A 46,982-nucleotide genomic window follows, 5' to 3' on the forward strand; every position below is an offset into this window, starting at 1 on the left:
GCTCGACCGTGGCGCGGACCGCGTCGAGCTGGCCTTGGGCGGTCATGAGCAGGGCCGGCGCCCGCACCGGCGCCGCCGCCGTGGTGTCGCGGACGTCCTGGTCGAGCGCCCGGTAGAGCTCGAAACCGCCTGAAAGGGCCGAGGGGCGGCCGTACGTGCGGGCGTATTCGTCGATCTCGGCGTCGGTGAACGGGGACCGCTCGGAGGTGCCGCCGAACGCCGTCCCGCCGTAGGCGACCTGCGGGTAGAACAGCGCCAGATACTCGCGTACGTCGTCGTCCACCACCGTCTCGGGCACCCGCCGCTGGGAGTGGAAGGCGATGTGCCAGCTCAGCGACCGGTACGTGGCCGCGTCGATGCCCGGCCCCGGCAGCGGCAGGTCCAGGTAGCCGAGGCGGGTGGTGTGCCCGGGGAACTGGGCGGCGTACTGGAAGGCCACCGCCGCTCCGAGGTCGTGGCCGACGACGGCGGCGTTCCTGATCTTCAGTCGTTCGGCGATCAGCGTGTGCACGTACCGGGCCAGCGTCGCCTTGTCGTACCCCTTCGGCGTGCCGGTGCTGTCACCCAGTCCCGGCAGGTCCACGGCGTAGACGGTGTGGTGCTCGGCGAGCGCCGGCATGATGGGCCACCAGCCGTACCAGGTCTGCGGCCAGCCGTGGAGCAGCACGACAGGTGAGCCGCTGCCGCCGGTCACGTAGTGCATCCGGACGCCGTCCACGTCGGCGAACGCGTGCCGGAAGGCGCTCGTGAACGCCGGATCATCGTGGGTGGCGGCGGCGTGCGGCGGGACGTCGCCGGCGGCCGGGGACGAGCACGCGGCGAGCAGGACGGTGAGCAGGACGGTGAGAACGAGGGCCATCGCCACCCGCGCCCGCCGGAGGAGGCGGCGCGGCGACGGCCGGGTCGTAGTGATCATGGCTTTCCTTTCGATCCTTACGCGTCGGATGCCCAGTCTCATGGGACATGTCAGGCATGGCACGAAAAGTTGCAGTTATGGCAAGATGGTCGGCATGGACCTGGAAACCGATGAGGTGATCGAAGGCGTCGGCCCGCGGCTGCGCGCGCTGCGCCGCCACCGCGGCATCACCCTCGCCGACCTCGCCACCACCACCGGCGTGTCCGAGAGCACGCTGTCCCGGCTGGAGAGCGGGCAGCGCCGGGCCACCCTGGAGCTGCTGCTGCCGCTCGCCCGCACCTACAACGTCCCGCTCGACGACCTGGTCGGCGCCCCGCGCACCGGCGACCCCCGCATCCACCTGACGCCGATCCACCGGTTCGGGATGACGTTCGTGCCGCTGTCCCGCCGTCCCGGCGGCGTCCAGGCGTTCAAGATGATCATCCCCGCGCCGCAGGAGCCGCTCGTCCCGTCCCTGAAGACGCACGACGGCTTCGAGTGGCTCTACGTCCTCACCGGCCGCCTGCGCCTCATCGTCGGGGAGCGCGACCTGACGCTGCCGCCCGGCGAGGCCGCCGAGTTCGACACCTCCTCGCCCCATTGGCTGGGCAGCGCCGACGGCACGGCGGTGGAACTGCTCATCCTGTTCGACCCGCAGGGCATGCGCACCCACATCCACGCCGACCCCCACCGCCCGGCCCGATGAGCACGTCACCCGTCCGGATCGGCGCGCTGGCCCCGCTGACCCCGCCCGGCTGGGCCGAGGCGGGCCGGCACCTGCTCGCCGGCCTCGAACTCGCCGCAGCCGAGGCCGACACCGCCGGACTGCCCCTCGAACTCCTCGTGCGGGACACCGCGGCCGACCCCGCCAGGGCCACGGCGGCCGTGGACGAGCTGGCCGGGCTCGGCGTGGCCGCACTGGCGGGGGAGTACCACAGCGTCGTCGCCCGCGCGGTCGCCACCAGGGCCGACGCCCTCGCGGTGCCGTACCTGTGCTCGTCCGCCGTGCTCGACGCGCTCACCGACGAGCCGACGCCCTGGGTGGCCCGCATCGCCCCGGCGCAGTCGCGCGGCTGGCGCCGCTACGCCGACCACCTCCTCGGCGCGGGACACCGCCGCGTCGCCGTGGCGGCCCAGCCCAGCGTCTACTGGGCGACAGGGACCCGCATCCTGCGCGACCACCTGACCCGGCACGGCGGCACCGTCATCGAGCTCGACCCGCTCCCGCCCGAGACGCTGTGCGACGCCCTCGTGCGGCACTCCGCGACCGCCCTGCTGCTCCTGACCGGCCACCCGGAGCCGGCGATGCCGATCGTCCGAGCGGTCCGCGACGATCCGCGCCTCACCGGGCTGACGCTCGGCGCCCCCGCCGGCCAGCCCGAGCTTCCCTCCTGGGCCACGCTCGGCGAACTCGGCGCCGCGATCCCGTTCCTGCGCTACCTCCCGGAACGTCTGAGCCCGATCGGCGTTCGAGTCGAGCACGCCCTGCGCGAACGGCTGGGCGAGACACCGTCCTTCGTCGCCTTCGAGGGCTACGACACCATCACGGTCCTCGCCGAAATCCTTCGGCACAGCACCGAACGCGAGCACATCGCCGCATCCTGGCCGCGCGTACGGGCCGAAGGCACCCGCGGCCTGATCCGGTTCTCCCGCGAGCCGGGCATCGGCATCTGGCAGTGGACCTGGCCCCCCATCCACATCGCCGACCGGGACCCGGCGAACCCCGGCGAGTTCCGCGTGCTGCCCATCGCGTGAAGCCGCTCCGGCAGGCCGGTCACCTGGTGGCCGGCCAGGGCGTCTGCCCCATCACAAAGGACCGCAGGAGGCGGTTGCGGCCGGGGTTCCGGTGCCAGGTGATGCCGCCCGTGAATCCCGATGACTCGAAGGCGGAGACGAGGACGGCCGGTTCGCCGTCCCCCGGCCCCTGCCGCAGCGACGCCGCCCCCGGCCGAGCGGACGCCCCGGCCGCCCCTCCCGGCCGGACAAGAGCAGAAACGCCCGCTCAGTGCGGGATCGCGTCGATGACCTCGCGGGCGCCCTGACGGAGCAGGGCGACGGCGACGGAGGTGCCGAGGGTGGCCGGGTCGAGCGGGCCGGCCCACTCGTGGGCGTCGAGGACCGTCTTGCCGTCGGGGGAGAACACCCGCGCCCGCAGCGACAGACGGCCGTCGCGCTCCGCGCGGGCGTACCCGGCGATGGGGCTGTTGCAGTGACCCTGCAGGACGTGCAGCAGCATGCGCTCGGCGGTGATCTCGCGCCAGGTGGGCTGATGATTGAGGCCGGCGACGGCGTCGATGGTCGCGGAGTCGTCCTCGCGGCACTGCAGCGCGAGCACGCCGGCGCCGATCGGCGGGCACATCGTCTCCAGCGACAGCGTCTCGCTGATGCGCTCGCTCAGGCCGATGCGCTCGAGACCGGACACCGCGAGCATGAGGGCGTCGGCCTCGCCCGCGTCGAGCTTGGCCAGGCGGCTGTTGGCGTTGCCGCGGATCGGCACGCAGCGCAGGCGCGGGTGGGAGGAGGCGAGCTGGGCGACGCGGCGTACCGACGAGGTGCCGATGCGGGTGCCGTCGGGCAGCTCGTCCAGGGTGAGGCCGCCCGGGTGGACGAGCGCGTCGCGCAGGTCGTCGCGCTTGAGGTGGGCGGCGAACACCGTGCCCGCCGGGAGCGGCCGGTCGGCCGGGATGTCCTTCATGCAGTGCACCGCCAGGTCCGCCCGGCCGGTCAGCAGCGCCTCGTCCACCTCCTTGGTGAACGCGCCCTTGCCGCCCAGCGCCGACAGCGCCCCCTGCCACCTGTCGCCGGACGTCGTCACCGGCACGACCTCCGTGCGGATGCCGGGGTGCAGCGCCGCGAGCTCGGCGCGGACGCGTTCGACCTGGGCCAGCGCCATGGGCGACGATCGGGTGGTGATGCGGATGAGCTCGGGTACGGCCATTCGCCGATCGTAGACCGTCACCCCTCGCACCGGACTCGGATTGCCGACGAAATGGATGACGCCGCCTCAGCGCAGGCGTTCCAGCTCGGCCGCGCGCCGCAGATCCTTGGGACGGCCCAGCGCGCGCCGCATCAGGATCAGGTCGTCGAGGCAGGCGTAATGCACCTGGAGACCGTCCCGGCCGGTGGCCGTGAGCGCGCGGTCGAGGAACCCGGGAACGTGCAGGTCGCCCCACGGCAGCGCAGGCGTGCAGCAGTCGCCGCCCGCTCCCCGCACGGTGAACGGCACCTTCGGCCGCAGGAACGATTCCGGCTCCGTGAGCGGCCCGCCGGCCGAGGCGAACGCCTTCGCCAAGGCCGGGGCGTTCGCGGGGTTGCCGTCCCAGAGCAGGTCGAGGTCGCCGGTCAGTTCCTCGGACCCGTGCATGATCCCCGCCACCTGCCCGATCACCACGGCCCTGACGCCGTGCCGGTGCAGGGCTTCGAGCAGCGGGAACGGGTCGAAGCCGATCGCGCCGTCGGTGCCGATCGTGCCGATGTCGTCGTCGGCGTCCTCATGGCCGAGCCCGGTGCTCGTGCGGTAGGTCTCCTGGGTACGGCGGACGGCGGCGCGCAGGCGCTCCAGCGGATCGTTGATCATCCGATGCATGAAACACCGCCGGAGCCCGCGCCGCACCCGAATTTCGCCGCCCGCGCCCGCGGCCGCCCCGGCGGTCTTCCTGTGCGCGACGGGGGCGTGAGGTCAGAGGACGAGCTGGTGGCGGGGACGGCGGGGCTTCCACTCCACGGTCATCACGGTCGCGTCGTCCTGCAGCCGCCCCCGCTGGTGGGCCAGGATCGCCTGGATGAGGCGCCGCAGCGTCTCCGGGATCGGGAGCCCGTCGGCCTCCCGCTTGGTGACGAACCCGATGAACCGCTCGAGCCCGAACCGCTCACCGTCCGGGCTCTGCGCCTCGATGACGCCGTCGGTGTAGAACAGCAGCCGGTCGCCGGGCTGCAGCTGGGAGTGCAGCTCCCCGGTCGAGACGCTCAGCCCGAACCCCATCGGCGGGTCGGGGACGCCCGACAGCGTCGCCACCAGCCGTCCGTCGCGCAGCACCAGCGGCGGGTGGTGTCCGCGGTTGACCCAGGCCAGCAGCCCGGTCCGCAGGTCGAGCGAGGCCAGCACCCCGGTGGCGAAGCGGCCCTCGAACTCGCTCATGATCGCCTCGTCCACCGCCTGCGCGGTCTCGGCCAAGCTCATGCCCTGCCTACGGTGGTTGCGGCTCGCCCCCACGGCGAGCGTGGCGGTCAGCCCGGCGGAGGTGTCGTGGCCCATCGCGTCGTAGATCGACAGGTGCAGGGTGTGGCCGTCGATCGCGTAGTCGTAGGTGTCGCCGCCCATCTCGTACGCGGGCTCCAGCGCCGCGCTGACCACCACGTCGTCCTTGGCGAACGTGCCGGGCGGCAGCAGGTTCCACAGCACCTCGGCCGACAGCGCCATGGGGCGGGCGCGTACCAGCCGGGCCCACGAGTCGCTGTGCGGGCGCTTGCTCAGCACCAGGAGCGCCACCAGCGACGCGAGCGTCTTGATCCGCCGCTCCACCACCTCGCCGCCGTGCGGCACCGTCACGCCGAGCAGGCCGATCCGCTCGGTGCCGTCGAGCAGCGGCGCCCACACCCGGTACGGCCCCTCCCCGCCCGCCGGGGACCGCACCAGCGACATCGACCGGAACGCCCGCCCAGCCAGCGTCCCGTCGATCCTGATCGTGGGCAGCGGGCCGCCCCCCGCGTCCCGCTGGTTCGGCAGCGGGACGAGGAGCAGCTGCTGCAGGTCGGTCACGTAGATCGAGACGTCGGAGAAACCCTCGAGCCGCGCGTGCTCGGAAACCAGTGCGGGCATCTCCTCCATGCCGGCCAGGTGCATGGCGTCCAGCAGGCCGTCGAGCGTCCGCTCGCCCTCGCTGGGCACGTCGTGCAGTGCCTGCTCACTCTCGCTCCGCAACGCCGTCCCCCCTCCGCGCGGTCCTTTCCTCCCGGCCCCTACCCGCGCGGGCCGCGCTCGATCAGGGGGCGGCGAAGCGGGACAGCAGCGTGTCCGCGGCGGCGAAGCCGGCGACCACGTCGGCGGCGCCGCGCTCCCGCGTCACCGTCCCCACGGCCTGGCCCGCGTAGACGTAGGCGGTGTCGAAGTCGAGGCCCCGCCGTGCCGCCTCCAGCCCGGCGCGTGCCTGCTCGTCGCGGGCCAGCTCGTCCTCGCGGCCCCGCCAGCGGTCGTAGAACGCGTTGCGCAGCGCCCGGCCGCCGTACTCGGGCGGCCACGGCAGCCCCTGGGCGACGTCGAAGACCCGCCCGTACGCGGTGCTCGTCTCCCCGGCGTCGAGCACCCGCCGCAGCCCCTCGGGCGGGAGCGTCGTCTCGGTGCAGCCGAGGAACGCGGTGCCGGCCCAGCCGCCCTCGGCTCCCGCGGCCAGCACGGCGGCCAGCCCGCGCGCGGTGGCGATGCCGCCGGCGGCCAGCACCGGGACGCGGACCGCGTCGAGCACGGTCTGCAGCAGCGGCAGCGTGGCCACGTCGTCGCGGCCGTGCCCGCCGCCCTCGCCGCCCCTGGCCACCACGACGTCCACGCCGGCCCGCTCGGCCTGCACGGCCTCCTCGGTGGTGCCCGCCTGGACGGCCACGGTGATGCCGGCCGCACGCAGCGGCTCGACGTACGGGACGTAGTCGCCGAAACTCACCGACACCAGGGCGGGCCGCACCCGCAGCACCGCCTTCAGGTGCTCGTCGGACAGTCCCCAGGCCAGCAGCCCGATGCCGTACGGCCGCCCGCTCGCGGCGGCGATCCCGGCCTGCTCCTCGATCCACGACACCGGCACCGACGGTGGCACCCCGAACATGCCGAGGGCCCCCGCCGCCGACACGGCCCCCGCGAGCCGCCCGTCGCTCACCCCCGCCATCGGCGCCCCCACCAGGGGCACCTGCAACTCGAACCGCTCGGTCAACCAGGTACGCGGCATGGCTCCTCCTCGCTCAGCCCATGGCGGCCTCAGCGTAACCCCGCCCCCGTTCGACCGCGTACGCGGACGGGGGTGCGGCGGTCCATGATGGGGGCCATGGCTTCTTGGCAGGATTTCCAGCGTCAGGCGCCCGAGCTGGCCGAGGCGGCTCAGCGGGTCATGGACGCGTACAAGCACAAGGTCCTCGCCACCCTGCGCAAGGACGGGTCGCCGCGGGTCAGCGGCACCGAGGTCGACCGCAAGGACGGCGAGCTGTGGCTGGGCTCGATGGGCGGCGCGGTCAAGGCGCACGACCTGCGGCGAGATCCGCGGATGGCGATTCACGTCACGTCCGCGTTCAACGACGATCCCGCCGCGTGGGAGGGCGATGTGAAGCTGGCCGGCCGGGCGGTGGAGATCACCGACCCGGACGAGCTCGCGGCCTGCGGGCAGACCGAGCCCGGCTCCCACCTGTTCCGCGTCGATGTGGGCGAGGTGGTGTGGACCCGGGTCGAGGGCGATGAGCTGATCATCCGGTCCTGGCGCGAAGGGGTGGGGGAACGGGAGTTCCGCCGCAAGTGATCTACTTTGTAAAGGCGGCCTGCTCGAGCACCCGGTGGATCTCCCGCAGGACGAGCGCGGGTTCGGCGAGGTGCACGTAGTGGTCCTGCGTGGCCGCGACGACGTGCCGGCCGCGCGTGGAGAGCCGCGCCGGCTGTTCGCGGGTGTCCTGGGCGCTGATGACGGTCAGGGGCAGGCCGCCCCATGACCCCGGCCCGCGGGGGAGGCTCCGGACGGCGCGGACGGTGGCGTCGTACGCGCGCATCTCGGCAGCGGCGGCGGCCCAGGTGGCCGGGCCGAAGACGACGGGGGCGTTGTCGCGGGTGAGGCGCGGTTCACGGGGATCCACCATCCAGGCTCCGGTACGCAGCAGTCCCGCGCCGGCCGCGAAGGACCACACGTGCGCCTGGATCGTGGCCGGAGCCGCCAGGCCGGTGTTCCGCTCGTCCGCGATGTCGAGCAGCACCAGCCCGGCGACCTGCCCGGGCCGCTGCGCGCGCAGCAGCCGCAGGACGTGCCCGCCCCAGGAGTGCCCGACGAACACGAACGGCCCCCGCTCGCCCGCGTTCGCCAGCAACGTCACGAGTTCAGCCGCCTCGGCCGAGGCGTCCCGCACGCCGGGGCCCGGCTCGCTCCAGGCGTGACCCGCCCGGTCATAGGCGCAGGACCGCCGCCCGGAAGCGGTCAGCTCCCGCTGCAGGCCGTCCCAGGTCGTGGACGAGTCACCCCATCCCGACTCGAACACGACCGCCGGGCTGCCGCTGCCCAGGCAGCGCAGGTGCAGTTGGTGCGTGCCGACGCTGACGAGGCGGCCGGGCGCGGGGAAGCGCCGCGCGTCCGTGCGAGCCATGGACTGCTCGACGGCCGTCCCGGCGAGCGCGGCCACGATGACCAGGCCGAGTGAGGCGGCGAGGATCCGCCGCAGGGGATGCGGCCGCCGCCGTGGGAGGCCGCCGAAGGCGGGGTCGCCTTCGGCGGCGCGCCGGATCGCGCGCGTCCCCACGAGGATGACGGGGAGCATGGTCAGCCAGCCGGGCCAGCCGCTGAGGCCGACGGTCCACGGGTTGCTCAGCGCCCGCTCGTCGTCGGCGCTGAACACGACGTTCACGAAGGCCGTGACCAGCGTGTTGTTGGCCGCGTGGGCGAGCACGCCGGGCCAGATCAGCCCGGACGCCAGCCGCAGCCACCCGAGCAGGACGCCGAAGAACACCGTGGTCACCAGGAAAGGGGCGAACCCCGGCGAAGCGCCCGCGCCGACGTATCCGGGCAGGTGCCACACCCCCCAGATCAGCCCGCTGGCCAGCAGCGCCGGCCACAGGCCGAGCTGCCGGAGCCGGGGGAGCAGGAAGCCCCGCCAGGCCCACTCCTCGCAGAGCGCCAGCGGCAGCACCACCACGAGCAGCCCGATGTTGACCGCCAGCGCGGACAGGATCAGCTGGAGGGGCTCGCCTGTCATGTCGTACGCGGCGCGCAGCCCGGAGAAGTTCTGCAGGTCGGTCGGATACTCCCCCGCCCACGCGCCGATCGCGACGGCGAGGAAGCCGAAGGCGAGCGTGGCTCCGAGCGCGATCGCGCAGAAGCGGACGAGCCGGCGAACCGGGCGGATCGGGACGAGCGCGGTGTCGCGCGCGACGGTGCCCGTCCGTCCGCCCAGGCGCAGGGCCGCGAACGTGGCCAGCCCGACCGCGATCATCCCGCCCGGCGCGACCACGTCGATGCCGGTACGCACCCGCAGCAGCCAGAGCAGCCACGGGATGCCGAAGCCGATGAGCACGAAGACGGTCAGCTCGCGCCGCCGGCCACCGACGGGGCCGCCGGGTGGGCTGGCGAGGCGGCGTTCAGCGGTCGATCGCATAGGGGGAGCCCTTTCTGGGTGAGCCGACGGACAGGTCGCCTGCCTGCGGGAACGCGGCGGACGGTTCGCTCGATGCGGTTCGCTGGATGGTCATGGAGGTCGTTCCTCTCGCTTGCAGGCGGGCCCGCTCGAGTGGCGCGCCTTTTCTATCTGTTATATTTCATCTATATCAGATAAACTGCGAGTGTGCTTCTGACGATCGACCTCGACAGCGAGGTGCCGATTTACCAGCAGATCCGTGACCGGGTGGTGGAGGCCATCGCCGACGGTGATCTGGTGGAGGGATCGGCGCTGCCATCCACCCGGCAGTTGGCCGCCGACCTGGCGATCAACTTCCACACCGTGAACAAGGCCTACGACCTGCTGCGCAGGCAGGGAGTCATCCGGATCAACCGCAAGAGCGGGGCGGTGGTGCGCCGCGACGCCGGCTCGGGGCCCGCGGAGGCGGGCTTCGCCGAGGAGTGGGAGACCCGGCTGCGGACGCTGCTCGCCGAGGCGGTGGTGCACGGCCTCGGCGAGCAGGAGGCGTTGCGGCGGTGCGGTGACGTGCTCGACGCGTTCGGAGCCAGGAAAGGGAGAACACCGGCATGATGATGATCGCCTTGACCTGTCTGTCCCTGGTCGCGCTGCTGACGGCGGTGGCGTGGGCGGTGCCGGTGCTGGGCCGCCCGACGCTGCCGTTCGGCGTGCGGGTGCCCGGCGCCCACGTGGCCGACCCGGCCGTCACCGCCCAGCGCCGCCGCTACACCCGTTCCGTCCTGCTCCTCGGCGGCGTCGCGGCGCTGCTCGCGCCGTCCTCGGCGGTCCTCCTCGGCACGCCGGGCGTGCTGCAGGCCGTCATCGTGGTCCTGGGCGCCGTCCAGATCGGCCTCTTCTACGCCGCTCACCGCGCGGTGGCGGCGGCCAAACGTCGCGGCAAGTGGTACGAGGGAGTGCGGCAGGCGATCGCCGCCGACACCACGCTGCGCACCGACCCGGAGCGCGTACCGTGGCGGCTGCTCATCCCGCCCGTCCTGCTGCTGCTGATCACCGCGGCCGTCGGGTCAACGCGCTACGCCGCCCTGCCGGACACGCTGGCCACGCTGCGCGGCTGGGGCGTCGACGCGGTGACCCGCGTGCCCACGACCCCCGCCACCGCCTTCGCCCCCGTCCTGTCGCAGCTCGCCCTCACCCTCCTCACCCCGCTCCTGGTCGCCGCCCTGCTGCGGGCCCGCCCCGACCTCGACGCGGCCCGCCCCCAAGGGTCGGCCCGCCGCTACCGCGTCTACCTGCGCGGCCTGTCCCGCCTCCTGCTGGCCGGCGTGGCCGGCGCGAACCTCACCCTGCTGCTCCTCGCCCTGCAGATGTGGCAGGTTCTGCCGTCCGGCACGCTCGTGACGGTGCTCACCTGGCTGCCGGTGGCCGCCGTGGCGCTCGCCGGCCTGACCTTCGCGGTACGCGTCGGCGAAGCCGGCCATCGCCTGCCCCCGCTGCCAGGGGAGGAGCAGGAGTCCGGCTACGTCCAGCGCGGCGACGACCGCCACTGGCACCTCGCCGGCATGCTGTACGCCAACCGCATGGACCCGGCGATCCTCGTCCACCAGCGCGTGGGCGGCCGCTGGACCCTCAACCTCGGTAACCCGATCGCCTGGGCGATCGTGGCCGTCATCGCCGTGGTGGCCGTGCTCTCCGTCCTCGGCGTCATCGACCTCCCCGAATCTACAATGTAAAGGCGCGATCCATGAACACCCCCGCTGCCGAGTTCGACATCGGCGAAACCCTCGTCGACCGCCTCGTCAGAACGCAGCACCCGGACCTGGCCGGCCCGCTCACCCTCGTCGCCAACGGCTGGGACAACGTCATCCACCGCCTCGGCCGGGACCTGTCCGTACGCCTGCCGCGCCGCCAGGTGGCCGTCGATCTCATCGTCAACGAGCAGCGCTGGTTGCCGGTCCTGTCCGCGTACGTCGAGGTCGCCCTGCCCGTGCCGGTCAGGGCCGGGGCGCCGGGTGAGGGGTATCCGTGGCCGTGGACGATCGTGCCCTGGTTCGAGGGCCGTACGGTCGCCACGGTGCCGCCGCCCGATCGCGCCGGGCTGGCCGTGCCGCTGGCCGGCTTCATGACGGGCCTGCACCGGCCGGCGCCCCCGGAGGCGCCCCGCAACCCCGTGCGCGGCGTGCCGCTGGCCGCCCGCGACGACGCCGTACGGCGGCGGCTGCCGTCCATCCCCCGCTCGGCCGAGCTGCTCGCACTGTGGGAGAAGCTGGTCGCGCTGCCGCACTGGCAGGGCCCCGCCCTGTGGCTGCACGGCGACCCGCACCCCGCGAACCTCCTCATCGACGAGGGCGGGCTGGCGGCCGTGCTGGACTTCGGCGACCTCACCAGCGGCGACCCCGCCACCGACCTGGCCGCGGCGTGGCTGGTGTTCGACGAGGACGCGCGCGAGGTGTTCCGGGCGCACGTGGACGCCGACGCGATGACGTGGGAACGCGCCCGAGGCTGGGCGCTGTGCATGGGCACCGCGCTGGCCGTGACTTCGGCCGACCACCCGGGCATGGCGGCCATCGGCGAGCACGTACTCGGGCAGGTGCTCCTCAGCTGAACGTGATAGCGTCGCCGGACACCACTGTGACCGGAGGAGGTGAGACCGATCAACGCTGAGACAGGTCGGGGCTCCCTCGTTCGCGTGGCTTGGGGAGCGCCCGCGTGAGGTCCTCCCGAAAGGCGTGGAACGCTGATGCGCTTCACCTCCCTGACGTCGTCCGACGGCGTCACCGAACAGTTCTTCACCCTCGATGACGTCCCCGGCGTCCTGTGGACGCCGCAGGCCGCCGGCCCGCGCCCGCTGATCCTGCTCGGCCACGGCGGCGGCCGGCACAAGACCGCCCCGGGCGTCGTCGCCCGCGCCCGCCGCTACGCCGCCGCGGGCTTCGCGGTGGTCGCGATCGACGCGCCGAACCACGGCGACCGGCCCAAGGACGAGGAGTTCGGCCGGATCGTGGCCGGGCTGCGCGGGGGCGGCGACCCGGGTGCGCTGGTCGCCGCCATGCACGCACACCTGGCCGGCCAGGCCGTCGCCGAGTGGCGCGCGGTGCTGACCGCCGTGCAGCGCCTCGACGAGGTCGGCGACGGCCTGGCCGGTTACTGCGGCCTGTCGATGGGGTGCGGCCTCGGCATCCCGCTCATCGCGGCGGAGCCCAGGATCGGCGCGGCGGTCCTGGGCCTGCTCGGCGCCGACGGCCTGACCGGGGAGGCCGCCCAGGTCAAGGTGCCGGTCCGGTTCCTGCTGCAGTGGGACGACCGGCTGGTGCCGCGCGAGCGGGGCCTGGCCCTGTTCGACGCCCTGGGCACGCCTGACAAGACGCTGCACGCCAACCCCGGCGGGCACGGCGACGTGCCGCCGTTCGAGGTGGACGAGGAGGTGCGCTTCTTCGCCCGCCACCTGGCTCAGTCGGGGCCGGACGGCTCCAGCACGAAGCCGTAGCGGACGCCGCCCTTGCCCAGCCGGGTCGGCCCCTTGCCGACCCGGCTGGAGGGCGGCACCTCGACGCCGCCGACCGGCCTCAAGCGTCCCGGTTCCGTTAGCGGGGCAGGAGACGTCCGGTCAGTGGACGGCGAAGCCGCCGTCCACGAAGAGCATCTGGCCGGTGACGAACGAGCACGCCTCGCTCGCGAGGAACACCGCGGCGCCGCCGAAGTCCTGCGGCAGCCCGTTGCGGCCCACCATGTGGCGGGCGGCGAGGGCTTCGACGCGGCCGGGGACGGCCTGGGCCTCGGCGGTGAGCGGGGTGAGGACGAAGCCGGGGATGATCGTGTTGACGCGCACCCCGTCGACCGACCACGCCTCGGCCTGGGAGCGGGTGAGCCCGGCGAGCGCGGCCTTGAAGGCGCCGTAGATGCCGCTGTCGCCGAAGGCGCTGATCGACTGCTGGGAGCCGACGTTGATGATCCGGCCCCAGCCGCGGGCGGCCATCTTGGGTCCGTAGTGCTGGCCGAGAAGGTAGGGGGCGGTGAAGTTGACGGCCAGGGTGCGCTCGTAGTCGTCCTGGGTGAGGTCGGCCATGGGCTTGCGGATGTTGTTGCCGGCGTCGTTGACGAGGATGTCGATGTCGCCCGCGGTGGCCAGGACGCGTTCGACGTCGTCGCGCTCGCCGAGGTCGGCGGCGATGGCGGAGGCGGTGACGCCGTGCTCGCGCATGCGGGTGACGGCCTGGTCGAGCGCGCTCTGCGTCCGGGCGACGATGACGACTTCGGCTCCGGCGCGGCCGATGGCCTCGGCCATGGCGTACCCGATCCCGGAGCTGCCGCCGGTGACCAGGGCGCGCCGGCCGTGGAGGGAGAAGAGTTCCCGCAGATAGTCCGACATGGACAGGCAAGCTAGCACTCTGCGGCGCGGAGGAAGAGGAGGGGGGCGATTGCGCGCGGGCATGCGCGGGCGTTAAGCTCGTACGTCCATCACTTCAAGACGGAGCTGTTACAGCCCTCCTGTTAGGAGTATATCAGCGAATGACTAATCGTCAAGATGGTCTCGCCGAAGCCCTTGACACCGAGCAGCGCACTGTGTCGTGGCTGTACGGCCGGCTCGACGCCGCCAGGGAGCGGGCGCGGGCGACGCTGCGCGAGGTGTACGCCAGGGGCGGCGCGGCCGGCACCCGCCAGGCGATGGTGGAGCGCGAGACGATGGCCGCGGAGCAGGCGCGCCGGCTGGCGCAGCTCGACGCGGTCGAGCGGGGCCTGTGCTTCGGCCGCATCGACGACGGCGAGGGCCGCAGCACGTACATCGGCAGGATCGGGCTGCGCGACGAGAGCCACGCGTCGGCGCTCATCGACTGGCGGGCGCCGGCGGCGCGGCCGTTCTACGTGGCGACCGCCACCGATCCCGGCGGCCTGGTGCGGCGGCGGCACCTGCATCTGAAGGACCGCGTGGTGGTCGGCATCGACGACGAGGTGTTCGACCTGGACGGCATGGCCGAGGGCGAGCGCCGCACGCTGGTGGGCGAGGCGGCGCTGCTGGCGGCGCTGCGCCGGGGCCGTACGGGGCGGATGGGCGACGTGGTGGCCACCATCCAGACCGAGCAGGACCGGGTGATCAGGGCCGGGCTGCAGGGGGCGCTGGTCGTGCAGGGGGGTCCGGGCACCGGCAAGACGGTGGCGGCGCTGCACCGGGCGGCGTATCTGCTCTACACCCACCGCGACACGCTGGAGCGGCGCGGTGTGCTGGTGGTGGGCCCCAACCCGATGTTCCTGCGCTACATCAGCCAGGTGCTGCCGGCGCTGGGGGAGACGCAGGTGGTGATGACCACGGTCGGGGAGATGTTCCCCGGGGTGCGGGCGGCGGCGGTGGACGCGCCGGCGCCGGCGGTGGTCAAGGGCGACCTGCGGATGGCCGGGCTGGTCGCCGAGGCGCTGCGGCGGCGGCAGCGGGTTCCGGACGGCGAGCTGGTGGTGGAGCTCGACGGGCTGCGGCTGCGGGTGCCGCACGAGACGTGCCTGCGGTTGCGCGAGCGGGCGCGCGCGGTGCGGCTGCCGCACAACATGGCGCGCAAGCTGTACGTCACCGAGCTGCTGAAGGAGCTGGCCAGGGCCGAGGCGCGGGCGCTTGAGGAGTCGCTGCACATCGAGGACCTGCAGATCGAGGGCGAGCCCGAGCTGAGCGAGCCGCTGGATCTGGAGGGCGACCTGGACGAGCTGGACATCGAGCTGGCCTCGCAGCGCCTGTGGGGCGAGCCGGAGGTGCGGGCGGCGGTGGAGGAGCTGTGGCCTGAGCTGACGCCGCAGCGGTTCGTCGCCGAGCTGCTGTCGTCCCCGGAGGAGCTGGCGGCGGCCGCTCCTGAGGGGCTGGCGTGGCGCGCGCTGGTGCGGCCGCTGGAGTCGCCGTGGACGGCGGGCGACGTGCCGCTGCTGGACGAGGCGGCCGAGCTGCTGGGCGAGGACGACTCGGCGCGGCGGGCGGCGGGCCGGCTGGAGCGCGAGGAGCAGGCCGGGCAGGAGCGGTACGCGGCCGAGGTGCTGCAGGTCACGGGCGTGGCCGAGCAGGGCATCCTGGACCGGGCCGACGTGCTGGCCGAGCGGCACGCCGACGACGGCATCGCCCTGACGACGGCGGACCGGGCGGCGGCGGACCGCTCGTGGGCGTACGGGCATGTGATCGTGGACGAGGCGCAGGAGCTGTCGCCGATGGCGTGGCGGATGGTGATGCGGCGGGTGCCGGCCAAGTCGCTGACGGTCGTGGGCGACCTGGCGCAGACCGGCTCGGCGGCGGGCGCGCGGTCGTGGGGCGAGGTGCTGGACCCGTACCTGGAGGGCCGGTGGCGGGTGGAGCGGCTGGAGGTCAACTACCGGACGCCGGTGGAGATCATGCGGGTGGCGGCCGACGTGCTGCGGGCCTTCGCGCCCGAGCAGGAGCCGCCGGAGTCCGTACGCGAGGGCGAGGCCGAGCCGCGTGCCCTGGAGCTGCCCGTGGCCGGGCTGCCCGGGGTGGTGGCCGAGGAGCTGGCGGCCGTCGGGGAGGGCCGGCTGGGCGTGCTGACCCCTGACGCGCGGCACGCGCAGGTGTCGGCGCTGTTCCCCGACGGCGGGCTCGAGGCGCCGGTGGCGGTGCTGACGGTGGGGCAGGCCAAGGGGCTGGAGTTCGACGCGGTCGTGGTGGTGGATCCCGCGGGCATCCTGGGGCAGTCGCCGATGGGCGGCCAGGACCTGTACGTGGCGGTGACGCGGGCGACGCGGCGGCTGACGGTGGTGTACGAGGGTGAGCTGCCGTCGGTGCTGTCCCGGCTGGCTTAGAAATCTACATCGTAAAGGCGCCGGGCTGGTTCTGAGCACACCGGCGCCTCTACAACCCCTGCACCGATGGCCGAAGGGGCTTGCGCCTCCGGGGTTCGACGCCTTTTATAGTGTTATAGCCACAGTCGAACAGTTGGAGTCCTCATGAAGGACTACGCCGCCCAGGGCCGGTTACGGCGGCTGGCGATCGCGGTGCTCGGTCCCCTGCCGATGTTCCTGGTGCCGGTGCTGCTGGTCGCGACCATGGGTGATGAGCTGCCTCAGCGGGTGCGGGTGCACGGCTGGTCGTTCGCGACGCGGGTGGAGTTCACCTGGCAGGCGTGGTCGGCGCAGCCGGTGTGGGGCCTGCTGGTGTGGGCGGAGGCGCTGGCGTTCCTGTCGTTCTGGCATGTGCCGTGGGGGCAGGCGTTGGTGAACGGGTGGGTGGAGCGGTTGAGGGGGTCGCGTTCGTGCTGATCACGGTGGATTTCGCGGCGGGTCAGCCGTTGTCGGATCAGGTGGCGGGTGCGGTGCGGGCCGCTGTGGCGAATGGGACGGCGAGGCCGGGTGATCGGTTGCCGTCGGCGCGGACGGTGGCGTCGTCGCTGGGGATCAATCTGCACACGGTGTTGCGGGGGTATCAGCAGTTGCGTGATGAGGGGTTGGTGGAGTTGCGGCGGGGGCGTACGGCGGTGATCTCGGGGTCTGCTGATGGGTTGCGGGTGCGGTTGGAGGATGCGGCGCGGGAGTTCGTGGTGGCGGCGCGGCGGGCGGGGGCGTCGGATGCTGAGGCGTTGGCGGCGGTGGAGCGGTTGCTGGGTGAGGTGCGTTAGCGGGTTGCCTGGTTGAGGTTGTCGGCGACGTCGCGGATGGTGCGGGTGACCTGGTCGAGGGCGCGGAGGGTGTCGGTGTCGAGGTGGGCCATGAGGCGTCGGTAGTGTTCGACGCCGGCGTTGTTGATCTCTTCGATGAGGTCGGTGCCGGCGGGGGTGAGTTCGACGCGGCGTACGCGGCGGTCGTGGGGGTCTTCGTGGCGGCTGACGAGGCCGTGGGCGACGAGGCGGTCGACGATGCCGGTGACGGTGCCGAGGCCGACGCCGAGGTCGTGGGCGAGGTCCTGTCCTGAGGCTGAGCCGTTGATGGACAGGAGCATGATGACTTTGAGTTGTCTGAGGGTGAGGTTGGAGGTGAACAGGGGGGATTGGTGTTGCTGGGCGAACAGGCGGGCGAGGGCCCGCTGTGTCTCGTTGATCCGGTGGATCAGTTCTTCGCGTTCGTTGTTCACGCTCACCTCTCGCTTCCTGAGAAGGTTATCAGGAAAGCTTGACGCGGTTAAATATTCGTTAAAGGCGAAGTGTTAGTCTGGGGCGAACTCTTGGAGGGGGAGCTCTGTGACCGCATTCGCCCGGTTGAGCCTGGTCAACCGCAGTTTGGTGATCTTGATGGCGGTCGTGCTCAGCGCTTTCGGCGTGTTCACGATCCCGCAGTTGAAGCAGCAGTTGCTGCCGTCGTTGTCGTTCCCTGGTGCGTTCGTCGTGGCGGCGTATCCCGGGGCGTCGCCGGAGATCGTCGAGGATCAGGTGACGGCTCCGATCGAGGAGTCCTTTCAGGGGCTTGCCGGGATGGAGCAGATGACCTCGACGTCGAAGGAGGGCCTGGCGCAGATCCAGGTGGCCTTCGAGTACGGCACCGACATCGAGGCGTCGCTGAACAAGATGCAGCAGGCGATCAACCGGGCGGCGTTGCCTGACGGGGTGGATCCGCAGGTGGTCGCGGGTAACACCGATGACATCCCGGTGATGGTGCTGGCGGTGGGCGACGGCGGCGACGAGCGGGCGATGGCCGACAAGCTGCGGCGGATCGCGGTGCCGGAGTTGCAGGGCGTTGAGGGCGTCCGGGAGGCGTCGGTCACGGGCACCCGTGACGAGGTCGTCACGATCGAGCCGGACGCGAAGAAGATGGCGCTGGCGGGGGTGTCGGCGGCGCAGATTCCTGAGGTGCTGAAGGCGAACGGGACGCCGATTCCGGCGGGCACGCTGACGACGGACGGCAAGTCGCTGACGGTGCAGGTGGGCTCGCGGGTCGACTCGGTGGCGAAGCTGAAGAACCTGTACCTGACGCCGGCTCAGCCCCAGGCTCCTGCTCAGGCTCATCCGCAGCAGGCGCGGCCGCAGCCGGGCCAGGCTCAGCCCTCCCAGGCGCAGCAGGCGCAGCAGCAGGCGGCGCGGCCGAGGCCGCTCAAGCCGGTGAAGCTGGGTGACGTCGCGGAGATCAAGCGGGGCCTGGCGGACGCGACGGCGATCACCAGGACGGCCGGCAAGCAGAGCCTGGGCCTGTCGGTGACGATGGTGCCGGACGGGAACGCGGTGGCGATCTCGCACGACATCCGTGAGAAGCTGCCGGAGCTGACGAAGGCTTTGGGGGATTCGTCGGACACAGCGGTGTCGGTGGTGTTCGACCAGGCGCCGTATGTGGAGCAGTCGATCGAGAGCCTGACGACGGAGGGCCTGCTGGGCCTGGTGTTCGCGGTGCTGGTGATCTTGGTGTTCCTGCTGTCGGTGCGCTCGACGCTGGTGACGGCGGTGTCGATCCCGTTGTCGGTGGTGATCGCGCTGCTGGTGCTGTGGGCGGGTGACTATTCGCTGAACCTGCTGACGCTGGGCGCGCTGACGATCGCGGTGGGCCGGGTGGTGGACGACTCGATCGTGGTGCTGGAGAACATCAAGCGGCATCTGGCCTACGGCGAGGCGAAGCTCCAGGCGATCTTGACGGCGGTGCGTGAGGTGTCGGGGGCGGTGACGGCCTCGACGTTGACGACGGTGGCGGTGTTCGCGCCGATCGCGCTGGTGGGCGGCATGGTGGGTGAGTTGTTCAGCCCGTTCGCGATCACGGTGACGGTGGCGTTGCTGGCGTCGCTGGTGGTGTCGCTGACGGTGGTGCCGGTGCTGGCGTACTGGTTCCTGGGGGCTCCTGACCTGTCGCCTGAGGAGGCGCGTAAGCAGCGTGAGGAGGCCGAGGCGAAGGAGCTGCGCTCGCCGTTGCAGCGGGCGTATCTGCCGGTGCTGCGGTTCGCGACGCGGTTCAAGCTGGTGACGATCCTCATCGGGGTGGCGGTGTTCGTCGCGACGATGGGTCTGGCGGGCAGTCTGCGGACGAACTTCCTGGACGCCTCCGGGCAGAACACGTTGTCGTTGTCGCAGCGGATGCCGGTGGGCACGGATCTGGCGACGACGGACAAGGCGGCGGCGAAGGTCGAGGAGGTGCTCGCCGATCAGGCGGGTGTGGAGACGTACCAGGTGAACGTGGGTGGCGGGAACGCCATGACGGGTGGTCTGGGCGGTGGCGCGGATCGGGCGTCGTTCTCGGTGACGCTGGGTGAGGACGCCGACGCCGCGGTGGTGGAGCGTGAGCTGCGCGAGAAGATCAACGGCCTGTCGGGTGTGGGTGAGGTGACGGTCGGCGGCGCCGGTGGCGGCGGGTTCGCGACGGACACGATCGACGTGATCGTGCGGGCGGCGGACGTCGAGGCGTTGCGTGCGGCGACGGACCAGGTGAAGACCGCGATGGAGGGTGTGGGCGGTCTGCGGGATCTGTCGTCGAACCTGGAGTCGAGTGCGCCGCGGGTCGAGGTCGTGGTGAACCGGGAGAAGGCGGCCGCGCGGGGCCTGTCGGAGGCGGCGGTGGGTCAGGCGGTGGCGCAGGCGTTCCGTGGTGCGCCGCTGGGGCAGATCACGCTGGAGGGCCGGGCGAGCGATCTGGTGTTGCGGGGTGCGGAGGCGCCTGAGGACATCGAGGCGGTCAAGGATCTGCGGTTGCCGACGGCCGGTGGGCTGGTGTCGCTGTCGTCGGTGGCGTCGGTGCGTCAGGTGGACGGGCCGACGCAGGTGACGCGGATCGACGGTGAGCGTTCTGCGACGGTGTCGGCGCGGGCTGCTGATGCGGGGAACCTGGGTGCGGTGACGCAGGAGCTGACGGAGAAGCTGGACGGGCTGGATCTGGGGGCCGGGGCGTCGTACGAGATCGGTGGTGTGTCGGCTGATCAGGCGGACGCGTTCGCGGATCTGGGGATGGCGATTCTGGCGGCGATCGCGATCGTGTTCATGATCATGGTGGCGACGTTCCGGAGTTTCGTGCAGCCGGTGATCTTGCTGGTGTCGATTCCGTTCGCGGCGACGGGTGCGATCGGGCTGCTGGTGGCGACGGACACGGCGCTGGGCGTGCCGGCGTTGATCGGGATGCTGATGCTGGTCGGCATCGTGGTGACGAACGCGATCGTGCTGATCGACCTGATCAACCAGTACCGTGAGCGCGGTATGGGCGTGGTGGAGGCGGTGATCGAGGGTGGCCGGCGGCGGTTGCGGCCGATCCTGATGACGGCGGTGGCGACGATCTGCGCGCTGACGCCGATGGCGCTGGGTGTGACGGGGTCGGGCGGGTTCATCTCGCAGCCGCTGGCGATCGTGGTGATCGGCGGGCTGGTGTCGTCGACGCTGCTGACGCTGGTGCTGGTGCCGACGCTGTATGTGGTGGTGTCGCGCCGCCGCGACGACGGCCCGCGTCACGCGGCGGGCGAGCCTGCGGCGAAGAAGGAGGACCTGGCCGCTCACCCGGCCTGATCTGTACGCGCGCGCCCGGCGGGGTCGTTCCCCGCCGGGCGCGTTTGCGTGTGTGCATGCTGGTGGGCATGAGCTTCGAGGATGTGGTGCGGGTCCGGCCCGCGCGTGCGGAGGACCGTGACGCGGTGCTGGCCTTGGCCGGGCGGCTGACGGAGGGGGTGGCCGAGTGGCGTGACGCTCGGGCGGTGGTGGCGGCGGCCCGTGATTGGCTCGCGGCGTTCCTGAGCGCGGGTGATGCGGCGCGGGGCGCGGTGTTCGTGGCGGTGGCGGGGGGTGAGGTGGTGGGGGTGGTGTCGGTCAACACGCAGGACCATGTCACGGGGACGCCGGAGGCGTACGTCGGGGAGCTGGCGGTGGCCGCGCATGCCGCGCGGCTGGGGGTGGGGCGCCGGCTGGTGGCGGCGGCCGAGGAGTGGGCGCGTGGCCAGGGGGTGCGTCACCTGACGTTGGAGACGGCGGCGGGCAACGTGTCCGCGCGGGGGTTCTATGCGGCGCTGGGGTTCAGGGAGGAGGCCGTGCGGCTGACGCGCGTGCTGGACGAGCCCTGATTCCAAAGGTTTCCTTGACATGTGGGTGCTGTGCGGCGAATATTCCAAGCATGTCTTTGGAATCTTGGCGGGAGCGGCCGCGGCAGACGCTCGACGATCCGGCCGCGATGCGGGCGTTCGCCCATCCCGTGCGGCTGGCGCTGCACGAACTGCTCATGCGGTCAGGGGCCATGACGGCGGCCGACGCGGCGCGGGAGGTCGGCATCAGTCAGGCGCTGGCCTCCTACCACCTGCGGCAGCTGGCCCGCTACGACCTCGTGGAGCAGGCCGAGGCGCGCGACGATCGGGAGCGGCCCTGGCGGGTGACGTCACTGACGCAGAACTGGTCCGACGTCGACACCAGTCCCGAGAAGTCGGCGGCGCGAGGGCTGCTGGAGCAGGTCATGGCCGAGCGGGCGCTGGCGCGGCTGGCCGAATGGCAGGAGCGGCGCGGTGAGGAACCCGAGGAGTGGCGGCAGGCGGGCGGGATCGGCACCTCGTACCTGTATGTGACTCCTGAGGAGCTGGCCGAGCTGGACACGGAGATCGGGCGGCTGCTGGAGCCGTTGATGGCGCGCATCGCCGACGTGTCCGAGCGGCCTGAAGGGGCGCGGCCCGTTCAGCTGACCACGCTCCTGGTGCCGCTGCCGGAGACCGGTAGCGGTGACTGAGGCCGGCGGGACCAGGGCGCGGCAGGACGGTGGGCTGCGGGAGTTACTCGGGGCGAACCGGGACTATCGGCGGCTGCTGTCGGCCGGGCTGATCTCGCAGACCGGCGACTGGGTGATCAGCGCCGGGCTGGCCTACCACGTGTACGTGCTGACCGGCTCGACCCTGTCGAGCGCCGCCATGCTGCTGGCCGCCCGCCTGCCGGACGTGCTGCTGGGGTCGGTGGCCGGGGTGCTGGCCGACCGGTGGGATCGGCGGCGGCTGCTGGTCGTGGCGGACGTGCTGCTCGGGCTGGGGCTGCTGCCGCTGCTGGCGGTGCGCGAGCCGGGCCAGGTGTGGATCGTGTACGCGGTCGCGCTGTGGACCGGGGTGCTGAGCACGGTGCTGTTCCCCGCGCAGAAGGCGCTGGTGCCGCAGATCGTGCCGGAATCCCAGCTGGTCAGGGCCAATGCGCTGACCGGGCAGAGCGGCCAGGCGGCCCGGCTGCTGGGGGCGCTGGCCGGCGGGGTGGCGGTCGGGGCGGGCGGTCTTGGCGCGGTCGTGGGGATCGGGACGGCCGGGTTCCTGGCCTCGGCGCTGCTGCTGGCCGGGCTGCGACCGCCCGCCCGCGCGGTCGTGACGAGGCGGGAGGGGGTGGGCGGGCAGTGGCTGGCGGGTTTGCGGCTGGCCAGGACGACTCCCGGGGTGCGGCTGCTGCTGGCGTACATGATGATCACGGGGCTGGGTGAGGGGATCTTCTCGACGCTGGCGGCGCCGTTCGTGGCCGGCGTGCTCGGCGGGGACGGCGACGCCTATGGGCTGTTCCTGTCGGCGCAGGCCGTCGGCGGGATCGCGGGCGGGCTGGCCCTGGCCGCCAGGCCGGGCCGTCTCACGCCGCGGGCGCTGTTCGGGTGGGGGACGGTGGTGTTCGGGCTGGCGGATCTGGCGCTGTTCACCTATCCGCTGCTGACGCCGCAGGTGTGGCCGGCGATGGTGCTGATCGCGCTGGCCGGGTTCCCCGCGGCGGCGTCGATGGCGGGGCTGACGACGTTCGCGCAGACGGTGGCGGGCGCCGATCGGGCGGGCATGGTGTTCGGGCTGATCGTCAGCGCCCAGGCCGGCACGTCGCTCATCGGGACGGCGCTGGCGGGCGTGCTGGGCGGGCGCATGGGCGTCATCCCGACGCTCTGCCTGCATGCGGGCGGGCTCATGCTGGCGGGGCTGCTCGTCGTCGCAGGCTCACGACGGGGACAGGACGGGGACAGGACGGGGACAGGACGGGGCGCGCCGGGTGCGGCCCTGACCGCCGTCCCCACGGCTAACCCTCGATCTTCAGCTGGGAACCGGTGTCGGTGATGAAGATGACCAGCAGCCTGCCCGGCTGGGTGCGGCTGGTGTTCTCGGTGAGGACGTGGTGGGCGCCGGGCTGCTCGGTCCAGTTGTCCCCTCGCCGGTAGGTGCGGACGGGCTCCCCGGCGAGCCGGCTGCGGAAGCTGCCTTCCAGGACGTAGGCGTAGACGAAGGCGGTGCCGTGGCGGTGCGGCGCCGCGCGGCCGCCGGGCGGGAACGTCACCAGGGCCGAGGTGAACGTCTTGCCCTTGACGCCGGGCAGCGCCTGTTCGAGCAGCGGTTCGAGGGTCTCCTCGGGAGGCTCGGCCGTGGTGGCGACGGCGGGGGCGTGGCCCGCGGCGCTGGTGGCGTGCTGGTGGGAGGAGGGGGCGCAGGAGGTGGCGGTCAGCAGGCCGGTCACCGCCGTGGCCGCCAGGAGGCCGCGGGCGGGGTGGGATCGGTTCATGGTGGCTGTCCCCGTTCTGCTCCGGTGTCGGCTGGGCGTCAGCTGTCCGGGGCGGGTGCGGGTTAACCAGGGGCCGGTTCAAGTCTTGGTGTGGCCGGGGACCCCCTGACCTGCACGCCGCCGGCGGCGGTGTGAATAGACTTGTCCAACGTGACTTCCAAGCCGCGTATCCCCAATGTCCTGGCCGGCCGCTACGCCTCGGCGGAGCTGGCCCGTCTGTGGTCGCCCGAATACAAGATCATCGCTGAGCGGCGGTTGTGGCTGGCGGTGCTGCGGGCGCAGGCCGAGCTGGGCGTGGCGGTGCCCGACAGCGCGATCGCCGACTACGACAAGGTGGTCGAGCAGGTCGATCTCGACTCGATCGCGGCGCGTGAGCGGGTGACGCGGCACGACGTGAAGGCCCGCATCGAGGAGTTCAACGCGCTGGCCGGGCACGAGCAGGTGCACAAGGGCATGACCTCGCGTGACCTGACCGAGAACGTCGAGCAGCTGCAGGTGCGCGACAGCCTGCTGCTGGCCCGCGACCGGGTGGTGGCGCTGCTGGCCCGCCTGGCGCAGCTGGCGCAGGAGCACGAGGCGACGGTGATGGCCGGGCGGTCGCACAACGTGGCGGCGCAGGCCACGACGCTCGGCAAGCGGTTCGCGACGGCGGCCGACGAGCTGCTGGTCGGCTACCGGCGGCTGGAGGAGCTGATCGCCCGCTACCCGCTGCGCGGCGTCAAGGGGCCGGTCGGCACCGCCCAGGACATGCTCGACCTGCTGGGCGGCGACCAAGGCAAGCTGGCCGAGCTGGAGGAGCGGGTGGCCGCCCACCTGGGGTTCGAGCACCGCTTCACCAGCGTCGGGCAGGTCTACCCCCGCTCGCTCGACTTCGAGGTGGTCACGGCGCTGGTGCAGCTGGCCGCCGCGCCGTCGTCGCTGGCCAAGACGATCCGGCTGATGGCCGGGCACGAGCTGGTCACCGAGGGGTTCAAGGAGGGGCAGGTCGGCTCCTCGGCGATGCCGCACAAGATGAACACCCGCTCCTGCGAGCGCGTCAACGGCCTGGCCGTGATCCTGCGCGGCTACGCCTCGATGGTGGGTGAGCTGGCGGGCGACCAGTGGAACGAGGGCGACGTGTCGTGCTCGGTGGTGCGCAGGGTGGCGCTGCCTGATGCGTTCTTCGCCTTCGACGGGCTGGTGGAGACGATGCTGACGGTGCTGGACGAGTTCGGCGCGTTCCCCGCGGTCATCGCCGCCGAGCTGGGCCGCTACCTGCCGTTCCTGGCCACCACGAAGATGCTGATGGCGGCGGTGCGGGCCGGGGTGGGCCGCGAGCAGGCGCACGAGCTGATCAAGGAGCACGCGGTGGCCTCGGCGCTGGCGATGCGCTCGCGCGGCGCCTCCAACGAGCTGCTGGACCGGCTCGCCGCCGACGAACGCTTCCCCCTCGGCCGGGCGGAGCTGGAGAGCCTGCTGGCCGACCGGGTGTCGTTCACCGGCGCGGCGGCCGACCAGGTGCAGGCCGTGGCGCAGGCCGTCGGCGCGGTCGTGGCCGAGCACCCGGAGGCGGCGGCGTACCGGCCAGGGGCGATCTTGTGATCAGGCGGCTGCGGTCGGAGGCGGAGCTGGCCGCCGCCTGCGGTGACGACGACCTGGTGATGTGGACGGCGCAGGGCCTGCGCGGCGGTGCGCGGGCCTGGGCGCTGGGGGACGCGGTGGTGGCGAGCTGTCCGGCCATCTCGCGTCACGACCGGTTGGCCGTCTGGGGCGACACGTCCGCCGCCGCGGAGCTCGTGGAGCATGCGCTGGCCGAAGTGGGGCCGACGTACCGGCCGTGGGGTGAGCTTGAGCTGCTGGTCGACGTCACGGCGAAGGTCGGCGTGCTGCGCGAGGGCGGCCGCTTCTCCTGGATGAGCCTGCCACCCGCCGACGATCGGATGAGCGCACCTCCTGCGGCCGGCCGGCCCGACGCTGAGCTGACCCCGCCTTCTGCAGCGGGTCGTCCGGACGGTGGGGTGAGCCGGCCCTTCGCGGCAGGCCGGCCCGCCGGTGGGGTGGGCCGGCCTTCCACCGCCGGCACTGCCGAGGGTGGTGCGGGCGGCGGGGTGGCGTGGCTGGAGGATGAGGCGGAGGTGGTGGCGGAGGTGGCGGCGCTGCTGGCCGCCGACGCGCCGCACTCCTACGCCGTGCCCGGTATGGCGGGGATTCGCCGCTGGGCCGGGGTCCGGGTGGACGGTGAGCTGGCGGCGGTCGCGGCCGATGCCTGGCCCGCGCCCACCGCCGGTTTCCTCGCCGGAGTGGCGACCAGGGCGCGCTTTCGCGGACGGGGGCTGGCCCGGCTGGTGTGCGGGTGGGTGACGCGGGAGCTGGTGGCGGCCCACGGGCGGGCCACGCTCATGGTGGACGACGACAACGCCGCCGCGATCGCCGTGTACGAGCGGCTCGGCTACGGCCGCCGCCGGGTCATGGCGGCACGCGTCACCCCCTGACATCACGACATCCGCCGCGATCCGCCGCGATCCGCCGGCTCTTGCCAGGAAGCCGCTTCAGCTCCGCCACCCGGTGCCGCCCCGTCCCGCCCCGTCCCGCCCCGTCCCGCCCCGTCCCGCCCCGTCCCGCCCCGTCCCGCCCTGCCCCGGCCCCGTGCCGGGGCGCGGGCGGCTTTCGGGGTGTTCGGGCCTGTGGAAAACCGGGTGAGGTTCGGCGGGCGCTGGGGCAAAGTTGACGGCGTGATGACGGATTTCGTACCTGGTATCGAATTGTCGCGTTCCTTCTATGGCGAGGTCGTGGCTCCGCTGGTGTCGGGCGTGCCGCACGCGGCGGCGTTGGTCGGGCCAGGGTCTGAGGTGCTGGCGTTCGACACGGCCCGCTCCGCCGACCACGACTGGGGCCCCCGGGTGCTGGTGTTCGTGGCGGCGGGCCGGGTGGCGGAGGTGGAGGAGCGGGTGGTGGCCGGGCTGCCGGAGCGGTTTCGCGGCTTTCCTACCGTGTTCGGCTACCACGGGCGGGTGCGGCCCGGGGTGACGGTGACGGAGCTGGGGCGGTGGCTGGTGGAGCGGCTCGGGTTCGACCCGCGTTCAGGGGTGGGGCTGCTGGACTGGCTGTCGTCGCCGTGGCAGAGCCTGGCGGAGGTGACGGGCGGGGAGGTGTTCCACGACGGGCTGGCCGAGCCGGGCCTTGAAGCGGTCAGGCAGGCGTTGCGCTGGTATCCGGCGGATGTGTGGCGGTACGTGCTGGCCTGTCAGTGGCGGCGCATCGCGCAGGAGGAGCCGTTTCCCGGCCGGTGCGGCGAGGTGGGCGACGAGCTGGGGTCGGCCGTGGTGGGGGCGCGGCTGGCCCGGGAGGTGATGCGGCTGGCGCTGCTGCTGCGCCGGCGCTATCCCCCGTACGCGAAATGGCTGGGCAGCGCGCTGGCCCGGCTGCCCGGCTCGGCGGAGCTGGGCGAGTCGCTGGGGGCGGCGCTGGCGGCGCGGTCGTGGCGGGAGCGTGAGGACGGGCTGGCCGCCGCGTACGGGCGGCTGGCGGCGCTGCAGAACCGCGTCGCTCTGGCCGAACGGCTGGACGAGCGGGTGCGCGGCTTCCACGACCGGCCGTTCCGGGTGATCGGCGGCGACCGGTTCGCCGAGGCGCTGATGGCGGCGGTGTCGGACCCGGCGGTGCGGGGGCTGCCGGTCGCCGGATCCGTGGATCAGGTGGCGGACGCCGTGGACGTGCTGACCCGGCCGGACCGCGCCCGCGCGGTGACGGCCGCGGCGCTCGGCCTGACCACCTGACCCGTGACCTGTCCCGCGGCCGGCCCCCGCGGCCGGCCCCGCGGCCGGCCCCGCGACCGGCCCCGCGACCGGCCCCGCGACCGGCCCCGCGAGCAGCAGGAGTCAGGACTGGGTGCCGGTCATGGTGTACCAGGTGGGCAGGAAGGTCAGCAGGATCACCGCGGCGAGTACCGCGACCGCGCCGAGCAGGCGCGGCCCGGTCAGGCTCGCGGGCGCGATGGGCCGCGACCGCCACCGGCCGGCCGCCACGACGGCGGTGGGGGCGCCGAGCAGGAGGTTGGCGGGCACCAGCGCGAGCTCGCCGCGCACGATGTGGAAGGCGGCGGCGAGGATCATGGTCAGGGTCAGGCCGGCGGCGGCCAGCGGGGTCAGCGCGGGCGCGACCCTGGTCATCGCGGGCAGCAGCAGGCCGATCCCGCCGAGCACCTCGGCGGCGCCGATGAAGACGATCAACGGCTGGGGGACGGCGGCGTACCAGGCGACGGCGTCGGGCGCGGCCGCGTACAGGGCGGCGTCCCACATGAGCACCTTGCCGAAGCCGCTGCCGGCGAAGAAGAAGCCGAACACCGCCTGCAGCGCCCACAGGACGCCGTTGAAGGTGACCTTCACCCCGCCGTTGCGGGGCTTGGCGCGCTCGGCGCGCGGTGAGTCGGTGACGTGCTGAGTCATATCGCGTACCACTTTTCCGTTCACGAGGGGGATGCGTCCGCGGAGCGGACGGGCCAAGCCTGGCCGCGGGCCGGTGCGGGCGGCAACGCCAGGTCCGGTAATGTGCGTTAACCTCTCGCTTAACGATGAAAGAGCGCGCGTGGAGCTGCGGGACATCGAGATCTTCCTGACGCTGGCCGATGAGCTGCATTTCGGCCGTACCGCCGAGCGGTTGCACGTGACGCCGGCCCGCGTCAGCCAGGCGATCAAGAAGCAGGAGCGGCGCATCGGTGCCGCGTTGTTCGAGCGCAGCAGCCGGGCGGTGGCGCTGACGCCGATCGGCCGCCAGCTGTTCGCCGACCTCGCGCCCGCCTACCGGGGGCTGCATGAGGGGATGGAGCGGGCCATCCGGGCGGCGGGCGGCAAGAGCGGGGTGCTGCGGCTGGGCATGCTGTCGAGCAACGTGCAGGACTTCCGGCCGCTGCTGGACGCCTTCCACGCGGCGCATCCCGCCTGCGAGGCGCGCATCCGGTACGTCGGGTTCGGTGATCCGTTCGGGCCGCTGCGCGAGGGCGAGGTGGACGTGCAGATCGCGTGGCTGCCGGTCCGGGAGGCGGACCTGAGGGTGGGGCCGGTGGTGCGGGTCGAGCCGGTCGTGCTCGCGGTCGGGGCCGGTCACCGGCTGGCGGGGCGGGAGACGGTCTCGTACGAGGATCTGGCCGAGGAGGTCGTGATCGGCGGGGCCAGGCCCGACTACTGGCGCCAGGCCCTCGTGCCGGCCTGCACTCCGAGCGGGCGGCCGATCCGCATCGGGCCGGTCGTGACCGCCGAGAGCGAGCTGCTGCCCATCCTGTCCAACGGTGAGGCGGTCGCGCTGGTGCACTCCCACGCAGCCCGCTACCACGCCCGGCCCGACATCGCCTACGTGCCGGTGCGGGACGCGCCGCCGGCGCGGTGGGCGCTGCTGTGGCGTGCGGCGGCGGAGACCGACCTGATCCGCTCCTTCGCCCGCGCCGCCCGGAGCCTGGCCGGGTAAGGGGGGCCTACCGGGCGGGCTGGATGCGCAGGCCGTCGAGGGTGAGGTCGAGCAGGCGTTCGGCCTGGGCGCGCTGGTCGGCGCGGGGGCAGGTGTGGGCGATGCCGGTCAGCGCCGCGCTGAGGTCGGCGGGGGTGATGTCGCCGCGGATCGCGCCGGCCGCCGCGCAGGCCCGCATGAGGGTGGTGACGGCGGCCTGGATCATGGCGCGGCTGTTGCCGTAGGGGTTGTCGCCGGTGGCGGCGATGGCCTGCAGGGCGTCGGCCATGCCGTATTTGGTGGTGACGTAGTCGAGGAACAGGCGGGTCCAGGCGCGCAGCGCGGCCAGGGGCGGGTGGGCGTCGAGCAGGCCGGGCACGGCGTCGCACAGCTGGGCGACCTCGTTGCGGTAGACCGCCTCGATGAGGGCCTGGCGGGTGGGGAAGTTGCGGTAGAGGGTGGCGGTGCCGACGCCGGCCTCCTTGGCGACGCGTTCGAGGTGGGCGTCCAGGCCCTCGCCGGCGAAGACGCGTGCCGCCGCCTGGATGATCTTTTCGCGGTTGCGGCGCGCGTCGGCGCGCAACGGGCGTGCTGCGTCGTCGCTCATCGCGGTGCCCGGCTCCTCTCCATTTGCTAAACGGAGGCGTGCCCACTTATGGTCGAGCTAAGTGGTGGCGCCTCCACTTCTTCATCGTAGGTCATCCGCGGCCTGCGCACACCCAACGGGGAAGGACAGCCGATCATGACAGGAATCGCCGGGAAGGTCGTCGCGATCACCGGAGCCAGCAGCGGGATCGGCGAGGCCACGGCCCTGTACCTGGCCGAAAGGGGCGCCAGGCTCGTGCTCGGCGCCCGCAGGAAGGAGCGGCTGCAGGCCGTGGTCGAGCGCATCACCGCGGCCGGCGGCACCGCCACCGGAGCCGTGGCCGACGTGACCCGCCGCGCCGACCTGCGCACGCTCACCGACACCGCGCTCGACCTGCACGGCCGGCTCGACGTGCTGGTCTCCAACGCCGGCACCATGGCCGTCTCGCCGTTCGACGAGCTGCGCCTGGACGACTGGGACGCCATGGTCGCCACCCACATCACCGGCCTGCTCAACGGCATCGGCGCCGCCCTGCCCGTCTTCCGCCGCCAGCAGACCGGCCAGTTCGTCAACGTCGCCTCCACCGCCGCCTACGTCATCACCTCGCCCCTGGGCGTCTACGCCGCCACCAAGACGGCGGTGAAGGTGCTGACCGAGGCGCTGCGCCAGGAGGCGGGGCCGCACCTGCGCGTCACCCTCGTCTCCCCGGGCTTCACCGACACCGAGGGCGTCGGCAAGGGCGGCAGCCCGGAGGTGGCGGCGGCGCTGGTGCGCCGAAGCGAGGAGATCGCGATGCCGCCCTCGGCGGTGGCGGCGGCGATCGGGTTCGCCATCGAGCAGCCCGACGGGATCGACGTCGGCGAGGTGGTGATCCGGTCCACCGCCCAGGACTGACCCGGAGCTCAGGGCAGGGTGCCCAGGTCGCGGATGATGCCGGCCAGGGCGCGGACGGCCTCGCTCTCGGCCTCGGTGCGCCACACCAGCGCGTACGGCAGCGGCTCCAGATCCGTCACTGGCAGGTAGGCGATGTCGGGACGCGCCCAGTACCGGCTGACATGGGCGGGGAAGAGCACGACGAGCCCGTCCATGCTGGCCAGCGTCATGGCCTCCTCGGCGTCGCGCACCACGGGGCCGCGCTCGATCAGGCGGCCCCGCCTGGTCAGCCGCGGAGCGTAGTGGTCGTACCAGTAGGCGGGCCCAGTGTCGGCGTGCGGATGCTGGAAGTCCGACAGCACCTCCAGCGACACCGAGGCGCGCGAGGCCAGCCGGTGATCGGTCGCCACGGCCAGCACCCGCTGCTCGGCGAACAGCACCGGCCCCACCGTCAGGTCGGGCTCGTCGACGGGCAGCCAGCTCACCAGGACGTCGATGTCGCCGCGGCGCAGCGCGGGAAACGCCTCGCCCACCTGCGCGCTGTGGATGCGCAGCCGCCACCCCGGGTGACGCAGGCGGAAGACGTCCCAGTAGGGGCGCAGGTCGTGGGCGTTGAGCGGGAGCATGCCGACGCGCAGCGTGCCGGTGACGCCCTGGCCGGCCAGCCGGGCGCGCTGCACGCTCTCCTTCAGCCCGGCGTAGACGGGGCGCAGGTCGTCGCGGAGCTGCCGGCCGACCTGGGTCAGCCGCACGGTGCGGTTGCCGCGCTCGAACAGTGCGGCGCCGATCTGCCGTTCCTGTTTCTGGATGGCCTGGGTGACGCGGGCGGGCGACAGGCACAGCCGGGCGGCGGTCCGGCCGAAATGCAGCTCATCGGCCAGGGTCAGGAAGATCTCGATGTCCCGCAGTTCCACGCCTGACCTGCTCCGTTCAGTCCCGCTAAAGGTGATCTTCCGGCTTTCGCCGTTGTTCCAGGGGTTCACCGTACTTGATGCTCGATTCCGTACGAACGGGGCGAACACGGAGACCACGGCGGCGCGCCCGCCCCCCGCCCGCCCGTTCGACGAACGAATGGTGGATCACCCTCTGCCCGGCCATCGGCTGATGGCCGGGCCCGAAGAAAGGCCCTCGATGATCGAGCCACCCGCCCAGGACGAGCATGCCGACGTCGTCATCGTGGGAGCCGGCCCGACCGGTCTCATGCTGGCCGCCGAACTGCGCCTGGCCGGCGTGCGGCCCCTGGTGCTGGAACGCCGGCCGCGGCCCGGCGACATCCCCAAGGCCGGCGGCCTGGGCGGCCAGATCCTGCACCTGCTGCACTTCCGGGGCCTGCTGGAACGCTTGCAGGCCGCCTGCACGGGCCCGATGCCCGCGCCCCGGTTCCCGTTCGGCGGCGTGCACCTGGACTTCACCGGCGTGCAGGACCCGCCCATGCACGCCCTGCCGCTGCCTCAGCAGGTGCTGGAGCGGCTGCTCGCCGAACGCGCCGAGGAGCTCGGCGCCGCCGTGCGGCGCGGGCACGAGGTGACCGCGCTCACCCAGGACGAGAGCGCGGCGCGGGCCGAGGTGCTCGGCCCTGACGGCCCCTACCGGGTGAGCGCCCGCTACGTGGTGGGCTGCGACGGGGCGCGCAGCCGCGTCCGCGAGTGGGCCGGCATCGCGTTCCCCGGCACCACCTATCCCGAGGTCAACCGGCTGGCCCAGGTCACCCTCGCCGACGAGGTCACCGTGCTCGGAAACGGCGACCTGGAGGTGCCCGGCTCCGGCGTCGTGCGCGCCGGGTTCACCCGCACCGAGCACGGCCTGTTCGGCTGCGGCTCCGCGCCCGGCAGCCGGTCGGTCTCCCTCTACACCGTCGAGGAGGAGAACCCCGACCACGGCGGCTACGACGACGACGTCCCCATGACCCTGACCGAGCTGCAGGACAGCGTCCACCGCGTGCTCGGCGCCCGCCTGCCGATCGCCGGATCGACCCGGCTGTCACGCTTCACCTTCACCGCCCGCCAGGCCGAGCACTACCGGCGGGGACGGATCCTGGTGGCCGGCGACGCGGCCCACCTGTTCCCCGCCACCGGGGTCGCGCTCAACGCCGGCCTGACGGACGCGGTCAACCTGGCCTGGAAACTGGCCGCCCACCTGCACGGCACCGCACCCGAGGGCCTGCTGGACACCTACCACGCCGAACGCCGCCAGGCCGCCGACCGCACCCTGCTGCACACCCGCGCCCAGGTCGCCCTGCGCCGCGGCCACGACCACGCCGCCGAAGCACTACGCGAGCTGTTCACCGAACTGCTCGCCGACGAGCCGGTGCTGCGCCGCATGGGCGCCCTCGTCGCCGGCGGCGACATCCGCCACCCCATGCCCGGCGCCGGCCACCACCCCCTGGCCGGCGCCTTCGCGCCCGACCTCACCCTGCACACCGCCCAGGGCGTCACCAGCGTCGCCGCCCTCATGCACGCCGCCCGGCCCGTCCTGCTCGACCTGGCCGGCCGCCCCGAACTCCACGAGATCGCCCGCGGCCTCGTGGACGTTCACGAGGCCAAGACCGCCGGCCGCGACGTGGACGCGCTGCTCATCCGCCCGGACGGGCACGTCGCCTGGGCCGCCGCCCTGGACGAACCCGCCGGCATCGCCACGCCGGCGCTGCGCGCGGCCCTGGCCGCCTGGTTCGTGGCGCCATGACCAGCAGGCTCACCGAACTGACCGTCGACTGCCACGACCCGGAACGGCTCGCCGCCTTCTGGTGCGCCGCTCTGGGATTCGAGGTGATCGACCGGCACGCCGGCACGGTCGAGATCGGCTCCTGGGAGCCGTCCATCGAGCAGGTGCGGGCCCGGCAGATGCCGCCCACCCTGCTGTTCGCCCGGGTGCCCGAGGGCAAGACCGTCAAGAACCGGCTCCACCTCGACCTCAGCCCCATCGACGCCGGCACCGAGCAGGAGGTGAGGAGGCTGCTCGGCCTCGGCGCCACCAGGACCGGCACGCGGACCGGCACGCGGACCGGCACGCGGACGGGCACGCGGACGGGCAGGGCGTGGGTGGTGATGGCCGACCCGGAGGGCAACGAGTTCTGCGTCCAGCGCAGCCTGGAGCCGGCCGGGCGGCCAGGCGTGCGACACGGCGCCTGACCTGCTCCGTCCGCCCTCCACTGACGGTGATATTTCGGATTTCATTGCTGTTTTCGGGTGCTAACGTACGTGATCAACGCTTCGATGAACCGCGCGTGCACCCGACGGTCGCCGGCCCGCAACCGGACCCGCGGCCTCATCATGGCGACTTCATGACGACTTCATGACACATGACGAATTCCTGATGACAAGGAGACGACACACATGACGAACGGCTTCTCCAAGCAGGGGCTGCTCAGGCTGAGGGACGTGCTGGCGCGGCACGTCGACTCCGGGCGGATCCCCGGCCTGGTCGCCCTGTTCAGCCGCGGCGGCCAGACCCACGTCGAGGCGCTGGGCACGATGCGGCACGACGGCGGCGCGCCGATGCGGCGCGACACCATCTTCCGGATGGCCTCCACCTCCAAGCCGGTCACGATCGCCGCCGCGATGGTGCTGCTGGACGAGTGCCGGCTGCGGCTGGACGACGTGGTCGACCCGTGGCTGCCCGAGCTGGCGGACCGCAAGGTGCTGACGAGCATCGGCGCCGACCTGGACGACACCGTGCCGGCGCGGCGCCCGATCACCGTACGGGACGTGCTCACCTCCACCTTCGGCCTCGGCATGGACATGACCGCGCTGGGCACCCCCATCCTGAACGCGATCTTCGAGCGGGGCCTGACCCCGAACCTGCCGGTCGAGGTCCCCGAGCAGGACGAGTGGATGCGCCGCCTCGGAGAGCTGCCGCTCATGCACCAGCCCGGCGAGCAGTGGCAGTACCAGATCAGCAGCGACCTCGTCGGCGTGCTCGTCTCCCGTGTGAGCGGCCAGGCGTTCGGCGACTTCCTGCACGAGCGCGTCTTCGAGCCGCTCGGCATGCACGACACCGCCTTCCACGTGCCCGCCGACCAGCTGGACCGGCTGCCCACCCTCTACGCCCCCGACCCGGCCACGGGCGAGTTCCTCGCCTGGGACGAGCCCAAGGGCGGCCGCTGGAGCAGCCCCCCGGCGTTCCAGGGCGGCGGAGGCGGCCTGGTCTCCACCGCCGACGACTACCACGCCTACTTCCGCATGCTGCTCAACGGCGGCGTCCACGAAGGCCGGCGCATCCTGTCGCGGCCCGCCGTCGAGCTGATGACCACCAACCAGCTCACCCCCGAGCAGAACGCCGCCCGCACCGCCCTCGCCCGCGCCAGCGTGCACATCTCCTTCGGCCAGGGCCAGCAGGGCGGCTGGGGCATGGGCATGGCGGTGCGCACCTACCGCGGCGACTACGCGCCGGTCGGCCAGTTCGGCTGGGACGGCGGCAGCGGCACCTCCGCCTACGCCGACCCCGCCAACGACCTCACCGGCATCCTGCTCTGCCAGCTCGGCTACACGGTGCCCAGCCCGGCCCACCTCATGAGCGACTTCTGGACCACCCTCTACCAGGCCGTCGACGACTGACACGGCGACGACTGACACGGCGCCGGCTACCCGTCCGCCGGCTACCCGGCGGACGGATGCAGTGTGGGGGCGTGCCGGCGGTAGGCGGCGGGCGGGAGGCCGTACTGGCGTTTGAAGGCGTGGGTGAAGGTGTACTGCGAGCTGTAGCCGACCTGGCGGGCGATGACGTGGACGGGCGCGTCGCCGCCGCGCAGCAGCCGGGCGGCGGTCGCCATGCGCCACCACGTCAGGTACGCCAGCGGCGGCCGCCCGACCAGGGCGGTGAAGCGGCGGGCGAACGCGGCCCGCGACAGGCTCGCCCGCGCCCCCAGCTCCTCGACCGTCCACGGACGGGCCGGGTCGGCGTGCACGGCCCGCAGGGCGGCGGCCACGGCGGGGTCGTGCAGGGCCGCCGCCCACCCGGAAGGGGAGTGGCCGCCGGCGTGGCGTTCCTCGAACCAGGCGCGCAGGATGTAGAGCAGCAGCAGGTCGAGCAGGGTGAGCAGGACGGCCTGCGAACCCGGCCGGGCGTCGTCGTCCAGCTCCGCGCCGAGCAGCTCGAGCGCGGCGCGCAGCTGCCCGTGCCGGCCCACCCGGGCCGGCAGGTGGACGACGTCGGGCAGGTCGTCCAGGAGCGGGTGCGCGGCCGAGCCGTCGAGCAGGTACGCCCCGCACAGCGTCACCACCGCCGGCGACCCGTCGCTGTCGGCCAGCGCGTGCGCCGATCCGCGCGGCAGGAACGCCACATCGCCCGGCCCCAGCGTCACCGGCTCGCCCTGCGCCGGGATCAGCCGGCACGTCCCCTCCAGCACGACGTGGAACCCGGCGGCCGGGACCGCCGCGAAGTGCTCGCAGAACGGGGCGGACCTGGCCACCCGGCGTGAATGGGGCCGCCCGGTGCGGGCCGCGTTCACCACATCAGACAGTACGTCCACACCCCCAGCTTAGAGACGATGGCGCAAATGGGGGCGCGGCTGGGTTATTCCAGCGTCTCGCGGTGGAGCCGTAGCGTGGGCTGCGCGGATCACCGAGGAGGAGACGTACATGAAGATCGCTGTCTATGGCGCGAGCGGCTACCAGGGCGGGCTCGTGCTCGCCGAGCTGGCACGGCGCGGCATCGAGGCCGTCGCGGCCGGGCGTGACGCCGCCCGCCTGGAGAAGGCCGGCGTGCCCTGGCGCGTCGCCGCGGCGGGCGACCACGAAGGGCTGATCAGCGCGTTCGCCGGCTGCGACGCCGTCGTCAACTGCGCGGGCCCGTTCACCGTCACGGGTGCGGCCGTGGTGCGCGCCGCGATCGCCGCGGGCTGCCACTACGCCGACACCTCCGGCGAGCAACTGCACGTCAAGCACGTCTTCGACACCTTCGCGACGCAGGCGCGCGAGGCCGGGGTGAGCGTGCTGCCCGCCGCCACCGACGGGTGCGTCCCGGTGGACCTGATGGCCCGCCTGCTGGCCGATCGTCTCGGGCCGCTCGCCGGCATCGTCACCGTGCACGTCGTCACCGGCGGCGGCGGCATGTCGCGCGGGTCGCTGCGGTCGGTGGCCGAGACGATCGACGCCATCAGGACGGGCGGCCTGATCTACTCCGGCGGCGCCTGGCACGTCGGCGGGCCCGCCCGCGGCGAGGTCCGCCTGCCCGGGCGGGCGGAGGCGACGGCGGTGGCGGCGTTCCCGGTGCCGGAGGTGGTGACCATACCCCGGCACGTCCCCGTCGGGCGCGTGGCGGGGATGACCGAGGCGGCGCTGGGGGAGCGGCTGAACAGTCCGCTCACCCCCGAGATGATCGACGGCCTGCCGGACGGGCCCGACGCGGCGAGCCGCCGCGCCCAGCGCTTCACCTACGTGCTGGACGCCACGGGTGCGGACGGGCGGCGGGCCCGCGGCGTCGTGCGGGGGAGCGACACCTACGGCACGACGGCGGTGATCGCCGTGGAGAGCGCCCGCCGGCTGGCGGCCGGGCACGCGGGGGCGGGGGTGCTGGCGCCCGGCCAGGCTCTGCCGCCGGAGGGGTTCCTGGACTTTCTCGGCGCGTACGGGGTGCGGTGGTCGATCGAGCCCTCGCACATATCCGACCTGTCCGATATTTCATGATCTACGATGTAAAGGCGTCGGATTATTCGCACCCCCTCCGAAGCGCCGAAACCCCCTCAGGCGAGGAGGGAGACCGCGAGGTCTTCGACGCGGACGCGCCAGGCGTCCACCGTGGACGGATCCCCGGCGTGGGTGATGACCAGGCGCGCGCCGTGACCGGTGCCCTCGCCGAACTCCCAGCGCACCGGCCCGCTCGCCGTCTCGTACTCCAGCAGCTTGCCCGCCTCGGCCCGCGTCACCGGACCGGCCGGGACGCCGGGGACGGTGAACGGCGCGGGCGGCGGCGCGCCGACGGTGGCGGCGGGCCCGTCGAGCAGCCGCCAGACGTCGTCGGCGGGGCGGGTGAGCTGGCGCTCGGCGCGGACACCGCCGTCACCGGTGACGGCGGCCGGATGCAGGCCGAGGATGGCGACGAAGTCCTCGTGCAGGCGGGCGGTGTCGCCGGGCGGGACGGGCGGGCGTCCGTCGAGGTGGGCGTGCAGCTCGGTCAGGCAGGTGTGCCAGCCGGCGGCGAAGCTGGCCGAGCCATGGTGGTCGGTGAAGGTGTGGGTGAAGGTGAGCAGGGTGCCGTCGCCGTCGGGGGTGAGCTCCCAGCGCAGGTGGTCGTCGCCCCAGGTGTGGGCGAACAGGCGGGGCGGGTCGTTGTCGGTGATGCGGCCGTCGGGGCCGAAGCCGTAGCCGATGCGGTCGCCGTCGATGGTGACCTCGGCGGGGAACCAGGCCGACATGTGCTCGGGGCGGGTGACGGCGGTCCACACCTTCTCCGGCGGGTGGGGCAGGCGGCGCTGCAGGCGCAGGGTGGTGCGGCCGTCGGGGTGCAGGGTGAGGGTCTCGTTCACGGGTTCGGCTCCTCCAGGGTGTCGCTTGCGGTGTCACTTGCGGTGTCACTTGCGGTGTTGCGCGCAAGGTCGGGCGCAGGGTCGGGCATGGTGTCGAGGTGGTCTTCGAGCCGGTCGAGGGTGTCGTTCCACAGCCGCCGGTAGGGGGTGAGCCAGGCGTCGATCTCGGCGAGGGGGCGGGGGTTGAGCTCGTACCAGCGGCGCTGGGCGTCCTTGCGGACGGCGACGAGGCCGGCGCGGCGCAGCGCGGCCAGGTGCTTGCTGGTGGCGGGCTGGGTGAGGCCGAGCTGCCGGGTGAGCTCGCCGACCTGGTGTGGGCGTTGCAGGAGGAGGTCGAGGATGCGCCGGCGGGTGGGTTCGGCGACGACGTCGAAGGGCATGCCCGCGAACATACCCCATCAGTTATATGCCTGCAAGGGCATGCTCAGGGGGTGGTGGCGCGCCGGGCGTTGGCGTGGATCGCGGTACGGAAGTAGACCGCAAGACCCGGGGCGAGGGCGTCGTAGACGGCGGTGAAGCGCGGGTCTTCGACGTAGAGGTCGCCCAGGCAGCGGTGCAGGTCGTGATCACAGGTGTAGAACCAGCGGTTGATGTGGGCGCGGTGGCGTTCGGCCAGGTCCATGGCGGCGGCGTGGTCGGCGGGCACGCCCGAGGTGCGGGCGGCGGCCAGGTCGTCGTTGATGGCGGCGGCCTCCTTGCCGAGTTGCAGCCAGTCCTCCTTGGTGTAGGCGGCGATGCGCTCCTGGCTCTCGGCGTACTGCGGGGTGCCGCCCCAGCGGCGTTCGACCTCGGCGTCGTGGTCTTCTGGCCGAAAGGAGCCGAACACCTCCAGGCGTTCCTCGGCGGTCAGGGAGATGCCGGTGGTGCGGGCGTTGATGGCGCGCTCGACGGCGGCGATGACCTGGCCGATGCGCTGGGCCTTGCGGGTGAGCAGCTCGTGCTGGCGGCGCAGGTGGGTGAGGTGGTCGGTGCTGGGCCGGTCGAGGATGGCGGCGATCTCGTCGAGGGGGAAGCCGAGCTCGCGGTAGAGCAGGATCTGCTGCAGGCGGGTGATGTCGTCGTCGGTGTAGCGGCGGTAGCCGGCGGGGGTGCGCTCGCGCGGGGTGAGCAGGCCGATCTCGTCGTAGTGGTGCAGGGTGCGTACGGTGATGCCGGCCAGCCGGGCGACCTGTCCCACGGAGAAGCTCATGTCCTCCACGATGCCGTGTGGGACGGGGTGGTGGTCAAACCGGGTCATGCTGGTGGGCGTGGATGAGGAGTTGCTGCCGATCGGGCGGTTCGCCCGGCTGGCCCGGCTGAGTGTGAAGCAGTTGCGGCGCTATGACGAGCTGGGGTTGCTGCGGCCGGCGCGCGTGGACGAGGCGACGGGTTACCGCTACTACCGGGCCGCGCAGGCGCGTCAGGCGCTGTCGATCGGGTTGCTGCGCTCGCTGGACGTGCCGCTGGCGGTGGTGGGCGAGGTGCTGTCGGGTTCGGCGGGCGCGCTTGAGGGGGTGCGCGGGGCGCTGGAGGAGGAGCTGGCGCGGCGCCGCAGGACGCTGGGCGTGCTGGAGCAGGTGATGGCCGAAGGGCTGCCGGAGACGGCGGTGCGGGTGGTGGAGGAGGAGCCGCTGCGGCTGCTGCTGGCGCGCGAGCGCGCGGCGGGCATGGAGGACGTGGGGCGGGCGACGTCGGCGGCGGTGGCGAAGCTGCTGGCCGGTCCCGCAATGGCGGGGCCGGTGAGGGGGCCAGCCAGGGGCCCGGTGCGGCTGGTCGGGTTGTTCCCGCTGGACGTGGCCGAGGCGATGGAGGTGGCGGTGGGCCTGGCCGTCGACGAGCTCCAGAGCGGGGCGGTGGTGCTGCCGGGCGGGCGGTTCGCGTGCGCGACGCACGTGGGGGCGTATGAGCAGATGTCGCTGACCGTGCACGGGCTGCTGGCGTGGTGCGCGGAGCGGGGGCAGGCGGTGCGGGGGCCGGTGCGTGAGGTGTACGTGTCGGATCCGGCGGTGACGGCGCCCGGCGAGCTGGTGACGGAGGTGCTGGTGCCGCTGGACGACCCCGCGAGGGAATAAATACCCGTATGGGTGCGTATGGGCGGTTTTGGGGCAGGCTGAGGGATGGCGGGGAAACGCTCCCCGGCCAGCGGGAAGAAGATGCGAGGACGACGATCATGGATCATCATCGGTCGCCTCGCGCGCCGGCCCAGGCCGCATACCTGGTGGCCCCGCAGCAGCAGGCGGGACCCGCGGAGACGGGCTGCCGGCTGACGCGGGGCGGCTCCACCGGCGCGGGCGGTTCACTGTCGGCCGTATGGACGCTGCCCGCCCTGCCGGCGTCGGTGCCCCAGGCTCGCCACCTGCTGCGCGCCGCGCTCACCGGCTGGGGCGTCGCGGCCAGCGCCGAGGCCGAGTTGCTGGCCGACGAGCTGGTGACCAACGCCGTACGGCACGGCCGTGGCCCCGTACGGCTGCAGATCAGGCTGCGCGTCTCCGGCGAGCGGCTGCTGCTGCGCTGCGAGGTGGGCGACCGCGGGCGCGGCATGCCGCGGCTGCGGCCCGCCGGCATCGAGGACGAAGGCGGCCGCGGCCTGGCCCTGGTGGCCGGGCTGGCCCGCGCGTGGGGGTGCGCCCGCACGCGCAGCGGCAAGGTCGTCTGGTTCGACGTGCCCGTGGAGGCCTGCTGACACCGGTACGGCGGCACGTCAAGAACGGGCCGCCGAACCACCATGACATGGTCAAATCTTCGCCCGCCCGGCCGCCGGGCCCGCCCTCGGCCAGGCTACGGGACTTAGCCTGGGGGCGACGGCCAGGAGGACGGCCTCCTGCGACCCCACAAGACACCATGACAGCGGTGACGACTCACACCTTCCGCGACCGCCCAGGCGGGGCGCCCGCGCCGGTGACCGATCCCGCCGGGCACCGGCACGAGGCTGCCGGGCCCCGGCGCCCGGCGACCGCGCCCGCATCACCTCCTGCGGCAAGGCCCGCCGCGCCCGCCGCGCCGACCGGGCCCGCGCCGACCGGGCCCGCGCCCAGGCCGGTAGCGCCCGCCACGCCTCTGCAGCTTTCACCTGATGCCGGGCCAATGGCCGCCGGTCCGGCCCGACGAATCATCCCGCCTGCCAGGCGCCCCGCCGTGGGGGGCTCCGCCGTGGGCAGCTCCGCCGTGGGCACCGATCGACTGGAGTTACGCCGTATGCCCATCGCCCGATCAACGGCCGGCCCTGCCCGTAGGGCGCGTCGCCGGCCCGCCCGCCAGGTACGCGCCGACGCGCGCCGCCCTGTCGGCCGACGTACACCACCCGACCTCGCCCCGGCACGGCCGAGGCCACGATGCGCCGCCCACCGCCCGCCGGCCTTATTAGCGCGCCCCGGCGGCCCGGACGAAGCCGCACGCTCGGGAGCCGCACGCTCGGGGTCAGGGGCCGTCGCCACGGCCCTGGCACCGGCGCCCTGCGACCCCGCACGCCGCCCCGGCACAGAACCCATCACCACCCGCCGCGCCCCGGGACGGGCCGAGCACGGCCACCACGCCGCCCCGGTCCTCGACGACCGCTTATTACCCGGCCGAACCGCCCCGCGATCACGGACCGGTATTTGTATCCCGGGGGTATAGAGTGGACGGCATGGTGCGACCTCCGCTGACCCCTGAAGATCGGCTGCGCGGCGAGCAACTCGGACAGGTGCTGCGCCAGGCGCGCGGTGACCGCAGCATCGTCGAGGTCGCCGCCGCCGCGGGCATGTCCGCCGAGACGCTGCGGAAGATCGAGACGGGCCGCATCGCCACCCCCGCGTTCTTCACGATCGCGGCGCTGGCCGACGTGCTCGGCATCTCCCTCGACCGGCTCGCCACCCGCTCCACGCCCGCGCCCACCGGCTAGCCCGTTCCCCGCCTGACGGCGGCACTCCCGTGACCCCGCTCCCCGGTGGTACCGTGGAGCGGTACTCGGTGTCACCGAGTAGAGGAGAGCGGGGTGACGTGGACAACCTCACGGAAATGCTGAAGGGCACGCTCGAAGGCTGCGTGCTGGAGATCATCGGCACCGAGGAGACCTACGGCTACGCCATCACGCGCCGGCTGAACGACCTCGGCTTCACCGACGTCGTCGAGGGCACCGTCTACACCATCCTGCTGCGACTGGAGAAGAACGGCCTGGTCCAGGTCACCAAACGGCCCTCAGGGGTGGGCCCGCCGCGCAAGTTCTACGCGCTCAACGACGCCGGCCGCCGCGAGCTGGCCACGTTCTGGGCGAAGTGGGAGTACATCACCGCACGTCTCGACAAGCTCAGGCAGGGCCGCGGATGAGCTTCCGGCAGACCGTCACCGGCAGCGACCTCGCCCGGCAGTGGCAGGCGTGCGAGACGCGAGCGGCGGTGGCGCGGCCGCCCGGCTGCCCGGGCACCTGGCCGCCCGGCGGCCGGTGCAGGCATCCCGCGTGGCATGCGCGGGAGGAGGCCGGGGAGATCTTCAGGGGCGTGGCGGGGTGAGTTTGGCGGCCACGGCGTCGAGCACCCACTCCAGGCCCGTGGTGAACACCGTCTCGGCGTCCACCTCCACCCCGTCGTGCACGAACCTGGCCAGCGCGGGGAAGCGGCCGGTGGCCAGCATGCGGCTGACGTAGGGGCCGCGGGCGCGCTGCCAGTCGCTCTCGGACAGGCCCGTGGCGCGCTCGGCCCGCAGGTTCGCGATCTCGCGGCGGATGGCGCCCGTGCAGTACGCGCTGAGCGTCTCCACCGCCCGCATGACGGTCGCCAGGTCGGCCAGCCCGTCGAGGGAGGCCAGCAGCACCTCGGTGACGGCCATCGCGTTGGGGCCGAGCGCGGGACGGCCGCCGAGCAGGTCGGCCAGCCACTCGTGGCGCAGTGCGGCCTGCCGGGTGCGGTGGGCGTGACCGGCGAGCGCCTCACGCCAGTCGCGGGGCGGCTCGGCGGGCAGCAGCTCGGCGTTGACCTCGTCCACCATGAGGTCGAACAGCTCTTCCTTGGTGGAGATGTAGCCGTACAGGCGCATCGGGCCGGCCTCCAGCCGGGCGGCCACCTTGCGCAGCGATACCGCCTCCAGCCCGCCCTCGTCGGCGAGCGCGATGGCGGTGGCGACGATGCGTCCGCGGTCGAGCGGGGCGGGGCGAGCGGGCCGTTCCGGCCGATCCCACACGGTCATGGCTGACATCGTATCGTTGCAATACACTGTATCGGATTTATACGCTGTATCGACATGAGGCATCGTATAGCAGTGGTGGGCGCCGGCCTCGGCGGACTCACCCTCGCCCGCGTCCTGCATCGCAACGGCCACCCCGTCACCGTCCTCGAACGCGACACCGCCCCCGACGCCCGCCCCCCGGGCGGCACCCTCGACCTGCACGAGAACCTCGGCCAGCGCGCCATCGCCCGAGCAGGGCTGACCACCGGGTTCGAACGGCTCGCCCGCCCCGAAGGCCAGGCCATGCGCATCCTCGGCAGCGACGGCACCGTCCTGCGCGACTGGCGGCCCCGCCCCGGCGAGCGCGCCAACCCCGAGATCGACCGCGGCCAGCTCCGCGACCTCCTGCTCGGCCCCCTGGACGTCCAATGGGGCACGAACGTCACCGAGGTGGTGCCGGGCGCCCCCGGCGGCGTCCTGGTGCGCTCCGCAGACGGCAGCGCCCACACGTACGACCTGGTCGTCGGCGCCGACGGCGCCTGGTCCCGCGTCCGAGGCGCCCTGTCACCCGCCACCCCCCGCTACACCGGCGTCACCCTGCTCGAAACCTCCCTCGACGACGTCGACACCGCCCACCCCGACCTCGCCCGCCTCATCGGCGACGGCGCCCTCGCCGTCTACGGCGTCAACCGCGCCGTCGTCGCCCAGCGCAACAGCGGCGGCCACGTCAAGGTGTACGCCCAGTTCCGCGCCCCCCTCGACTGGCACGCCGACCCCGCCCGCCACCTCGGCCTCACCGGACGGCCCGCCCTCGGCTCCGCCGGCCTCGACCCAGCCGACCCCGACGCCGTCAGGCCGCTGCTGGAAGCCCTGTTCGACGGCTGGGCCACCCCCGTGCTCGACCTGCTGCGCCGCGGCACCACCTTCGCCCACCGCCCCCTGCACGTCCTGCCGGTCGGCCACACCTGGGACCACGTGCCCGGCGTGACGCTCCTGGGCGACGCCGCCCACCTGATGCCGCCCCTCGGCGTGGGCGCCAACCTCGCCATGATCGAAGGCGCCGAACTCGCCGATGCCCTCACCCAAGCCGGGGACGGGGAGGTGGACGCGGCCGTGCGCGCGTTCGAGGAGCGCATGCAGACCCGCGCCGCCACATTCGCCGAGATGACGGCCGCCGGCCTGGACCGCCTGGTCGGCCCCGACCCCGCCACGGCCATCGCCCTCTTCGACGACCTCCAGCCCGCCTGACCCACATCAGCGGTCAGCTCTACCAGGATCTTCAGCCCGCCGAACACCCCAGCGCCTGCCGGCACATCGTCATCCTGACCGGCGCCGCCTGACCACCCCAGCCCCAGCCAGAGAGCAGCCGCGTCCCACGGAGGACGGTCAGGATTCGGGACGGTCGCGCAGCAGGGGGTGGGTGCGCATCGCGACCTCCAGCTCGCCGGGCAGATCGTCGCGGTAGCGGCCCAGCGTGGACAGGTCGCCGTGACCCAGGACCCGCCGCACCGCGTCCATGTCCACCGCGTCCGCCAGCAGATGGGTGGCCGTGGTGTGGCGCAGCCCGTGCGGGGTGACCGAGCGGCGCTGGTCGGCCGGCACCCGCGCCTGCACCCGGTCGATCACCGCCTGCACGTCGCCGCGCGCCAGCCGCCGCCCGCGCCACGACAGCAGCAGCGCCTTGTCCGCCCCCGACGGCCGGCCCCGCTCCAGGTAGATCTGCAGCACGGCCGCCACGTCGTCGGGCAGCGGCACGTCACGCGTACGGCCGCCCTTGCCGAAGATCCGCCAGTAGCGCACGCCGTCGTTGGTGTAGAAGTCCTCCACGTTCGCGCGTACGAGCTCCGACACCCGCGGCCCCACCGTCGCCAGCAGCAGCACGATCACCGCGTCGCGCAGCTCCGTACGCTGGTCACGGCGCCTGCCCTGCTCTGGCGCCGTCTCCGGCAGCGCACGTGCGGCCCCGATCAGACCTTGCGCCTGCTCGCGGGTCAGCGCCCGCCGCTGCGGCGGCAGCCCGCCCCGCTCCCTGGCCGTCACGCTGGAGCGCGTCATCGGGTTGATCTGCACCCATCCCGCCAGCGCCGCGTGCTTGAACAGCGCCGAGATCGACCGGCGGAAACGCGCCTGCGACGACGGGGACTGCCCCGCCCCCTTCTCCCGCGACACCCCCTTACGGCCGTCCGGGCGGCGCGCGAAGGCCAGCAGGATCGCATCGACGTCCTCGCCCGTCAGATCGTCGAGCACCACGTCGGCACCGGCCAGCTCCACCAGCGTGGCCACATCACGGGCATAGACCTCGGCCGTGGACGGCGACAGCGCCCCCGTCAGCGTCCTGGCACGCACCAGCTCCACGTAACGGTCCGCCGCCTCCGCCACCGTCAACCGGTCGAGCTCCGCAGGCCGCACCGGCCACCCCTTCCCGCACGTCACGACTCGAAGATCCACGCACGACGGTAGCGGGCGGCACCGACAAACGACACCGACAAACGACACCGGCAAACGGCACCGGCAAACGGCACCCGGCGACCGGCACCGGCGATCAGCACCGGCCCCTGCGGGACGGTGCCGCCGGAGGCGGCCCGGGCACGGCGGACCGCCTCCGGCGGGGGCCGGTCAGGCGTCGAAGATCGCCTCGGCGCGGTCGCGCTGGTCATGCAGTTCCCAGTACAAGGGCGCGATCTGCTCGGGCGTCGCCGTCGCAGCGCCCTCGGGGCCGTGCTCGCCGATCCACACGTTGATCACCACGTGGGCGGCGTGCACGCCGCTGCCGTCCAGCTCCTTGTTCAGGTTGAGCACCCAGTTGCGCAGGGCCGCCCCGGCCGCGTTGACGTTGCCGAACATCGGCACCGGGTCGACCGACCCGCCGCCGGTCGTGAACAGCAGGGTCCCTGCGCCGGCCGCGCGCATCGCGGGCAGGACCGCTCTCGCGGCCGTGACGGCGCCGTAGAACTGGTACTCGATCATCGGCTGCAGAGTGCCGATGGTGACCTCAGAAGGAACGGCCGGAGTGAGGCCGGGCACCGGGGCGTGCGGAGCCGGTGAGTACTCCAGGACGTCGATCCCGCCGAAACGATCCCTCGCCTCGTCCAGGGCGGCGGTCAGGGAGTCACGGTCGAGGACGTCCGCGGGGAACGCCTCCGCCGTGACGCCTTCCTGGCTGAGCCGGTCGGCCAGGGCCGCCAGCTTCTCCTTGGTACGGGCGATCAGCGCGACGTCGAATCCGCGGCGGCCGAAGGTGCGGGCGATGGCCAGCCCCATGCCGGGGCCGGCGCCGACGATGGCGAGAGTGGGCACAGTCAGACCTTTTCCATGTCAAGCCCACCGGAGCGGCGGGCGAGGAGAGCAGGAGGACGGACCAGGTCCGGGCGGCGGGGCCCCGCAACCGCCCTGACCTCCAATTCCTCCCTTTTGTGCGTAACGCCAGTATGAGCCAGTATGGAAGGCGTTACAAAAGGCACACCGGTGTGCGCGACGGAGAGGAACGGGCGCCATGCACGACAGCCCAGCCACCGACAGCCCAGCCACCGAGATGGCGGCCACGGCCGGGCCGTGCGCGGGCATCCCCGCCGAGCACATGGACTTCGTCCGCCAGGTGCTCGACAGGGTGGGCGACAAATGGAGCATGCTGATCATCGCCGTCCTGGAGGGCGGCCCGATGCGCTACACCGACCTGCAGCGCCACATCCCCGGCATCTCCCAGCGCATGCTCACCCACACCCTGCGCCAGCTCACCCAGGACGGCCTCATCACCCGCACCGCCTACGCCGAGGTGCCGCCACGCGTCGAGTACGCGCTCACCCCGCTCGCCGCCGGCCTGCACGAGATCGTCAGGCAGCTCATCGGCTGGGCGGCCGGCCACCACGACGAGATCCGCGCCAACCGCACGCGCGCCACGCGGCGATGACAACGGCGCGGGGCGGCCGCCCGTAGAAGTGGGGGCGGCCGCCCGACAGCGTGCTCGGCGAGGTGTTC

Annotated in this window: 49 protein-coding genes (1 of these 49 only partly in view); 30 read left to right on the forward strand and 19 right to left on the reverse strand. The window is 73.2% G+C overall.

Annotated features, from left to right (window positions below; all coding sequences use genetic code 11):
- Positions 1 to 916: the 5' portion of an alpha/beta hydrolase gene (locus AB0K12_RS29215; protein WP_364567963.1), read on the reverse strand. It extends 113 nt beyond the left edge of the window; the window shows 916 of its 1,029 coding nt (coding positions 1-916); it begins with the start codon at positions 914 to 916; its stop codon lies off the left edge, out of view.
- 94 nt (positions 917 to 1,010) lie between these two features.
- On the opposite strand from AB0K12_RS29215, the gene AB0K12_RS29220 reads away from it, so the two are divergent.
- Complete coding sequence (locus AB0K12_RS29220; RefSeq protein ID WP_364567966.1) at positions 1,011 to 1,601, forward strand: XRE family transcriptional regulator; 591 nt, start codon at positions 1,011 to 1,013, stop codon at positions 1,599 to 1,601.
- Positions 1,598 to 2,650: an ABC transporter substrate-binding protein gene (locus AB0K12_RS29225; RefSeq protein ID WP_364567969.1), complete on the forward strand. Its 1,053-nt coding sequence runs from the start codon at positions 1,598 to 1,600 to the stop codon at positions 2,648 to 2,650. The genes AB0K12_RS29220 and AB0K12_RS29225 overlap by 4 nt, the downstream gene beginning before the upstream one ends.
- 247 nt (positions 2,651 to 2,897) lie before the next feature.
- Here the strand turns inward: AB0K12_RS29225 and hemC are convergent, their stop codons facing one another.
- The 4 genes from hemC to AB0K12_RS29245 form a co-directional block, all read right to left on the reverse strand.
- Positions 2,898 to 3,833: a hydroxymethylbilane synthase gene (gene hemC / locus AB0K12_RS29230; RefSeq protein ID WP_364567972.1), complete on the reverse strand. Its 936-nt coding sequence runs from the start codon at positions 3,831 to 3,833 to the stop codon at positions 2,898 to 2,900.
- A gap of 66 nt (positions 3,834 to 3,899) precedes the next feature.
- Complete coding sequence (locus AB0K12_RS29235) at positions 3,900 to 4,472, reverse strand: hypothetical protein (RefSeq protein ID WP_364567975.1); 573 nt, start codon at positions 4,470 to 4,472, stop codon at positions 3,900 to 3,902.
- A 102-nt stretch (positions 4,473 to 4,574) separates the two neighbouring features.
- On the reverse strand, positions 4,575 to 5,816 hold the full coding sequence (locus AB0K12_RS29240) for a PP2C family protein-serine/threonine phosphatase (protein ID WP_364567978.1): 1,242 nt from the start codon (positions 5,814 to 5,816) through the stop codon (positions 4,575 to 4,577).
- 61 nt (positions 5,817 to 5,877) lie between these two features.
- Positions 5,878 to 6,828 (reverse strand): nitronate monooxygenase, encoded by a 951-nt coding sequence (locus AB0K12_RS29245; RefSeq protein ID WP_364567981.1) that lies wholly within the window; start codon positions 6,826 to 6,828, stop codon positions 5,878 to 5,880.
- Between the two features lie 96 nt (positions 6,829 to 6,924).
- Between AB0K12_RS29245 and AB0K12_RS29250 the strand changes: the two genes are divergently transcribed.
- Positions 6,925 to 7,389 (forward strand): pyridoxamine 5'-phosphate oxidase family protein, encoded by a 465-nt coding sequence (locus AB0K12_RS29250; protein WP_364567984.1) that lies wholly within the window; start codon positions 6,925 to 6,927, stop codon positions 7,387 to 7,389.
- A gap of 1 nt (position 7,390) precedes the next feature.
- Here AB0K12_RS29250 and AB0K12_RS29255 read toward each other — a convergent pair whose 3' ends face one another.
- Positions 7,391 to 9,223, reverse strand: a complete 1,833-nt coding sequence (locus AB0K12_RS29255) for an alpha/beta fold hydrolase (protein WP_364567987.1) — start codon at positions 9,221 to 9,223, stop codon at positions 7,391 to 7,393.
- A gap of 186 nt (positions 9,224 to 9,409) precedes the next feature.
- On the opposite strand from AB0K12_RS29255, the gene AB0K12_RS29260 reads away from it, so the two are divergent.
- The 4 genes from AB0K12_RS29260 to AB0K12_RS29275 all read left to right on the forward strand — a co-directional run bounded on the left by AB0K12_RS29260 (position 9,410) and on the right by AB0K12_RS29275 (position 12,686).
- Entirely contained in the window at positions 9,410 to 9,814 is a 405-nt protein-coding gene (locus AB0K12_RS29260) for a GntR family transcriptional regulator (protein ID WP_364567990.1), read from the forward strand.
- Positions 9,811 to 10,932 carry a hypothetical protein gene (locus AB0K12_RS29265; protein ID WP_364567993.1) on the forward strand — a complete coding sequence of 374 codons (1,122 nt, stop codon included), beginning with the start codon at positions 9,811 to 9,813 and terminating at the stop codon, positions 10,930 to 10,932. Before AB0K12_RS29260 ends, AB0K12_RS29265 begins: the two co-directional genes overlap by 4 nt.
- A gap of 11 nt (positions 10,933 to 10,943) precedes the next feature.
- Positions 10,944 to 11,804 (forward strand): aminoglycoside phosphotransferase family protein, encoded by an 861-nt coding sequence (locus tag AB0K12_RS29270; protein ID WP_364567995.1) that lies wholly within the window; start codon positions 10,944 to 10,946, stop codon positions 11,802 to 11,804.
- A gap of 135 nt (positions 11,805 to 11,939) precedes the next feature.
- Positions 11,940 to 12,686 carry an alpha/beta hydrolase gene (locus tag AB0K12_RS29275; RefSeq protein WP_364567997.1) on the forward strand — a complete coding sequence of 249 codons (747 nt, stop codon included), beginning with the start codon at positions 11,940 to 11,942 and terminating at the stop codon, positions 12,684 to 12,686.
- A gap of 120 nt (positions 12,687 to 12,806) precedes the next feature.
- Here AB0K12_RS29275 and AB0K12_RS29280 read toward each other — a convergent pair whose 3' ends face one another.
- Positions 12,807 to 13,568, reverse strand: coding sequence for an SDR family oxidoreductase (locus tag AB0K12_RS29280; RefSeq protein ID WP_364568000.1), 762 nt, complete (start codon positions 13,566 to 13,568; stop codon positions 12,807 to 12,809).
- Between the two features lie 140 nt (positions 13,569 to 13,708).
- Here AB0K12_RS29280 and AB0K12_RS29285 point away from each other — a divergent pair, with 140 nt between their 5' ends.
- From AB0K12_RS29285 to AB0K12_RS29295, 3 genes are all read left to right on the forward strand, one after another.
- The gene (locus tag AB0K12_RS29285; RefSeq protein ID WP_364568003.1) at positions 13,709 to 15,985 is read left to right on the forward strand and encodes an ATP-binding domain-containing protein; all 2,277 of its coding nucleotides are present in this window, start codon (positions 13,709 to 13,711) and stop codon (positions 15,983 to 15,985) included.
- Positions 15,986 to 16,129: 144 nt separating this feature from the next.
- Positions 16,130 to 16,441: a hypothetical protein gene (locus AB0K12_RS29290; protein WP_364568006.1), complete on the forward strand. Its 312-nt coding sequence runs from the start codon at positions 16,130 to 16,132 to the stop codon at positions 16,439 to 16,441.
- Positions 16,435 to 16,797, forward strand: coding sequence for a GntR family transcriptional regulator (locus tag AB0K12_RS29295; RefSeq protein ID WP_364568009.1), 363 nt, complete (start codon positions 16,435 to 16,437; stop codon positions 16,795 to 16,797). Before AB0K12_RS29290 ends, AB0K12_RS29295 begins: the two co-directional genes overlap by 7 nt.
- Here AB0K12_RS29295 and AB0K12_RS29300 read toward each other — a convergent pair.
- The gene (locus AB0K12_RS29300; protein ID WP_364568012.1) at positions 16,794 to 17,255 is read right to left on the reverse strand and encodes a MarR family transcriptional regulator; all 462 of its coding nucleotides are present in this window, start codon (positions 17,253 to 17,255) and stop codon (positions 16,794 to 16,796) included. The two genes, AB0K12_RS29295 and AB0K12_RS29300, sit on opposite strands and share 4 nt — an antisense overlap.
- 100 nt (positions 17,256 to 17,355) lie before the next feature.
- Between AB0K12_RS29300 and AB0K12_RS29305 the strand changes: the two genes are divergently transcribed.
- The 4 genes from AB0K12_RS29305 to AB0K12_RS29320 all read left to right on the forward strand — a co-directional run bounded on the left by AB0K12_RS29305 (position 17,356) and on the right by AB0K12_RS29320 (position 23,111).
- Positions 17,356 to 20,580, forward strand: a complete 3,225-nt coding sequence (locus tag AB0K12_RS29305) for an efflux RND transporter permease subunit (RefSeq protein WP_364568015.1) — start codon at positions 17,356 to 17,358, stop codon at positions 20,578 to 20,580.
- A 68-nt stretch (positions 20,581 to 20,648) separates the two neighbouring features.
- A complete protein-coding gene (locus AB0K12_RS29310; protein ID WP_364568018.1) occupies positions 20,649 to 21,128 on the forward strand; it encodes a GNAT family N-acetyltransferase in 480 nt (159 codons plus the stop codon).
- A 50-nt stretch (positions 21,129 to 21,178) separates the two neighbouring features.
- On the forward strand, positions 21,179 to 21,778 hold the full coding sequence (locus AB0K12_RS29315) for a helix-turn-helix domain-containing protein (protein WP_364568020.1): 600 nt from the start codon (positions 21,179 to 21,181) through the stop codon (positions 21,776 to 21,778).
- Positions 21,771 to 23,111 (forward strand): MFS transporter, encoded by a 1,341-nt coding sequence (locus AB0K12_RS29320; RefSeq protein WP_364568023.1) that lies wholly within the window; start codon positions 21,771 to 21,773, stop codon positions 23,109 to 23,111. Before AB0K12_RS29315 ends, AB0K12_RS29320 begins: the two co-directional genes overlap by 8 nt.
- Here AB0K12_RS29320 and AB0K12_RS29325 read toward each other — a convergent pair.
- Positions 23,074 to 23,550, reverse strand: a complete 477-nt coding sequence (locus AB0K12_RS29325; RefSeq protein ID WP_364568025.1) for a cupin domain-containing protein — start codon at positions 23,548 to 23,550, stop codon at positions 23,074 to 23,076. The genes AB0K12_RS29320 and AB0K12_RS29325 overlap by 38 nt on opposite strands.
- A 150-nt stretch (positions 23,551 to 23,700) precedes the next feature.
- On the opposite strand from AB0K12_RS29325, the gene purB reads away from it, so the two are divergent.
- The 3 genes from purB to AB0K12_RS29340 all read left to right on the forward strand — a co-directional run bounded on the left by purB (position 23,701) and on the right by AB0K12_RS29340 (position 27,305).
- Entirely contained in the window at positions 23,701 to 25,131 is a 1,431-nt protein-coding gene (purB, locus tag AB0K12_RS29330; RefSeq protein ID WP_364568028.1) for an adenylosuccinate lyase, read from the forward strand.
- Positions 25,128 to 26,021 (forward strand): GNAT family N-acetyltransferase, encoded by an 894-nt coding sequence (locus AB0K12_RS29335; RefSeq protein ID WP_364568031.1) that lies wholly within the window; start codon positions 25,128 to 25,130, stop codon positions 26,019 to 26,021. The genes purB and AB0K12_RS29335 overlap by 4 nt, the downstream gene beginning before the upstream one ends.
- Before the next feature lie 297 nt (positions 26,022 to 26,318).
- Complete coding sequence (locus AB0K12_RS29340; protein ID WP_364568034.1) at positions 26,319 to 27,305, forward strand: DUF4037 domain-containing protein; 987 nt, start codon at positions 26,319 to 26,321, stop codon at positions 27,303 to 27,305.
- 102 nt (positions 27,306 to 27,407) lie between these two features.
- Here AB0K12_RS29340 and AB0K12_RS29345 read toward each other — a convergent pair whose 3' ends face one another.
- A complete protein-coding gene (locus tag AB0K12_RS29345) occupies positions 27,408 to 27,974 on the reverse strand; it encodes a DoxX family protein (protein ID WP_364568036.1) in 567 nt (188 codons plus the stop codon).
- 139 nt (positions 27,975 to 28,113) lie between these two features.
- Between AB0K12_RS29345 and AB0K12_RS29350 the strand changes: the two genes are divergently transcribed.
- Entirely contained in the window at positions 28,114 to 28,989 is an 876-nt protein-coding gene (locus AB0K12_RS29350; protein WP_364568038.1) for a LysR family transcriptional regulator, read from the forward strand.
- Positions 28,990 to 28,996: 7 nt separating this feature from the next.
- Here the strand turns inward: AB0K12_RS29350 and AB0K12_RS29355 are convergent, their stop codons facing one another.
- Positions 28,997 to 29,575, reverse strand: coding sequence for a TetR/AcrR family transcriptional regulator (locus AB0K12_RS29355; protein ID WP_364568041.1), 579 nt, complete (start codon positions 29,573 to 29,575; stop codon positions 28,997 to 28,999).
- A 135-nt stretch (positions 29,576 to 29,710) separates the two neighbouring features.
- Between AB0K12_RS29355 and AB0K12_RS29360 the strand changes: the two genes are divergently transcribed.
- Entirely contained in the window at positions 29,711 to 30,448 is a 738-nt protein-coding gene (locus tag AB0K12_RS29360; protein ID WP_364568043.1) for an SDR family oxidoreductase, read from the forward strand.
- 8 nt (positions 30,449 to 30,456) lie between these two features.
- Here the strand turns inward: AB0K12_RS29360 and AB0K12_RS29365 are convergent, their stop codons facing one another.
- Positions 30,457 to 31,341, reverse strand: coding sequence for a LysR family transcriptional regulator (locus tag AB0K12_RS29365; protein WP_364568046.1), 885 nt, complete (start codon positions 31,339 to 31,341; stop codon positions 30,457 to 30,459).
- Between the two features lie 217 nt (positions 31,342 to 31,558).
- Here AB0K12_RS29365 and AB0K12_RS29370 point away from each other — a divergent pair, with 217 nt between their 5' ends.
- From AB0K12_RS29370 to AB0K12_RS29380, 3 genes are all read left to right on the forward strand, one after another.
- Positions 31,559 to 33,109, forward strand: a complete 1,551-nt coding sequence (locus AB0K12_RS29370) for an FAD-dependent monooxygenase (protein ID WP_364568049.1) — start codon at positions 31,559 to 31,561, stop codon at positions 33,107 to 33,109.
- Positions 33,106 to 33,555: a VOC family protein gene (locus tag AB0K12_RS29375; RefSeq protein WP_364568052.1), complete on the forward strand. Its 450-nt coding sequence runs from the start codon at positions 33,106 to 33,108 to the stop codon at positions 33,553 to 33,555. The genes AB0K12_RS29370 and AB0K12_RS29375 overlap by 4 nt, the downstream gene beginning before the upstream one ends.
- A gap of 204 nt (positions 33,556 to 33,759) precedes the next feature.
- Positions 33,760 to 34,980, forward strand: coding sequence for a serine hydrolase domain-containing protein (locus AB0K12_RS29380; protein ID WP_364568056.1), 1,221 nt, complete (start codon positions 33,760 to 33,762; stop codon positions 34,978 to 34,980).
- A 41-nt stretch (positions 34,981 to 35,021) separates the two neighbouring features.
- Here the strand turns inward: AB0K12_RS29380 and AB0K12_RS29385 are convergent, their stop codons facing one another.
- Entirely contained in the window at positions 35,022 to 35,894 is an 873-nt protein-coding gene (locus AB0K12_RS29385) for an AraC family transcriptional regulator (RefSeq protein WP_364568059.1), read from the reverse strand.
- A gap of 109 nt (positions 35,895 to 36,003) precedes the next feature.
- Between AB0K12_RS29385 and AB0K12_RS29390 the strand changes: the two genes are divergently transcribed.
- Positions 36,004 to 37,050 (forward strand): saccharopine dehydrogenase NADP-binding domain-containing protein, encoded by a 1,047-nt coding sequence (locus AB0K12_RS29390; RefSeq protein ID WP_364568062.1) that lies wholly within the window; start codon positions 36,004 to 36,006, stop codon positions 37,048 to 37,050.
- A 56-nt stretch (positions 37,051 to 37,106) separates the two neighbouring features.
- On the opposite strand, the gene AB0K12_RS29395 is transcribed toward AB0K12_RS29390, so the two are convergent.
- Genes AB0K12_RS29395 through AB0K12_RS29405 form a run of 3 tightly spaced genes read right to left on the reverse strand, consistent with a single transcriptional unit; the run spans position 37,107 to position 39,078 of the window.
- Positions 37,107 to 37,889 (reverse strand): SRPBCC domain-containing protein, encoded by a 783-nt coding sequence (locus tag AB0K12_RS29395; RefSeq protein WP_364568065.1) that lies wholly within the window; start codon positions 37,887 to 37,889, stop codon positions 37,107 to 37,109.
- Positions 37,886 to 38,269 carry a metalloregulator ArsR/SmtB family transcription factor gene (locus tag AB0K12_RS29400; protein WP_364568068.1) on the reverse strand — a complete coding sequence of 128 codons (384 nt, stop codon included), beginning with the start codon at positions 38,267 to 38,269 and terminating at the stop codon, positions 37,886 to 37,888. The genes AB0K12_RS29395 and AB0K12_RS29400 overlap by 4 nt, the downstream gene beginning before the upstream one ends.
- Positions 38,270 to 38,313: 44 nt before the next feature.
- Positions 38,314 to 39,078: a MerR family transcriptional regulator gene (locus AB0K12_RS29405; protein ID WP_364568070.1), complete on the reverse strand. Its 765-nt coding sequence runs from the start codon at positions 39,076 to 39,078 to the stop codon at positions 38,314 to 38,316.
- Positions 39,079 to 39,136: 58 nt separating this feature from the next.
- On the opposite strand from AB0K12_RS29405, the gene AB0K12_RS29410 reads away from it, so the two are divergent.
- The 5 genes from AB0K12_RS29410 (at position 39,137) to AB0K12_RS29430 (ending at position 42,355) form a co-directional block, all read left to right on the forward strand.
- Entirely contained in the window at positions 39,137 to 39,940 is an 804-nt protein-coding gene (locus AB0K12_RS29410) for a GyrI-like domain-containing protein (protein ID WP_364568073.1), read from the forward strand.
- 98 nt (positions 39,941 to 40,038) lie between these two features.
- Entirely contained in the window at positions 40,039 to 40,551 is a 513-nt protein-coding gene (locus AB0K12_RS29415; protein ID WP_364568076.1) for an ATP-binding protein, read from the forward strand.
- A gap of 942 nt (positions 40,552 to 41,493) precedes the next feature.
- Positions 41,494 to 41,748: a helix-turn-helix transcriptional regulator gene (locus AB0K12_RS29420; RefSeq protein ID WP_364568079.1), complete on the forward strand. Its 255-nt coding sequence runs from the start codon at positions 41,494 to 41,496 to the stop codon at positions 41,746 to 41,748.
- 98 nt (positions 41,749 to 41,846) lie between these two features.
- Positions 41,847 to 42,173, forward strand: coding sequence for a PadR family transcriptional regulator (locus AB0K12_RS29425; RefSeq protein WP_345407299.1), 327 nt, complete (start codon positions 41,847 to 41,849; stop codon positions 42,171 to 42,173).
- On the forward strand, positions 42,170 to 42,355 hold the full coding sequence (locus tag AB0K12_RS29430; protein WP_364568082.1) for a hypothetical protein: 186 nt from the start codon (positions 42,170 to 42,172) through the stop codon (positions 42,353 to 42,355). The genes AB0K12_RS29425 and AB0K12_RS29430 overlap by 4 nt, the downstream gene beginning before the upstream one ends.
- Here the strand turns inward: AB0K12_RS29430 and AB0K12_RS29435 are convergent.
- The gene (locus AB0K12_RS29435) at positions 42,336 to 43,028 is read right to left on the reverse strand and encodes a TetR/AcrR family transcriptional regulator C-terminal domain-containing protein (RefSeq protein WP_364568085.1); all 693 of its coding nucleotides are present in this window, start codon (positions 43,026 to 43,028) and stop codon (positions 42,336 to 42,338) included. The two genes, AB0K12_RS29430 and AB0K12_RS29435, sit on opposite strands and share 20 nt — an antisense overlap.
- 54 nt (positions 43,029 to 43,082) lie before the next feature.
- On the opposite strand from AB0K12_RS29435, the gene AB0K12_RS29440 reads away from it, so the two are divergent.
- A complete protein-coding gene (locus tag AB0K12_RS29440; protein WP_364568088.1) occupies positions 43,083 to 44,255 on the forward strand; it encodes an NAD(P)/FAD-dependent oxidoreductase in 1,173 nt (390 codons plus the stop codon).
- Between the two features lie 138 nt (positions 44,256 to 44,393).
- On the opposite strand, the gene AB0K12_RS29445 is transcribed toward AB0K12_RS29440, so the two are convergent.
- Complete coding sequence (locus AB0K12_RS29445; RefSeq protein WP_364568090.1) at positions 44,394 to 45,416, reverse strand: tyrosine-type recombinase/integrase; 1,023 nt, start codon at positions 45,414 to 45,416, stop codon at positions 44,394 to 44,396.
- A gap of 207 nt (positions 45,417 to 45,623) precedes the next feature.
- Complete coding sequence (locus AB0K12_RS29450) at positions 45,624 to 46,304, reverse strand: SDR family NAD(P)-dependent oxidoreductase (RefSeq protein WP_364568093.1); 681 nt, start codon at positions 46,302 to 46,304, stop codon at positions 45,624 to 45,626.
- Positions 46,305 to 46,500: 196 nt separating this feature from the next.
- Here AB0K12_RS29450 and AB0K12_RS29455 point away from each other — a divergent pair, with 196 nt between their 5' ends.
- The gene (locus AB0K12_RS29455; protein WP_364568096.1) at positions 46,501 to 46,914 is read left to right on the forward strand and encodes a helix-turn-helix domain-containing protein; all 414 of its coding nucleotides are present in this window, start codon (positions 46,501 to 46,503) and stop codon (positions 46,912 to 46,914) included.
- The last annotated feature ends 68 nt before the right edge of the window (positions 46,915 to 46,982 follow it).

Origin of the sequence: Nonomuraea sp. NPDC049419 (genome assembly GCF_040676995.1) — a bacterium.
GTDB classification, from domain to species: domain Bacteria; phylum Actinomycetota; class Actinomycetes; order Streptosporangiales; family Streptosporangiaceae; genus Nonomuraea; species Nonomuraea salmonea.

Bases quoted from the DNA above. Each gene is read 5' to 3' on its own strand.
- AB0K12_RS29220 (WP_364567966.1), top strand. From the start codon at position 1,011: ATGGACCTGGAAACCGATGAGGTGATCGAAGGCGTCGGCCCGCGGCTG.
- AB0K12_RS29225 (WP_364567969.1), top strand. From the start codon at position 1,598: ATGAGCACGTCACCCGTCCGGATCGGCGCGCTGGCCCCGCTGACCCCG.
- hemC (WP_364567972.1), bottom strand. From the start codon at position 3,833: ATGGCCGTACCCGAGCTCATCCGCATCACCACCCGATCGTCGCCCATG.
- AB0K12_RS29235 (WP_364567975.1), bottom strand. From the start codon at position 4,472: ATGATCAACGATCCGCTGGAGCGCCTGCGCGCCGCCGTCCGCCGTACC.
- AB0K12_RS29245 (WP_364567981.1), bottom strand. From the start codon at position 6,828: ATGCCGCGTACCTGGTTGACCGAGCGGTTCGAGTTGCAGGTGCCCCTG.
- AB0K12_RS29250 (WP_364567984.1), top strand. From the start codon at position 6,925: ATGGCTTCTTGGCAGGATTTCCAGCGTCAGGCGCCCGAGCTGGCCGAG.
- AB0K12_RS29255 (WP_364567987.1), bottom strand. From the start codon at position 9,223: ATGCGATCGACCGCTGAACGCCGCCTCGCCAGCCCACCCGGCGGCCCC.
- AB0K12_RS29265 (WP_364567993.1), top strand. From the start codon at position 9,811: ATGATGATGATCGCCTTGACCTGTCTGTCCCTGGTCGCGCTGCTGACG.
- AB0K12_RS29270 (WP_364567995.1), top strand. From the start codon at position 10,944: ATGAACACCCCCGCTGCCGAGTTCGACATCGGCGAAACCCTCGTCGAC.
- AB0K12_RS29275 (WP_364567997.1), top strand. From the start codon at position 11,940: ATGCGCTTCACCTCCCTGACGTCGTCCGACGGCGTCACCGAACAGTTC.
- AB0K12_RS29280 (WP_364568000.1), bottom strand. From the start codon at position 13,568: ATGTCGGACTATCTGCGGGAACTCTTCTCCCTCCACGGCCGGCGCGCC.
- AB0K12_RS29285 (WP_364568003.1), top strand. From the start codon at position 13,709: ATGACTAATCGTCAAGATGGTCTCGCCGAAGCCCTTGACACCGAGCAG.
- AB0K12_RS29290 (WP_364568006.1), top strand. From the start codon at position 16,130: ATGAAGGACTACGCCGCCCAGGGCCGGTTACGGCGGCTGGCGATCGCG.
- AB0K12_RS29310 (WP_364568018.1), top strand. From the start codon at position 20,649: ATGAGCTTCGAGGATGTGGTGCGGGTCCGGCCCGCGCGTGCGGAGGAC.
- AB0K12_RS29315 (WP_364568020.1), top strand. From the start codon at position 21,179: ATGTCTTTGGAATCTTGGCGGGAGCGGCCGCGGCAGACGCTCGACGAT.
- AB0K12_RS29325 (WP_364568025.1), bottom strand. From the start codon at position 23,550: ATGAACCGATCCCACCCCGCCCGCGGCCTCCTGGCGGCCACGGCGGTG.
- AB0K12_RS29345 (WP_364568036.1), bottom strand. From the start codon at position 27,974: ATGACTCAGCACGTCACCGACTCACCGCGCGCCGAGCGCGCCAAGCCC.
- AB0K12_RS29355 (WP_364568041.1), bottom strand. From the start codon at position 29,575: ATGAGCGACGACGCAGCACGCCCGTTGCGCGCCGACGCGCGCCGCAAC.
- AB0K12_RS29360 (WP_364568043.1), top strand. From the start codon at position 29,711: ATGACAGGAATCGCCGGGAAGGTCGTCGCGATCACCGGAGCCAGCAGC.
- AB0K12_RS29370 (WP_364568049.1), top strand. From the start codon at position 31,559: ATGATCGAGCCACCCGCCCAGGACGAGCATGCCGACGTCGTCATCGTG.
- AB0K12_RS29375 (WP_364568052.1), top strand. From the start codon at position 33,106: ATGACCAGCAGGCTCACCGAACTGACCGTCGACTGCCACGACCCGGAA.
- AB0K12_RS29380 (WP_364568056.1), top strand. From the start codon at position 33,760: ATGACGAACGGCTTCTCCAAGCAGGGGCTGCTCAGGCTGAGGGACGTG.
- AB0K12_RS29390 (WP_364568062.1), top strand. From the start codon at position 36,004: ATGAAGATCGCTGTCTATGGCGCGAGCGGCTACCAGGGCGGGCTCGTG.
- AB0K12_RS29400 (WP_364568068.1), bottom strand. From the start codon at position 38,269: ATGCCCTTCGACGTCGTCGCCGAACCCACCCGCCGGCGCATCCTCGAC.
- AB0K12_RS29405 (WP_364568070.1), bottom strand. From the start codon at position 39,078: ATGAGCTTCTCCGTGGGACAGGTCGCCCGGCTGGCCGGCATCACCGTA.
- AB0K12_RS29415 (WP_364568076.1), top strand. From the start codon at position 40,039: ATGGATCATCATCGGTCGCCTCGCGCGCCGGCCCAGGCCGCATACCTG.
- AB0K12_RS29420 (WP_364568079.1), top strand. From the start codon at position 41,494: ATGGTGCGACCTCCGCTGACCCCTGAAGATCGGCTGCGCGGCGAGCAA.
- AB0K12_RS29430 (WP_364568082.1), top strand. From the start codon at position 42,170: ATGAGCTTCCGGCAGACCGTCACCGGCAGCGACCTCGCCCGGCAGTGG.
- AB0K12_RS29435 (WP_364568085.1), bottom strand. From the start codon at position 43,028: ATGACCGTGTGGGATCGGCCGGAACGGCCCGCTCGCCCCGCCCCGCTC.
- AB0K12_RS29440 (WP_364568088.1), top strand. From the start codon at position 43,083: ATGAGGCATCGTATAGCAGTGGTGGGCGCCGGCCTCGGCGGACTCACC.
- AB0K12_RS29455 (WP_364568096.1), top strand. From the start codon at position 46,501: ATGCACGACAGCCCAGCCACCGACAGCCCAGCCACCGAGATGGCGGCC.